Here is a 55062-nt window from a genome sequence, read left to right on the forward strand (position 1 = left end):
GAGCAGTTCCGCTTTGCCTACAGCACCCTGCGTTTTGTGCAGTGCGTTGTGTGTGAAGCAGAGAAACGAGATTATGAAGGAGTTTTTTAAGCTTGTCAAACCGGAGAAGGAAGTTTTTAACGTACCGTTGAAGCTTCTTTCTCCCGCCCGATTCGCCTGGCCTGCGCATCCGGATCAGTAGGAATTTTCGTCCCGCTTTACCCGCCCGCGCGGCCCGCCTTCGGCCTCGCCTTGCCGCTAGCTCATCAGGGTTAACCCGTGATGTCCCGCAGCGAAGGAGCCGAACTATAGCACACCTTTTTAGGAGCGGGCAAATCGACCCGCAGGCCCTCAAAACCCCGCCTCAAGACGGGCCCAGCCGGCCCCCAATCAGGCCTCTATCCGGGACCCCGTCCGACTACAAAACGAGCGGAGAGAACGGGGTGCCTCCCGCAGGTGCGTGGGGTATCGCACCGCAGGGAGGTACCCCGTTCTAGGCCGCGCCTAAAGAACCAAACCCCGCGACGAACCCAGGCCCAACGCCTGGCAACCAGCCAACCCCCACCAACCGGCCCCCACCCGCCTACAAAACGAGCGGAGAGCATGGGGCACCTCCTGGAGGTGAGTGGGTCATCGAACCGGAAGGAGGTACCCCGTGCTAGGCCGCGCCTAAAGAAACAAACCCCGCGACGAACCCAGGCCCAATGCCAAGCGCCGAACCAAGACACAAAGCCACGAACCAAACCCCCACCCTACACCTCGATCTCCGTAGTTTCCTTGATGCGCTGCAGCGTAAAACTGGAGCGCATGTCCACCACAGCCGGATGCTGCATCAGCTTATCCATCGCAAACCGCGAAAAGCGCGTCAGATCCTCCACCTGCACCCGCAGCAGATAATCCATGTCTCCCGTCATGGCATAACACTCCACCACCTCAGGCCAAGCCTGCACATCCCGCGCGAAATCCGACATCGGCGCATGGCTCGCGCGCGCCGTCTTGTTCAGCCGCACCGATATATACGCCAGCAAGCCCAGCCCCACCTTGTCCGCATCGACCAGCGCCACATACCGGCTGATATAGCCTTCGTCTTCGAGCCGCCGCACACGCCGCAGGCACGGACTGGGAGACAACGACACCTTGTCGGCCAGGTCCTGGTTGCTGAGCCTGCCGTTGCGCTGCAATTCCATCAGAATTTGCCTGTCTGTCCTGTCCAGCTCATTTTTAAGCATATCCATCCCCAATAAATACATATATTGGTATTTAATTGCTTATCCAGAGCGAATTCAAGCCATATTCGCAATCGCCTGCCCGGCCTTTCTCCTTAAAATTTCGCTACCGACCCGCTACCGCGCTCTCCAGAGAGCGGCGCATCGCGGGCCCTACCCGATCAGGGCCGCAGCCACGACCGAGGCTGGCGGCCGCCACCACCTGGAGATTCTTATGAGCAGCGGTTTTCAACCCTGGGACAACCCGATGGGCACGGCCGGATTCGAATTCATCGAATACGCGGCGCCCGATCCCGTCGCCATGGGCAAGGTGTTCGAAACGCTGGGCTTCAAGGCCATCGCCCGCCACCGCAACAAGAACGTCACCCTGTACCGCCAGGGAGACGCCAATTTCCTGATCAATGCCGAGCCGGATTCATTCGCGCAGCGCTTCGCGCGGCTGCACGGACCGTCCATCTGTGCCATCGCCTTTCGCGTGCAGGACGCAGCGCAGGCCTACAAGCGCGCCCTGGAGCTGGGCGCGTGGGGCTTCGATTCGCGCAGCGGCCCCATGGAACTGAACATCCCCGCCATCAAAGGCATAGGCGATTCGCTCATCTACCTGGTCGACCGCTGGCACGGCAAGCAGGGCCACGGCGGCATCGGCGACATCAGCATCTACGACGTGGACTTCGAGCCCATCGATTCCTCCACGGCCGCCGCCGACCGGAACCACCGCGGCGCCGGCCTGACCGGGGTCGACCACCTCACGCACAATGTACACAAGGGCCGCATGCAGGAATGGGCCGAGTTCTACGAGCGCATCTTCAATTTCCGCGAAGTGCGCTACTTCGACATCGAAGGCCAGGTCACCGGCGTCAAGTCCAAGGCCATGACTTCGCCCTGCGGCAATATCCGCATCCCCATCAACGAAGAAGGCACCGAGGAAAAAGGCCAGATCCAGGAATATCTCGACCTGTACCACGGCGAAGGCATACAGCACATCGCCCTGGGCACCGACGACATCTACGCCACGATCGAGCAACTGCGCGCCACCGGCCTGCGTTTCCTGGACACCCCCGACACCTACTACGAACTGCTCGACACCCGCCTCCCGCAGCATGGCGAAGACGTGGTGCGCCTGAAGAAGAACCGCATCCTGCTCGACGGCGCGCCCCAGGGCGGCCTGCTGCTGCAGATCTTCACCGAGAACCAGATCGGCCCGATCTTCTTCGAGATCATCCAGCGCAAGGGCAACGACGGCTTCGGCGAAGGCAACTTCAAGGCCTTGTTCGAATCCATAGAGCTCGACCAGATGCGCCGCGGCGTGGTCAAGGCGGCGAAGTAAGCCGCGGGCCCCGGCCCCGGGGCCGGGCTCGCCGGACCGAGGGCTTTGCGGGCTTGCGGGCTTGCGGGCTTGCGGGCTTGCGGGCTTGCGGGCTTTGCGGCTTTGCAGGCTTAGGGGCCTGGGGGCCGCCGCCCTGTGCGGCCACAGCCGGGCCGCAATGCCCTTACCGTTCGCTCAGGCCAGCAGTTCGGCGAAATGCTTGCGGAACTTGGCCAGCTTGGGCGAGATCACCATCCGGCAATAGCCCTGCTCGGGATGCTGGGCGTAATAATCGTGGTGATATTGTTCGGCGGGCCAGAAGCGCTGCGCCGGCAACAAATGCGTCACCACGGGCACGCCTAGCTCGGCCTGCACCTGGGCCATGACGCGCCGCGCCACTTCTTCCTGTTGCGGCGACTGATAAAAAATCGCCGAAGCGTATTGCGGCCCCTCATCCGCCCCCTGGCGATCGGGCGTAGTGGGGTCGTGGGTGGCGAAGAAAATGCGCAGCACGGTCTCCAGGCTGATCACGGCTGGGTCGAAACGCACTTCCACCACCTCGATGTGCCCGGTGTTCTGTCCACATACCTGCTCATAGCTGGGGTGCTCGACGTGGCCGCCGCTATAGCCCGGCGTGACTGAAATCACGCCGCGCACCGCGGAAAACACCGATTCGGTGCACCAGAAGCAACCTCCGCCCAGCACCACGGTTTCGGTCTTGTCTTGAGGGTTCATGCTCGACTCCTTGAATCAAATATGCACATCCGCCCATGCGCGCCGCGCGCTGGCCGGACCGCCGACCGCCGACCGCCGACCGCCGACCGCCGACCGCTGGCCCAGCCCAGCCGGGCCCGGCACGGACACTGGCACGACGCAGCCCGGATAGCGGGCGCCGTACACGGACCTAGCGGACCTGGGGCTGCTTGGCCAGGGACAATATCCATTCGGCCAGTTCGTGCGCCTGTTGTGCGCTGACCTGGGGCTGGGCCGGCATGGGAACTGCGCCCCAGCGGCCCTTGCCGCCGTTGCGTATGGACTGCGCCAGGTAGTCGGCGGCGCCCGGCTGGCCGGCAAAACGCTGGGCTACTGCAGCGAACGGTGGCCCAACCCGCCTGTCGCGCACCTGATGGCATGCCAGGCAATTGACGGACTTGGCCAGGTCCAGGCCCGTAGACTGTGCCGTGGCGGACGCGGCATGCGCCACGGCCATCCAGGCCAGCGCAGCCCCGACTGCCAGCGGCCGCCACGCGACACGCACCGCGCCGGCGCGGTGCGCACCAAAGACTCGGGCCACGGCGCTGGTACGCGCCGCAGCGGCTTGCATATTCAGATTCCTGGAAGGCATTTCCTGTTCCACTACCGTAATCGAGGCCGGCGCGCCCGATCTGGGCGCCGGGCGCCACCGGCCGGGCGCCGAGCACCGCAGCCGCAGTTGCAGCCGTGGCCGCAGAGTCGGAGAGCACCATCCGCCGAAGAGGCGCTTATCCCGAAAAAAGCGACGCCGCTTTCAGGATAGGCAGGCCCCGGCCAATAATCAAGCGGGCAGGCGCCGCTGGACGCTGCCGATATCGCGGTATTATCGACCAAATTTTCCATCGAGACCTGTTCTCATGCTTCATTACCCGCAGTTCAATCCCATCGCCTTCCGGATCGGCCCGCTGGCCGTGCATTGGTACGGTCTCATGTACCTGCTGGGCTTCGCGCTGACCTGGGTGCTGGGCAAGTGGCGCATCGACCACGGCAAGACCGACCTGAACCTGAAAGACCTGGAAGACATCATTTTCTACAGCGTGCTGGGGGTGGTGATAGGCGGGCGCCTGGGCTATGTGCTGTTCTACCAGCCATCCGAATACTTCGCCCATCCGCTGAACATCTTCTATTTGTGGGAAGGCGGCATGTCCTTTCACGGAGGCCTGCTGGGTGTGATCACGGTCATGTTCCTGTTCGCCCGCCACAAGCACCGCACGCTGCTGGAAATCGGCGACTTCGTCGCGCCCTTGATCCCGCTGGGGCTGGCGGCCGGGCGCCTGGGCAACTTCATCAATGGCGAATTGTGGGGACGCCCCACCACCCTGCCCTGGGGCATGATCTTCCCGCAGACCCACGACGGCATACCGCGCCACCCCTCGCAACTGTACGAGATGGGCCTGGAGGGCTTTGCGCTGTTCGCCCTGTTGTGGTGGTTTGCGCGCAAGCCGCGCCCGGTCGGCCAGATCAGCGCCGTATTCCTGATGGGCTACGGCACTTTCCGCTTCTTGGTGGAATTCACGCGCCAGCCCGACGCCTTCCTGGGCCTGCTGGTCGACGGATTGTCGATGGGGCAGCTGCTGTCGCTGCCCATGATCGTCATCGGCGTGATTATTTTTGTGTGGAGTGCAAAAAAATCGAACCGTGCACCGAAACCGTGACGGTTTCGGTGGTGCCCTCCAGCGGCACGGGTGCGGCCTTGCTCGCCGCAGCCATCGCCATCATGCGCGGCGCGGGCTGGTAAGGCATGGCCCCCGAACCGCCGAGTTCGATGTTGCGTATGCTGTAGGACGCGAAGCCGAAAGCGCTGGCCAGGGCCTGGGCGCGGGCGCGAAAGGCCTGCGAGGCTTCTGCCAGCAGAGCCTGCTCGGCCTTGGCGCGCGCGGCGCGCGATACTGAAAATTGCAGATTGGCGATCGCCATGCCGTCGCCGGCCTTGGCGGCCTGCGCCGCTGCGGCCTTGAAATCGGTGGACTTCAGTACGATCTCGGCGCGCCCGTGCCAGCCCGAGATCCGGCCGTGGTTGTCGTTGACCGGCCATACGCGCACATTGCCGGTGCTGGCCTTGACCCCGGGATCTCCGGAGACCTGCTTCATGGCGCGCCCCAGCGTGTCGGAAAGCTGTCCGGCCACCTTGGCCTGCGAGGCGCCGTCGAGTTCCGCGGCCAGGGTGATGGTGACGGTATCCTGCGCCACTTGTGTCGAGGCCTCGGCGCTCAGGCTGGCCTGCGGCCAGGGCGAGCGCGCATGATGCTGCGCAGGCGCTTCTCCAGCCGGATTGGCGAGCGCCGCAGGCAGGATGACGCAAGCCTGCGCCGCGGCCACCAGCGTGCCCAACACCCATTTACGTTTTGGTCCGTAACGATACATGCATGCCCTCCGGAAATGGGGCGCCCCGACAGAAGGAAGGGGCGCATAAAGGGAAAAGCCCGTCCACAAGGACGGGCTTTTCTATAATGCCCCGCCTGTGCCGTATAGGCCGGCATCCCGGAACCTGGGGTTCACGGTGGTCGCCATCAGTCAAGCTTCGGGTTCTCCAACAAAGGAAATCACACCCACTTGTCAATCCGACAACCTATATGCCTAAAGCATTGGTTCAAGGAATGTATGGCCAGTTCTCGAACACTGCAGGGACTAACTGCTGGGCGCCGCAAGCACTGTGGGCTGCGGCTGCCCGAATCTACGCTTTCTTTTTACCTCACTTGCCCGGTACGGGGCCCGGCAGGACCCCATCGAGCATGCTGTTCATGTCCTCGATTTTACGCTTGAAATCGCCCACTGCAAGATCGCCCAGCGGGCCGCCCGGCGCCTTGGTGGACAAAAGCTCGCCGGCGACCTGGATGGCGGCCATTACGGCGATGCGCTCGTTGCCGGTGACTTTGCCCGAGCCTTTCACGCGCAGCATCAACTGATCGACATAGCGCACCGCCGCGAGCAGCGGTTCTTTTTCTTCGGGCAGGCAGGCCAGCGAATAATCGCGGCCCAATATGGATACATCCACGCGTTCCATCAGTTTTGCTCCTGGGCTGCACCGGGCAGACGCATGAGTATGGCATCGATGCGTTCTTTCGCGGTGCCGGCCGCGGCGCGCAGCCGCGACGCGTCGGCCCGGCTGGCTTGCAGCTCGTGCCGCACCGATTCGTACTCGGCCTGGTAGCGCTCGGCGGCCACGCGCAATTCGGCCTGGGCCGCGTCGGACTGCGTGCGTATGGCGTCGACCTCGGCCTGGTGTTGCTCGAGGCGCTCGGTGGCCGAGCGCTGGTCGGCGTCGCGCCGCGCCAGTTCGTCGCGCAGTTCGTTGCGTTCCTGTTCCAGGTTCTTGAGACGCGCACGCAAGGTGTCGCGCTCGGCCTGCAGCAGGCGCATGCTCTGGACCACTTGCCCGATGCGGGCGGCGAGGGAATCTAGATCTTGCAGCATGGGCATTATCGTAAACCATCCGGCCCCAAGGGAATAGAGGCGAGGCCGGATACGGAAAGCGCAAGTATAGCGGCAAGCGAGGGCCGGGAAATCCTTTCACGGCTCTTTCCTTCGCCTTTCAGTTTTCTTTCAATTTCGAACACAAATCGCTCCACCCGGGGCCGGCGACCCTGGGATTTCCCCCAGTTCTAGGGAAAACCCTGTGCAATCAAGCGCAATTGCGGGTTTGCATCCGCGGCCTGGTCATTTACCATTTCGCACCTTTCAACTTGTTTAAAGCTATCTTTCATTTTCCAAACACGGAGCTGAACACTCCCTGCAAGGGGAAAGTTGGGCAACGATGCCGTCGCGGAGGTCGGATCAATATGCACATCAAACAGAAACAGGACTTTTGGTCCGGCGTGATGTTTATAGTCATTGGCTTAGGGTTCTCTTGGGGCGCCACCAGTTATTCGCTGGGTACGGCGGCCCGCATGGGTCCGGGCTATTTCCCTTTCTGGCTCGGCATAGTGATGGCCGTGCTGGGCGCTTTCATACTGCTCGGCGCGCTGGGGCGCAAGGCCGAAGACGTCGAGCTCGAGAAGTTCGACTACAAGATCGCCCTCATCATCGTCGGCTCGACGGCCCTGGCCGGCCTGGCCCTCGACTTCCTGGGCGTGTATATCTCGATATTCCTGTACGTCGTGATCAGCAGCCTCGCTGCCCATGACTTCAACTGGAAAGTGGCGGTGGCCAACGGCGTGTTCCTGGTGCTGTTCGTCTGGATAGCCTTCATCAAGGGCCTGGGTCTGATCTTCCCGCTGTGGCCCAGCTTCATCGGCAATTAACCGGAGCTCGCAAACATGGAATTGCTACAACACCTTGCATTGGGCTTCGACGTCGCCCTGTCCCTGGATAACGTGCTGTATTGCCTGCTCGGCTGCCTGCTGGGCACCGCGATCGGCGTGCTGCCCGGCATCGGCCCGGTGCCCACCATCGCCATGCTGTTGCCCATTACCTATGTGCTGCCGCCCGTGGCGGGCATCATCATGCTGGCCGGCATCTACTACGGCGCGGCCTACGGCGGTTCGACCACTGCCATTCTTATGGCCCTGCCGGGCGAAACCTCGGCCGTGGTCACGGTGCTGGACGGCCACCAGATGGCGCGCAACGGCCGGGCCGGCGCGGCCCTGGCCATCGCGGCCCTGGGCTCGTTCTTCGCCGGCTGCGTAGCCACCGTCGTCATCGCCGGCTTCGCGCCGCCGCTGGCCGAAGTCGCCTTCAAGTTCGGCCCTGCCGAATATTTCTCGCTGATGGTGCTGGGCCTGGTGGGCGCAGTGGTGCTGGCTTCGGGCTCGCTGGCCAAGGCCATCTGCATGATCTTGCTCGGCCTGCTGCTGGGCATGGTGGGCACCGACGTGAACTCGGGCGTGGCCCGCTACGACTTCGGCATCCCCGAACTGCAGGACGGCATCGACTTCGCCGTGGTGGCCATGGGCGTGTTCGGCTTCGCCGAGATCATGAGCAACCTGGAACTGCGCGACAAGCGCGTGCAACTGAGCAGCAAGGTCGGCTCTCTGTACCCCAACAAGCAGGAATTCAAGGAATCCTGGCCCGCGGTGGTGCGCGGCACGGCCCTGGGCTGCTGCCTGGGCATCCTGCCCGGCGGCGGCGCGGTGCTCTCGTCCTTCGCGTCCTATACGCTGGAAAAGAAGCTGTCCAAGACCCCCGAACGCTTCGGCCAGGGCGCCCCGGCCGGCGTGGCCGGCCCCGAATCGGCCAACAACGCGGGCTCGCAGGCATCCTTCATCCCGCTGTTGACCCTGGGCATCCCGGGCAACGCCGTGACGGCGCTGATGATCGGCGCGATGATGATCCACAACATCCAGCCCGGCCCCCAGGTCATGACCAGCCACCCGGACCTGTTCTGGGGCCTGATCGTGTCCATGTGGATCGGCAACCTGATGCTGGTGATCCTGAACCTGCCGCTGGTGGGCCTGTGGGTCAAGCTGCTGAACGTGCCCTACCGCATCCTGTTCCCGGCCATTCTGGTGTTCTGCACCGTCGGCGTGTATTCCCTGAACTACAACGTCTTCGACATCTATGTGACGGCAGCCTTCGGCCTGATCGGCTACATCTGGTCCAAGCTCAAGTGCGAAGGTGCACCGCTGCTGCTGGGCCTGGTGCTGGGCCCCATGATGGAAGAAAACTTCCGCCGCGCGCTGCTGCTGGCACGCGGGGACTTCTCGACCTTCGTCACCCGTCCGCTGTCCCTGTCGCTGCTGGCTGTGACGGCCGTGCTGATCGTGATCGTGGCGCTGCCTTCGGTGAAGAGAAAGCGCGAAGAGGCCTTCGTCGACGAAGACTAAGCCTGTGCAGTCAAACCCGGCGGGCCTGTATCGGCCCGCCGGGAACCTAGACAAAAACGCCCGGCCTCATTGGCTGGGCGTTTTTTATTGTCGGGTCGCCACGTTTATTGTCGAGTCGCCACGCGGCCGGTAGCAGGCTTCAGCCCGGCACGGACTCGCCGGCCGCGCGCAGGGTATTGAGCGAAGAGATCAAATCGCCGAAACGCTCGCCCTGCACCACCACGTGCTGGCGCAGCCGCTCGGCGGTGAGGTTGGAATCGCCCGCCTCCAGGGCCTCGAGCACGCCGCCGTGCTCGGCATAGGAATTGCCTATGCGGTCGCGCACGCGCAGTTGCAGGCGGCGATAGACCCGCAGCCTGCGATGCAATTGCAGGGCTTGCTCGGCCAGGTAAAGATTGTGGCTGGCGTGGTAGATGCCGGCATGGAACCGTGCATTGGCTTCGTAATAGGCGTCCAGGTCGTGGGCCTGCACGGCCGCGCCGCATTCCGCGTGCGCGGCGCGCAGCTCGGCAAGCTCCGGCTCGGTGATGCGTCGCGCGGCCAATCTGCCGCACATAGCCTCCAGTTCGGCCATGACTTCGAACATTTCGCACAGGCGGCGCGGATCGACTTCGGCCACCACCGCACCGCGCCGCGGCCGCACATCCAGCAGGCCCGCCGAGCCGAGCTGGATCAGCGCCTCGCGCAAAGGGGTACGCGATACGCCGAAACTGGCCGCCAATTCCGCCTCGTCCAAGCGCCTGCCCGGCGCATATACACCCATGGCGATCTTTTCCTCGATCGCCTGGCGTAGCTGTTCGGAGCGTTTGAGTTTCATGCGCAAGGTGCCTGTTGGTTCGGACATTTTACGTCGCCCTACCGGGCTTACAAATTATTGTGTTCCAACAAAACAATTTTGTATACATTTTTTAGGAAAAAATATACGATAAAAACTCGAGCACCAGAGGCACCGAGATTCGGTGCCGGGCTCGAACCGCGGCGGCCTCAGGACCAGGGCCGGCCCTCCGCTGTTACGGGCGCGCAGGCGTCCGGCATGGCCCAGAGGCTCACAAGAAAGCCGCGACAACCTTACAAGAGGAGCGATTGCAATGGAGACAACAAGACGCCGCGTGATGCTGGGGTCGGTGGCCACACTGTCCATGTGGGTGGCCGGGCGCATGCCCGGGCTGGCCCAGGCGCACGCAGAAGGCACCACCACCCTGAAGATCTCGCACCAGTTCCCCGGCGGCACTCTCACCGAAGGGGACTTCCGCGACCGGCTTTGCCGCCGCTTCGCCATGGAAGTCGAAAAACGCACCAATGGCGCGCTCAAATTCCAGGTCTATCCGGGCTCGTCGCTCATGAAGACCACCGCACAGTTCAGCGGCCTGCGCCGCGGCGCGCTCGACATGAGCCTGTACCCCCTGCCCTATGCCGGCGGCGAGGTGCGCGAACTGAATATCGGCCTGATGCCGGGCCTGGTCACCTCGTACGCGCAGGGCGCGGCCTGGAAGAATGCTGAAATCGGCAAAGCGCTCACCAGTCTGCTGGCGGCCAAGGGCGTGGTCCTGGTGAGCTGGATCTGGCAGGCCGGCGGCGTGGCCAGCCGCTCCCGGCAACTAGTCAACCCCGAAGACGCCAAGGGCATGAAAGTGCGCGGCGGTAGCCGCGAAATGGACATGATCCTGAAGCAGGCGGGGGCCGCCGTGATCTCCGTGCCGTCCAACGAGCTGTATGCCGCCATGCAGACCGGCGCCATGGACGCCGCCATGACCTCGTCGACCAGCCTCATGTCCTTCCGTCTCGAAGAAGTCTCCAAGTTCCTGACCACGGGCCGCGACAAGGCCTATTGGTTCATGCTCGAGCCCCTGCTGATGTCCAAGAGCGTGTTCGACCGCCTCAGCAAGCCGCAGCAGGACGCCATCATGCAGGTGGGCGCGGAAATGGAAGCCTTCGGCACCCAGGCCGCCAAGGCCGACGACCAGGCCGTGGCCGCCGCCTATACCAAGGCCGGCGCCAAGGTGGTGGACCTGGACCAGGCCGTGGTTGCCAAATGGCAGAGCATCGCCCGCGCCAGCGCCTGGAAGGACTATGCCAGCCGCTCGCAGGATTGCGCCCGCTTCCTGTCCCTGGCGGAAAAGGTCCAGGCGTGAGCGGCGGTGTCTCCCTGGATGCGGTGGCGGAAGCGGCACTGACTGTGCCGCCCGCGCTGACCGTGCTGGACCGCTGGCTGCAGCGGGTCAGCACGGTGCTGCGCGTGGTCTGCATGCTGGCCATGATCGCGGCCGCCGCGATACTCAGCTACAGCGTGTTCGCGCGCCACGTGCTGAAACTGGCCAGCGACTGGCAGGACGAGGCTTCGGTCTTCCTGCTGGTCGGCGCCACCTTCGTGTCTTCGGCATACGTGCAGCGCCAGCGCGGCCACATCGGCATCGAGGCGCTGACCACCCTGCTGCCGGCGCGCGTCAATCACGTACGCCGCGTCCTGGTCGACATCGCAAGCCTGCTGTTCTGCACTTTCTTCGCCTGGAAATCGTGGACGCTGTTCCACGAGGCCTGGGTCGACGGCCAGATCAGCGACTCCACCTGGGGTCCGCCGCTGTCGATACCCTACGGCCTCATGGCCGGCGGCATGACTTTGCTGTGCCTGCAGTTGCTGGTGCAGGTGATGTCCGGAATCACCGGGCGGGAGACGCCTCATGACTGACCTCTCGATGGGGCTGCTGTATGGCGGCGCGACGCTGGCCGTGATGTTCACGGGCATGCCCATCGCCTTCGCGCTGGGCGCGGTGGCCCTGGTGTTCATGTACGCATTCATGCCGGTGTCGTCGCTCGACATGGTGACGCAGAATGTCTACGAAGAAATGGCCAGCATCACGCTATTGAGTATTCCGCTGTTCATACTCAAGGGCGCGGCAATCGGGCGTTCACCGGCGGGACAAGACTTGTACCTTGCGCTGCACGCCTGGATGCGGCGCATCCCGGGCGGCCTGGGCATCGCCAACGTCGTGGCCTGCGGCCTGTTCGCGGCCATGGCCGGCTCCAGTCCCGCCACCTGTTCGGCCATAGGCAGCGCGGGCATCCCGGAAATGCGCAAGCGCGGCTATTCGCCAGGCTTCGCGGCGGGCATCATCGCCGCCGGCGGCACCCTGGGCATATTGCTGCCGCCGTCCATCACCATGATTCTGTATGCCGTGGCCGCGGAACAGTCGCTGGGCAGGCTGTTCCTCGCGGGCATCGTGCCCGCGCTGCTGCTGATCGCCCTGTTTTCCTGCTACACGGCATGGCGCTACCGGCACGAATACAGCGTCGCCGAGGCCGCCCTGCAACGCCACGGCACGACCTCGCCCTTCCCCAAGGAAGCGCCCATGTCGCGGCGGGACAAGATGGCCATGCTGCCGCGCGTGCTGCCCTTCGTGATCCTGCTGATCGGGGTGATGGTGGCGCTTTACGGGGGCTACGCCACGCCGTCGGAAACGGCCGGCCTGGGCGCCCTGCTGGCGCTGGGCCTGATCGCCGGCATATACCGCATATGGCGGCCCAGGCAGCTCGAGCCGATACTGTCGGCGACACTGAAAGAGTCGACCATGCTGATGATGATCATCGGCATGTCGCTGCTGTACTCTTATGTGATGAGCTATCTGCACATCAGCCAGTCCACGGCGCAATGGATCGTCGGCATGCACATGTCGCGCTGGCTGCTGCTGGCATCCATCCTGGTGCTGGTGATCATGCTGGGGTTCTTCCTGCCGCCGGTCAGCATTATTTTGATGACCGCGCCCATCATCCTGCCGCCGCTCAAGGCCGCGGGCTTCGACCTGGTGTGGTTCGGCGTGATCATGACCATCGTCATGGAACTGGGCCTGATCCATCCGCCGGTGGGGCTGAATATTTTCGTCATCAAGAACACCGCGCCCGATATCGCGCTGCGCGATATCGTCTGGGGCGTCATGCCTTTCGTGGCGCTGATGCTGCTGGCGGTGGTGCTGATCTGCGCGTTCCCGGCAATTTCCCTGTGGCTGCCGAAAATATTGATGGGTTGAACGCGACATCAATGCGAGCCATATGTAGCATGTAGCGAGGTCGAAATGAAGGATGTACCGTTGCCTGAAGGGCGCGCGGACGCCGCGCAGCGCAGGAAGCCCTGGCTGGCCGACAGGCTGAGTTCCTGGCTGGGCCACGGCAGGAAGCGCCCTGCCGCGATCGGGGCCGACGCTGCGGCGGCCGGCGCCCCGGCCGAGCCGCTGTCTGCGCGCGAAGAGCGGGAATTGCGCGGCGCGTTGCGCTTGTGCCTGCAGGCGCGCCAGACCGACAGCGTGGCGGCCGAGGCCACCGCGCAGTTCATGCGCCGCTACCAGGAAAGCGGCATGGCGCGGCGCACCGAGCTGCTGCGCGTGCTGGCGCTCGAATGCAGCGAGCAGGCGGGTACCCCCGGCACCTCGTCGGCCACGCTGGCCGGCGCGCTGGCGGGCACGCGGGTGCGCTTCTTCAAGCGCTTCAACACGCTGTCCGGCGGCCTGCCGTTCCTGGTCGGGCTGCGCGCCGACATGCTGCGGCACCGCAAGGAAATTCCGCAGCTCGTTCCTTTGGAAGAAGACCTGGGCGGCCTGTTCTCGACCTGGTTCGACGTAGGCTTCCTGGAACTGCGGCCCATCACCTGGGATTCGCCCGCTTCCCTGCTCGAAAAACTGATGCGCTACGAGGCGGTGCACGAAATATCGTCGTGGGCCGACTTGCGCAACCGGCTCGATTCGGACCGGCGCTGCTATGCGTTCTTCCATCCGCGCTGGCCCAGCGAGCCGCTGATCTTCGTGGAAGTTGCCTTCCTGCCCGAGATGGCCGGCAACGTCCAGGCGCTGCTGGACGAGAACGCGCCGGTGGAAGACCTGCGTAAAGTGCGCTGGGCCATTTTCTATTCCATCTCGAATACGCAGCCGGGGCTGCGCGGCGTCAGCTTCGGCAATTTCCTGCTCAAGCGCGTGATCGACGAATTGCGCAGCGAATTTCCGAAACTGTCCAGCTTCGCCACCCTGTCCCCCATCCCCGGATTCAACGACTGGCTGCGCAAGCTCGACGAGGCCCAGGCACAGGAATATATCGGCGCCCCGACCGCCAAGAAACTCAAGAAAATCGACGCCGGCTTCTCCCTGCCCACAGGCGCCGCGCTGCCCGCCTGGCTGCAGGAACGCGACGCGGCCGAGGCCGCGGCCAAGGACGCGGGCGAGACCGCCCGCCCGGCAGACAAAAGCGCGGCCGCCAACGCGCAGGCGCTGCGGCGCGACGCCGCATTGCGGCTGGCGGCGCATTATCTTGCCCGCGAAACCGACCGGGGCATGCCGCTGGATCCCGTGGCCCGTTTCCACCTCGGCAACGGCGCCCGCATCGAACGCCTGAACTGGCAGGCGGACATGTCGAAAAAAGGCTTGCGGCAATCCGGCGGCCTGATGGTCAACTACCTCTATGATCTCGACGAACTGGACGGCAATTTGCGAAAATTGGCCGAAGGCCAGCCGGCGGTCGGCCGCGCCGTGGGGAAACTGCTGTAGGGCCTGTCCGCGCCGCCGTCTCACGCGTAAGAAAGCGCGCCGGGAGCCAGAGCCGTGAATACCAAGCCCGCCTGCGCCCCGCCGCGATAAAACCAATACTTCTTCTTGCCCAAATCATCATGACTACAGAAAAAAACGCCAATCTCTACGCCCTGCTCGCCACCGGCTTTCCCAAGGACCGCAACGGCTGCTGCATCGAGACCCATGACGGCCTCTACTACAGCTGGGACGACCTCGAACAAGCCACCGCCAAGCTGGCCAATCTGCTGGCCGGCCTGAAGCTGCCGGCGGGCTCGCGGGTCGCGGTACAAGTCGAGAAATCGCCCGAGGCCCTGTTCCTGTACCTGGCCACGCTGCGCGCGGGCCTGGTGTACCTGCCGCTGAACACCGCGTATCGCGCGGCCGAAATGGACTACTTCATCGACAATGCCAGGCCGGCCGTCGTCGTGTGCACCACGGCCAATCTGCCGTGGGTCGAGCCGCTGGCGAAAAAGCACGGCGCCCGCAAGGTCTATACGCTCGAGACCGACCGCAGCGGCACCCTGCTGGAACAAGCCGCGAGCTTGCCGGGCCGCTTCAAGACCGCGGCGAGCAAGCCGGGGGATATCGCCGCGATCCTGTATACCTCGGGCACCACGGGGCGCAGCAAGGGCGCCATGCTGACGCACGGCAACCTGTCATCCAACGCCCTCGTGCTGCACAAGTACTGGGGCTGGTCGCGCCAGAAGCGCGGCAGCGACGTGCTGCTGCATACCCTGCCGATATTCCACGTGCACGGCCTGTTCGTCGCCAGCCATTGCGCCCTGCTGTCGGGCAGCAAAATGATCTGGCTGCCCAAATTCGACGCCGGCGAAGTCGTCCGCCGCCTGCCGCAGGCCACCGTGTTCATGGGCGTCCCGACGTATTACGTGCGCCTGCTGGCCGATCCCGGCTTCAACCGCGCCGCGTGCCGCCGCATGCGCCTGTTCATCTCGGGCTCCGCCCCGCTGCTGACGGAAACCTTCCAGACCTTCCAGGCGCGCAGCGGCCACACCATACTCGAACGCTACGGCATGTCCGAGACCATAATGCTGACCTCGAACCCCTACGACGGCGTCGCCGCAGAAGTGCGCCACGGCGGCACGGTCGGCCTGCCCCTGCCGGGAGTCCGGCTGCGCGTGGTCGACGATGCGGGCCAGCCTTGCGGCACCGACGGCATCGGCCACATCCAGGTGCAAGGGCCGAATGTCTTCGCGGGCTACTGGCAGATGCCCGAAAAGACCCGCGAGGAATTCACCGAGGACGGCTATTTCCGCACCGGGGACGTCGGCAAGATCGACGCCCAGGGCTATGTCACCATCATCGGCCGGTCCAAGGACCTGATCATTTCGGGCGGCTACAACGTCTATCCCAAAGAAATCGAAAGCTTTCTCGACGAAATACCCGGCGTGGCGGAATCCGCGGTGATCGGCGTGCCGCACCCCGATTTCGGGGAAGCCGTGGTGGCAGTGGTGGTGCCCCGGCCAGGCGCCAAGCCGGACGCGCAAGAACTGATACGGCAGCTCAAGGACAAGATCGCCAACTTCAAGGTGCCCAAGCAGATCCACTTGGCGGCCGAGCTGCCGCGCAACACCATGGGCAAGGTGCAGAAGAACGTACTGCGCAAACAGTACGGCGAGTAAGCAGTACGGCGAACAAGCGGGGGCGCGCCGGCAGCAATAAGCCATGGCGATGCGTAACGGCGATGGTGGCGATGAGGTAATCTAATACCCCTAGCACCTCGCCATCCCGATCCCCTTACGCGGATATTCGCATATCCAGGCAAGGGATCGCACTCATCACCGGAGATTCCGCAATGCCTTCCGTCAGCGAAAAAACCTATACTCCCGCACCCGCAAAGAAAGTGGCCTTCCTCGGGCTGGGCGTGATGGGTTTTCCCATGGCCGGCCACCTGAGCCGCGCCGGCCACCAGGTCGTCGTCTATAACCGCAGCCACGCCAAGGCCGAGGCCTGGGTCTCGGAATTCGGCGGCCGCGCGGCCAAGACGCCGAAACTGGCGGCGCAAGGCGCCGACATCGTGTTCTGCTGCGTGGGCAATGACGACGACTTGCGCAGCGTGGTGCTGGGCGATGACGGCGCGCTCGCGGGCATGGGCAAGGGCTCGATCTTCGTCGACCACACCACGGCTTCGGCCGAAGTGGCGCGCGAACTGCACAAGCTCGCCGCGGCCCAGGGCGTGGGATTCGTGGACGCCCCGGTTTCGGGCGGCCAGGCCGGCGCCGTCAACGGCGTGCTCACCGTGATGTGCGGCGGCGAGCCGCAGCAGTTCGCGGCGATAGAGCCGGTGGCCTATGCCTACGGCCGTGCCGTCACGCTGCTGGGCGCGCCGGGCTCCGGACAGCTATGCAAGATGGTCAACCAGATATGCATAGCCGGCCTGGTGCAAGGCCTGTCGGAAGCCGTAGCCTTCGGCCAGGCGGCGCAGCTCGACATGGACAAGGTGCTGCAAGTCATCAGCAAAGGCGCGGCCCAGAGCTGGCAGATGGAAAACCGCGGCACCACGATGGTGGCCGGCAAATTCGATTTCGGCTTTGCCGTGGACTGGATGCGCAAGGATCTCGGCCTGGTGCTCGACGAGGCCAAGCGCAACGGCGCCCGGGTGCCGGTCACGGCGCTGGTGGACCAGTTCTACGCCGACGTGCAGCACATGGGCGGCAATCGTTGGGACACCTCCAGCCTGATCAAGCGGCTGCGCCCCTGAAAGCCCGGGCGCAGGCATAAAAAAACGGCTCGCACGATATCGGCGAGCCGTTATTTTTTTCGCCTTGCGGCACGCGCCGGCGAAGCCGGCGCAACCATTGCTTATTCTGCGTAGGCCTTGGTTTTTTCTTCGACCTGCTGTTCGGCGGCGACTGCGGCCGACACTGGCTTGGGCGTTCGACACTTCTTCCAGACGAAGGATATGATCTGCACCACGACCAGCAGCAAGGACGCGTAGACGAAGCCGGCGCTGATGGGGCGAGTGATGAAGATGGACATATCGCCACGCGACAGCAGCAAGGCCCGGCGGAAGTTCTCTTCGACCATGGGGCCCAGCACGTAGCCCAGCAATATCGGCGCCACCGAGAAATCGAGGAACACCAGTATCGCACCCACTATGCCGAACACCAGCACTTCGCCGACTTCGAACAAGCTGTTCTGGGTACTGAAACAGCCCACCGCAATGAAGAAGAGCGCCGAAGGGAACAGGAACTTGTAGGGCACCTGCAGCATCTTGACCCACAAGCCGATCAGAGGCACGTTCAGCACCACCAGCAGCAGATTGCCGACCCAGAAGCTGGCGATCAGGCCCCAGAAGATGTCCGGGTGCGAGGTGATGAGCTGCGGCCCGGGCTGGATGCCCTGGATCAGCAGCGCGCCGAGAATCAGCGCCATCACCGCGTCGCCGGGGATGCCCAGGCTCATGGTGGGGATGAAGTCCACCTGCGTCTTGGAGTGCGATGCCGCTTCCGGGGATGCCACGCCTGCGATCTCGCCATAGCCGAAACGTTCAGGGTGCTTAGACACCTTGCGCTCGAGCGCGTAGGCCACGAAGGTGGTGATGGTCGGCCCCGTGCCCGGCAGCACGCCGAACAAGGTACCCACCAAGGTGCCGCGCAACATAGGGAAGAAAGACTTCTTCATTTCTTCCTTGGTGGGCCGCAAGTCCTTGAGGCTCATCTTCATGCCGCTGCCCACGACCGTCATGCGATTGACGCTGAGCAGGAACTCGGCCACGCCGAACAGGCCCATGGCCAAGGCCACCAGGTCGATGCCGTCTTCGAGATTGAGCATGCCGAAGGTGAAACGCATCGTGCCCGTGTTGACGTCGGTACCCACCACGCCGGTCAGCAGCCCGAACAAGGTCATGGCCACGCCTTTGATGGCCGAACCCTTCGACATGGTGGAACCCGCAAGCAGGCCCAGCAGCATGATGGAGAAGATTTCCGCCGGTCCGAACTTGAAGGCGACTTCGACCAATAGCGGCGAGAAGAACACCATCACGGCGATACCCACGGAAGCCGCGAAGAACGAGGCCGCCATGGCCACGCCCAGCGCCGCGCCGCCGCGCCCTTTCTTGGTGAGCGGGTAGCCGTCCAGGCACGCCACGGCATGTGGCGGGTGCACCGGCAGATTCAGCAAGATGGCGCCGATCGCGCCGCCGTACATGGAGCCGTAGAAAATGCCCGAGAGCATCAGGATGGCCGCCACCGGGTGCATGACGTACGTCAAAGGCAGCAGAATGGAAATTGCAGCCAGCGCGCCCAGGCCCGGCAGCACCCCGATCAGGTTGCCGGCGACCACGCCGAAAATGGACCACATCAGATTGTGCGGCTCGAACGCGATGCCGAACCCATACATGAGGTCAAGCAGTGACTTCTCTATCATGATCAACCCCAGTGCAAGAGAGGAAATTGCAGTTGCAGCAACCACCAGAAGATGATCACCGCCACGATACACATGGACACGGACAAGATCAGCGCGCCCTTGATCGTATTCATGCGGTCGCCCAGCGCCGAAATGAATACGATGGCGAACGTCGCCGGCAACAAGCCGGTAAATTCACCCAACACGATGAATGCGACGATACTGCCTATGATGCATAGCCAGCCTCGCCATTCCGGCTTGTCCTTGCCCGTAGCCATGTTCTTGTGGCCCAGGCCTTCGATCGCGATAATGACCCCCATCACTGCCAACAAAGCCCCGACGGCCGCCGGGAAGAACCCCGGCCCCATGTGGCTCAGTGAACCGATCTGATAGCTTGCCCCCTCGAGAATGGCTCCCAGCCCAAACAAAATCATCAGGGCCCCGCCATAATAGTCTTTATTTATTTTGCCCTTAAACACCAATACAACTCCTTGAAAACTACCTGCCTGAATTACAGCGGCCACAAACGTGGTTGCCGAGCAGAGGGCAGTCGAAAAAGTATGAAGGAGTGCACTTTACGGGAACCTGAAATTCAGGGTTAATACTATGCGTCTTCGCTCGCATTTCATCGCCCTGTTTCGAGTCTTGAAACGCGATGCCTGAACTCGCGGCAAGCGCCTCGAAAACCGCTAGTGGACGAGGACCGTCCGCCGCCCGATTCCAGCCCGCCCGCAAGCCCCGATTGCTGAACTGCAAATATCAGGTACCGAAGCACATGTCCTCTATATATATAGAGACATGTACAGGCGCAGGCCGGCACATACCATCCTGAGCATTCATTCAGAACGCCGGCACTTTCAATACGGCGCGCAAGCCGACGCCGCCGGAATCATTCGGATCGCCGTCCTCGAGCACGATGGTGCCGCCGTTGCGCTCGGCGTAAGCCAGGGCGATGGCCAGGCCCAGGCCCGAACCCGAACCGCGCATGCTTTGGCGCTGGGGCCCGCCGCGCTCGAAGCGCAGGAACACGCTGGCGCGCAGCATGGGATCCAGGCCCGGCCCGTTGTCCGATACCGACACCCACGACCAGCCGCCCTGCGTGCCGGCGGCCACCGTGATGGTGGCGCCGCGCCCGGCGTGATTGATGGCGTTGTGCACCAGGTTCGCCAGGGCTTCGTGCAGGCCGGCTTCGCTGGCCAGCGCGCGGGCGCCATGCGCGGCGCTCCCCTGCCCCGCGGCATCTTCGCCCGGCGCATCGGCGCTCGCGCAAGGTGCGGCCCAGCCGAGATCCTGGTTCTGTTCGCGCGCCAGGGGCAGATACTGCAGCACCACATCCCGGGCCAGGGCATCGAGGTCGACCTGCTCGCGCACGACGCCATGCTGCTGGTTGGCATTGGCCAGGGACAGCAACTGTTCGGTCAGTCGGGTCATGCGGCCCAACTGCGACACGATGGCGGACAAGGATTCGCGCAGCCTGGAGATGTCCTGCTCGCGCTGCGCGTACTGCGCCTGCGTGAGCATGATGGCCAGAGGCGTGCGCAACTGGTGCGAGGCGTCGGCCAGGAACTGCGCCTGCCGGTCCAGGATGCTGCGGTACAAATCTATGTGGTGATTCACCGCATTGACCAGTGGCACCACTTCATGGGGCACGTGCGCGGTGTCCAGCGGCATGAGGTTGTCGACCTTGCGCGCGCGCACTTCGCGGCGCAGGCGCCGCAGCGGCCGCAGCGCCCACTCGACGCTGAGCCAGACCAGCAGCACCACCAGCAGCAGCATGCGCCCGTCGCGGTACAAGGCCGCCAAGCCGGCCTCGCGCTCGGTGCGCTCGCGCACCCCCGTGCTCTCGCCCACCAGGACAAGCACCTGGCGGTGCATGCCCCGATAGTGCAGGTCGCGCCACAAGGCCACCATGCGCACGGGGTCGCCGCGATAGCTCGAGTCGTAGAAAACCGGAACGCCTTCGTGTTCGGCCAGAAGCTCGGGACGCGGCAGGCCCTGCATGCCGAGCAGGCCGCGTCCCGCGACACGCCGGGCATCCGCCCCGGCGAGCGAGGGTGCGCCCGCGCCGACCTCTTCGACCCGGAAATACTTGCGGCTGCCCGCGCGCGATTCGAGCATCACCTGGGCATAGAAGGGAGGGTCGATGCGCAAGGACCCGTCGGCATTGAACTCGACACTGGTTTCCAGCACCTTGGCCGGTTCCAGCAAGGCGCTGTCGTAGACCTGCTCGGTGATTTCGGTAAGCGAGCGGTAATCGCCCCAGCTGTCGACCAGCAGCAGCGCCACCACGCCGGGTATCAGCAACAGCAGCAGCCAGTAGCGGATGCCGCCCGGCATCTTGCGGTGCGCCCAGGCCATGGGTCAGAGACCGCCCTGTATGCTCTCGAGCATATATCCCAGGCCGCGCACCGTCACGATATGCACGTCGCTGCCGGCCAGCTTCTTGCGCAGGCGATGCAGCACCACCTCGATGGCATCGGGGCTGGCTTCGCTGTCGTGCTCGAATACCTTGCCGAACAGCTGCGTTTTCTCGACGGGCACGCCGCTGCGCAGCATCAAGGCCCCCAGCGCGGCATGTTCGCGCGGGGTCAGGTGCACGATCGCGCCGTTCAGCGAAAACGAGCGGCTTTCGCTGTCGTATTCCAGCGCCCCGCATTGCAGGCGCGGCACGGGTCGCCCGCGGCTGCGCCGCACCAGCGCGGTCAGGCGCGCCTCGAGTTCTTCGAGGGCGAAAGGCTTGCTCATGAAATCGTCGGCCCCGAGATTCAGGCCCCGCACCCGGTCCTGCAAGGCGCCCTGGGCCGTCAGGATCAGCACCGGCGTGACGTCGCCGCGCGCGCGCATCTCGCGCAGCAGCACCAGGCCGTGCTTGTCGGGCAGGCGCAAGTCCATGACCACCGCGTCGTATTCCCGTTCGGCCAGCTTGGATTCGGCAGTGCGCGCATCGGGCGCGTGGTCGGGCACGAAGCCGCTCTGCGCCAGCGCACGTTCGAGCCACGACGCCATCTCGCGTTCGTCTTCAACCAGCAGTATGCGCATGATCCCCGTCGCGCCCCGAATGCCGCTGGCCCTGCGCGCGCTGCCGTAAAAAGCGCGTGTCCTGGCCTCGGCGGAACAGGATCAGCGCCAGTTCGTTCAGCGCCAGGGAATAGACCTCGCGCTTGAACTCGATAACCGCCTCGAGCGGCACCCAATATTGGCTCCAGCGCCAGGCATCGAACTCGGGATGCCGGGTGGAGCGCAGGCACACGTCCGTGTCGCGCCCGACCATCCTGAGCAGGAACCAGATCTGCTTTTGCCCTTTATAGTGCCCGCGCGAATCGCGCCGAATAAAATTGCTCGGCACGTTGTAGCGCAACCAGTCACGCGTACGCCCTAATATCCGAACGTGTTCGGGATGCAGACCCACTTCTTCGTGGAGTTCCCGGTACATGGCCTGCACCGGGCTCTCGCCATACTGGATTCCGCCTTGCGGAAACTGCCACGCATGCTCACGAACACGTTTACCCCAGAAAACCTCGTTTTTTTGGTTCACGAGGATAATGCCGACATTAGGACGGTAGCCTTCACGATCCAACATGGGCCACCCCAAAAGCGAATTCAATACAATTACGCCTGATTATACGTATCTGCAGAGATCCCCACCATGCGCGCATCCAAGTATCACATCAATACGCTCAAAGAGGCCCCGGCCGAAACCGAAGTCGTCAGCCACAGCCTCATGACCCGCGCGGGCATGATCCGCAAAGTGGCAGGCGGGATATACACCTACATGCCGCTGGGCCTGCGGGTGCTGCGCAAGATCGAAAACGTGGTGCGCGAGGAAATGAACCGGGCCGGCGCCATCGAGCTGCTGATGCCCGTGGTGCAGCCGGCCGAGCTGTGGATGGAATCCGGCCGCTGGGAACAATACGGCGACGAGCTGCTGCGCATCAAGGACCGCCACCAGCGCGACTTCGTGCTGCAGCCCACCTCCGAGGAAGTGATCACCGACATCGCGCGCAACGAAATCCATAGCTGGCGCCAGTTGCCGCTGAATTTCTATCACATCCAGACCAAGTTCCGCGACGAACGCCGGCCCCGCTTCGGCCTGATGCGCGGCCGCGAATTCACCATGAAGGACGCCTATTCCTTCGACCGCGACGAAGCCGGCGCCCAGGCCAGCTACGACATCATGTTCCAGGCCTATATGCGCATTTTCGAGCGCCTGGGCCTGAAATTCCGCGCCGTGGCGGCCGATACCGGCTCCATAGGCGGCTCGCGCAGCCATGAATTCCAGGTGATCGCCGATACCGGCGAAGACCTGCTCGTCTATAACCCCGACACGCAGTATGCCGCCAATATCGAGCTGGCGGCCGCGCCCTGCCTGATCGAGCGCCGCGCCGAACCCGCCGAAGACCTGGTGCAAGCCGCCACGCCGCAGGCGCCCAAGTGCGAACTCGTCGCCCAGCAGCTCGGCCGGCCCCTGACCGATACCGTCAAATCCATCGTGCTGGCCACCGATCCGGCCGAAGGCGACGCCGACGGCCAGGTGCGCATCTGGCTGCTGCTGCTGCGCGGCGACCACGAGCTCAACGAGATCAAGGCGGGCAAACTGCCGGGCTTCGAAAACGGCTACCGCTTCGCCACCGAAGCCGAGATCCTGGACACCTTCGGCTGCGTGCCGGGCTACCTGGGCCCCATCAACACCGTCAAGCCGGTAAGCATTGTCGCCGACCTGACCGTGGCGCACATGAGCGATTTCATCTGCGGCGCCAACCGCGAGGGCTACCACTACACCGGCGCCAACTGGGGCCGCGACCTGCCCGAACCCACGACCGCCGACCTGCGCAATGTGGTGGCGGGCGACCCCGACCCCGCCGGCGGCCGGCTCGCCATACAGCGCGGCATCGAAGTGGGCCACGTATTTTTCCTGGGCGACAAATATTCCAAGGCGCTGCAGGCCACCTACCTGGATACCGATGGCAAACCTGCCTTGCTGCAGATGGGCTGCTACGGCATAGGCATCAGCCGCATCTCCGCCGCGGCGATCGAGCAGCGTCACGACGACAAGGGCATCGTCTGGCCGCGGGCCATCGCGCCCTTCGAAGTGGTGATCTGCCCCGTGGGCGGGAACAAAAACGAACTGGTTGGAAACATTTCGGAACAAATCTACCAGGGCCTGCAGGCGGAAGGGGTGGAAGTCATACTGGACGACCGCGACATACGGCCCGGCGTGATGTTCGCGGAATGGGAACTGATAGGCATACCGCTGCGCATCACGGTCGGCGACCGAGGCCTGAAGGAAGGCATCGTGGAGATCCAGGCACGCAGCGATGCCGGGGCGGTCAAAGTCCCGGTGGAACAGGCGCAGGCCGCCGCGCTCGAACGGTTAAAATCCCTGTAAGGCCGGCCCGGAAGCGCCGCCATAGCGGCGCGCCGGCACCGCCGCGGGATGGCGCAGGGCTCTGCAGCCCCCGCCTCGCCGGGCGGGGCTGGCATCCAGGCACGTGGTCACACTGATTAACCATTTCCATGCCATCTGAAACACCTGATAAATTTTCCACTTTCCAGATTCGCGTATATTACGAAGACACCGATGCCGGCGGCGTGGTGTTTTATGCGAATTATTTGAAATTCCTGGAAAGGGCCCGCACCGAATGGCTGCGCGAATTGGGGGTGGGCCAACACGAACTGGCGCAGCGGGAGCGCCGCGGCTTCGTGGTCAAGGGCCTTGAAATACAATACCGCAGGCCGGCGCGGCTCGACGACCTGCTCACCATCCGCAGCAGGGTCGTGCGCCTGGGCCCGGCATCGATCACCTTCGAACAATTTATCGATCGCGAAAGGGAACTGCTGTGTGCAAGCACTATCCAAGTCTGTTGCCTGGACCTGGATACATTTCGCCCCATCGCACTACCCATTGAACTCCGCACTCTTCTGGAAAAGGTTCAGGAATAAATCATGCACGCCTCCAACGACCTGTCGTTGATCTCTTTGATGCTCAATGCCAGCATTCCGGTGCAGCTGGTCATGCTGATCCTGCTGGGCATCTCGGTCTTGTCATGGACTTATATTTTCAGCAAGCGCGCGGCGCTCAAGCGCGCCAATGAACAGACCCGGCGCTTCGAGGACGATTTCTGGGCCGGCGGCGACCTCTCGGTGCTGCAGCAAGCCGTGGCCAGCCGCCGCGCCGAGCATGGCTCGCTCGCACGGATCTTCGACTCCGGCATGACCGAGTTCATCAAGGCCCGGCGCCATGGCAATGGCGAGTCGGCCCTGGACGGCCCGCGCCGCGCCATGCGCGCCACCTACCAGCGCGAAATGGACAGCCTCGAATCGCACCTCAATTTCCTGGCCTCGGCCGGTTCGGTCAGCCCCTATCTGGGCCTGCTCGGCACGGTCTGGGGCATCATGCACGCTTTCATCGGCCTGTCGGCTATGCAGCAGGCCACCCTGGCCTCGGTGGCTCCCGGCATCGCCGAGGCCCTGATCGCCACGGCCATCGGCCTGTTCGCGGCCATTCCGGCGGTCATCGCCTACAACCGCTACACCAATGAAATCGATCGCCTGTCGATACGCTTCGACAGCTTCATCGATGAATTCCTCAACATACTGCAACGCCAGGTGCGCTGATGCCCTCGAACCGCGGTAGCGGCGGCCGTTCCGGACGCCGCCTGAAGAATGAAATCAACGTCGTGCCGTATATCGACGTGATGCTGGTGCTGCTGGTCATCTTCATGGTGACCGCGCCCATGATCACCCCGGGCCTGATCAATCTTCCTTCTGTCGGCCAGGCAGCCGAAGTGCCCGCCGCGCCTATCGAAGTGCAAATCTCCGAAGACGGATCCCTGGCCGTGCGGCGCCGCGACGCCGGCGCCGAATTCGAGAAGACGACCAGCGACGACCTGATCAACAAGGTCCAGTCCATGCTCACCGCCGACACGCCGGTGGTGATTTCCGCCGACGGCAAGGTGCCGTATGAGTCGGTCATGAAGGTCATGGACCAGTTGCGTTCCAACGGCGTCACGCGCCTGGGACTGCTCGTGAACCAGCAGGCCAATGCCGGCCAGTTGAACAAATGATCGCGCTGCCGCCCGGTAAGCCTGGGCGGCGCGCCGAACCCATGAAGCCGACATCATCCAACCGCCCATCCCGGCCCAGGACGCCCGAGCAAAAGGACGAGCGTCGCGGCCTGGCCTTCGCGCTGACCATACACGGCCTGCTGATCGTGTTCATGCTGCTGGGATTCCTGATGTCCAGCCCGCGCACGCCCAACCCGGTGCAGATCGAGCTATGGGCCCAGGGCACGACCCCGACCTCGGCCGAGCCCGACACGCAGCCCGACACGCCCGACCAGCCGACTCCGACGCCGCCCACGCCGCCTCAGCCGGCCAAGCCCGTCCCGCCTCCGCCTCCCGCGCCGCAGCCCAAGCCGGCCCCGCCTCCTCCCCCGCCGCCGCCGAAAGCGCCGGCCGCGACCGCCCCCGAGCCCAAGCCGCAGGTCGACCCCGAGATCGCCCTGGACAAGGCGCGCAAAGAGCGCGAAAAGCAGGAGCAAGAAAAAGCGGCCCAGTTGGCGGCGCAAAAGGCAGCCGAACAGAAGGCTGCCGAACTGGCAGCGCAGAAGAAGGCTGCCGCTGAAAAGGCGGCTGCGGAAAAAGCCGCCGCCGAAAAAGCGGCTGCCGAAAAGGCTGCGGCTGAAAAAGCTGCGGCTGAACAGGCCGCCGCAGAAAAGGCGGCTGCGCAAAAGGCAGCAGCTGAAAAGGCCGCGGCACAAAAGGCTGCCGCTGAAAAAGCCGCTGCGCAAAAGGCAGCAGCCAAGGCTGCCGCCGAGAAACAGGCCAAGGAAGAAGCCGCCAAGAAGGCCGCGGCGGAAAAGGCCGCTGCCGACAAGAAAGCCAAGGAAGAAGCTGCCAAGAAGGCGGCGGCCGAAAAAGCGGCGGCGGACAAGGCTGCGGCTGAAAAGGCTGCTGCGGCCAAGGCTGCGGCCGAGAAGAAAGCCGCTGCCGAAAAAGCCGCTGCTGCCAAGCGCGAAGCGCTGCGCCAGGCCATGCGCAGCGCGGCGCTGGGCGCGGCCGGCATTCCCAACGGCACGTCGGACCGCAACCAGTCCGGCGGCGGCGGCAACGACAGCGGCTACGCCGCCAAAGTGCGCGCCTGCATACGCCCGCGCGTGGCCTACCCCGTCCCGCCTCGTGCAGGCTCGAACCCGACAGTACAATATAGAGCATCCCTCGACCCCCACGGCATGGTCACCAATGTGGAAGTGCAGCGCTCCTCCGGCATCCCCGGTTTCGATCGCGCCGTCGTTACGGGAATCCAGAACTGCTCGCCATTCCCGAAACCACCCTCCGGCAGATACCCGTCGTACGTCGACGGCAACTACCGCATGTATGAATGACAGGAGATTGCAGACATGACAGCAGCCACTCTCGCCAATACCACTCCGCCCCGCTCTTGGCGATTCTGGGCGGGCGGGCTATTCATGGCCGCTGCCTGCCTGGTCGCAGGCAAGCCGGCCCAGGCGCAATTGCACGTCGACATTTCGGGGGTGGGCGCAACCCAATACCCGATAGCCATAGCCGATTTCGCCGGCAGCGGCCAGGGCCAGGCGGTGGCCGACGTGATCCGCGCCGACCTCAGCCGTTCGGGGCAGTTCCAGCTCATCAACGCCGCCGGCGCCAACCTGAGCACCGAAAGCACGATCTCCTATGACCAATGGCGCAACCGCGGCGCCGACTATCTGGCCTACGGCTCGATATCGCAATCCGGCGACCAGTACAGCGTCAGCTATCGCCTGGTCGATTCGGTGCGCAAGAGTCAATTGGACGGTGTGGCCTTCACCGGCACCCAGAAAGAATTGCGCCGCATCTCGCACCAGATCGCCGACCGCATCTATCAAAAGATCACCGGCGTCAGGGGCGTGTTCTCCACTCGTATCGCCTACGTGTTGCAAACGGGCAACACCTATGAGTTACAAATTGCAGACGCCGACGGGCAGAATCCGCAGGTGATGCTGCGCTCGCGCCAATCTATTATTTCGCCGGCCTGGTCGCCCGACGGCAAGCGCCTGGCCTACGTGAGCTTCGAATCCGGCAAGCCCGTGGTCTATCTCCAGACCCTCGCAACCGGGCAGCGTTTCCCCATAGCAAACTTCAAGGGCAACAATAGCGCGCCTGCCTGGTCGCCCAACGGACAACAGCTTGCGATTGTCCTCTCGCGCGACAGCATCTCTCAGATCTATACTATCAACGCGGATGGTTCAGGCCTGCGTCGCGTCATGCGTTCCCCGCTGATCGACACCGAGCCCTCCTTCACTCCCGACGGCGGTTCGCTGATTTTCACCAGCGACCGCGGCGGCAGTCCGCAAGCATACAAAGTGCCGGTAAGCGGCGGAGAAGCCCAGCGCATCACCTTCAATGGCAGTTACAACGTCTCACCGCACCTTTCACCGGATGCCAGTAATCTGGTTTACGTCACCCGTCGGGGCGGCGCCTTCCGTATCGCGCTGCAGAACATGTCCAGCGGTTCCGAACAACTATTGACCAACGGGCCCGACGACCAGTCTCCAAGTTTCGCGCCTAACGGTATGCAAATCCTATACAGCTCTATTCAAGGCGGTCGCAGTGTTCTGGCCGTTGTTTCGACAGATGGCCGAGTGCGTCAAACGCTGTCGGCCCTCAATGGCAAAGTGCGCGAACCGACTTGGGGGCCATTCACCAACTAGTTTTCAGTGTGACTCTTTTTTCAAAGGAACTTAAATGAGCTCGCGCATCGCTAAAAGCCTCACTATCGCTGCATTGGCCGCTGCCCTGGCGGCTTGCAGCTCCGTGCCCCTGGATCAAAACGCCAACAACGGCGCTGCCGGTTCGGGCTCGGCCAACGCAGGCCAGGTCATGGATCCCTTCAATCCTCAGAGCCCTCTGGCGCAGCAGCGTTCGGTGTATTTCGACTTCGACAGCTACGTAGTGCCGGATCAATACCGCAGCGTGGTTGAAATGCACGCCCACTACCTGGCCGCGCACAACCAGCAGAAGGTTCGCATCGAAGGCAACGCCGACGAGCGCGGCAGTGCCGAGTACAATCTGGCCCTGGGCCAGCGCCGTTCCGATGCAGTGGCCAAGATGATGACCCTGCTCGGCGTGAACAGCAACCAGATCGAAGCCATCAGCTTCGGCAAGGAAAAGCCCAAGGCCCTGGGCCACACCGAAGCCGACTATGCTGAAAACCGTCGCGCCGATATCGTCTACCAGCGCTGATATCTGCGCCCGTCGCAGCACCACGCCGTGGCGGCCGACCGCCGCGGCGTTTTCATTTGAACGGAACCCGATATGAGCCTTCAATCCACGTCCCTGCGCGCAGCCCTAGCCGGCGCCGCCCTGTCGCTGGCCGGCCTGGCCACGCCCGCTCATGCCTTCTCCGACGACGAAGCGCGGCGCGCCATCCTGGACCTGCGCCAGCAGATCCAGCAGATCACGTCGCAGGACCAGCAGGCGCGGCTGCAACTGGCCGACCAGATCCAGGCGCTGCAGCATGAAGTCACCAGCATGCGCGGCGAGCTGGAAAAGCTGCGCTGGGAACAAGACCTGGAGAAGCGCTCCACCCAGGACCAGAGCGGCGGCAGCCACCCGCAGGTCGGCAATCCGCAGGAACAGGCGGCATACGATCAGCCCATGGGCCTGTTCCGCAGCGCCAAGTACAAGGAAGCAGCGGCCGGGTTCGGCGCCTTCCTGCAAAAGTATCCGAACAGCCAACTGGCGTCCGAGGCCCGTTTCTACCAGGGCAGCAGCCTTTACGCCAGCAAGAACTTCAAGGGCGCCATCCAGGAACTGCAGGGGCTGGTGCAGGCCAATCCCCAAGACCCGCGGGCGGCCGACGCGCTGCTGGTGGTGGCGGCCAGCCAGATCGAGCTCAACAGTCTGTCCGGTGCCAAGAGCACCTTGCAGAAGATCGTCAAGACCTATCCGCAGACCTCCGCGGCTGAAACCGCCAAGAGCCGCCTCAAGCTCCTGCAGTAATGCCGGCGCCGCCCGCCGGACGCACGCCCGGTCTTGCCGGGCATGATGACAGCGCCCCGCAAAGCCCGCTGCGCGCCCGCAAGCTGTGGCTGGGCGCGCTCGCCGCGCTTCTGTTCCTGCTGGTATGCGCCGACGTGCTGGTCGGCCCCGCTGCGGCCGACGCCGGCGCGCTGGCGCGGGCGCTCTGGCGCGCGCCGCAGGCCGACCCCACGCTCAGTGTCATCGTCTGGCATATCCGCCTGCCGCAGGCTTTCATGGCGGCGCTCGTCGGCGCCGCCCTCGGGCACGCCGGGGCCGAAATGCAGACGGTGCTCAACAACCCGCTGGCCAGCCCGTTCACGCTGGGCATCTCGTCGGCGGCGGCGCTGGGCGCGGCCTTGCCGCTGGTGCTGGGAATCAGCCTGCCCGGCGTGGCCGCGCCGTATGTGCTGGCGGCCAATGCCTTCATCTTCGCGCTGCTGTGCGCAGCGCTGCTGGACCTGGTGGCCCGTCGGGCGCGCATCGGCGCTTCGGGCCTGATCCTGTTCGGCATCGCCCTGGTGTTCACTTTCAATGCCCTGCTGTCGCTGATACAGATCGCCGCCAGCGCGGCGGCGCTGCAAGACCTGATCTTCTGGATGATGGGCAGCCTGGGGCGCAGCGACTGGCCGCGCCTGGCGGCCATGGCCGTGGTCCTGGCCCTGGCCATGGCGCACGCGCGGCGCCAGTCCTGGGCGCTGACCGCGCTGCGTTTCGGCGACGAGCGCGCCACCGCTTTCGGCGTCGATCCGCGCAGGCTGCGGCGCATGGCGCTGCTGCGCATCAGCGTGCTGGCGGCGCTGGCCGTGGCGCTTACCGGGGTCATAGGCTTCGTGGGGCTGGTCGCGCCGCACATCGCGCGCAGGCTGTGGGGCGAGGACCATCGCTGGTACTTGCCGGCCAGCGCGCTGGCCGGCGGCGTCATGCTGGCCGCGGCCAGCCTCATATCCAGGCTGATATCGGCCGATGTGGTGCTGCCCGTGGGGCTGGTCACCACCCTGGTCGGCATCCCCTTCTTCCTGGCCGCCTTGCTGCGCCGGCGCGTACTGCAATAGGCCGCCCATGGCGCAGACCACGCAACCCGCCACCCTGCTTGCCGACGGCATTTCGGTGCGCCTGGGCGGGCATCGAATACTGGACCGTCTCGATATTCCCGAACTGCCCGCCGGCGCGCTGGTCGCGCTGCTGGGCCCCAACGGCAGCGGCAAGTCGACGCTGCTCAAGGCCCTGGCGGGGCTGGCGCCCGCGCACATGACCCGGCTGGCGTGGGGCGCAATCGACCTGCGCCCCATGCCGGCGGCCCGGCGCGCCCGCTATCTGCGCTACCTGCCGCCGGGGCTGCCCGAAGACGTGCACCTCACCGCCGCCGAGGCGGTCATGGTGGCATTGCGCGCGCGGACCGGCGCAGCGCAAGCCGGCGAGCCCGCGCGGCGGGTTGCCGCCGTGCTCGAAGAGCTGGACATCGCCGGCCTGGCGGACCGCTACCTGGACGAGCTGTCCGGCGGCCAGAGGCAACTGGTGGCGCTCGCCCAGGCCCTGGCCCACGACCCCGCCGTGCTGCTGCTGGACGAACCCCTGAGCGCGCTGGACCTGAACCACCAGCACCATGTCATGCAGATGCTGCGCGGCCTGGCCCACGAACGCCACATCCTCGTGGTGCTGGTGCTGCACGACCTGGACATGGCATTGCGCTATGCCGACCGGGCCCTGCTGCTGGCGCGGGGCGCCCTGCTGGCGGCCGGCACGCCGGCCGAAGTCATCCGCCCGGATCACCTGGCCCAGGCCTTCTCCATATTGACCCGCATCGAACCATCCAGCCTCGGCCATCCTCATGTGCTAGTGTCCGGCCTGGCCGATGCGGGCGGCACACATGCCGCCCCTTCGGACAAGCCAAGCGCACATTGACCGCCGCCCTGCCCGCAAACCCGAACCCCGATACTGTTTTTCATGCCAGCCCCCGAACTGCCTCAATATCGCATCCAAGGCCTGGACTACCCCATGGCCTATACCGCCGCCGGACAGGGGCCCGCCGTGCTGCTGGTGCACGGCTCTTTATGCGACTACCGCTACTGGCGCTGGCAACTGGCCGCTCTGGCCGAGCGCTATCGCGTGCTGGCGCCGAGCCTGCGCGGCTACTGGCCCGCCGCCTATACCAAGGCGGACCCGCGCTTCAGCGTAGAACAACATGCCCGCGACTTGGCGGATTTCATACGCCTGCAGCCCGATGGGCGCCCGGTGCATCTGCTGGGCCACTCGCGCGGCGCCCGCGTGGCGCTGGAGCTGGCCTGCCGCAACCCCGAACTGGTGCACACCTTGATACTTGCGGATCCCGGCTTCCCTGTCGAAGGAGACCCGGAGCCGCCCGCATTCCACTACGAGGCGGTGCGCAAGCTCGAGCAGGGCGACATCGAAGGGGCCCTCGCCGATTTCGTCGATACTGTCAACGGCCCGGACACATGGCGCCATATGGTGGGCTGGTTCAAGACCATGGTGCGGAACAATGCCGGCACGCTGCTGTCGCAGGTGCGCGAAGCTGGCCTGCCTTTCCGGATGGAGCGGGCCGGCGCGCTGGACTGCCCGGTACTGCTGCTGGGCGGAGCCAACAGCCCGGCCCGTTATGGCCGGCGCCAAGACATGCTGCAGCAAGTGCTGCAGCATGTGGAACGGTCGGTCATCCCGCAGGCCGCCCACGGCATGAATCTCGCAAACCCTTTGGCTTTCAACCGTCGCGTGCTGGAGTTCCTCGACAGCCACGCCGACACGCGCCCGGACAAAGACGCGTCCTGAAAAGCACGGCGGACGCCGCAACAGGGCGTCCGCCACGAACCACACACATAGCCAGGCCTCAGGCCGGCACGTCCATGGGCACCGGGGACACCACCCCGCGCCCGCTGAAATAGCCGTCCGCGTTCGCCAGGAAACGATCCAGTTGCGCCTGTATGGATTCGGGAGAGCGTCCGGCGATATGCGGCGTCAGCACGACATTGGCCAAGTCGATAAGGGCTTCCGGATGCTTGGGCTCGCTTTCGTAGACATCGAGCCCGGCCGCGGCGATCGTGCCCGCGCGCAAGGCGTGGGCCAGGGCGTCGGTGTCCACCACGCTGCCGCGCGCGATATTCACCAGCACGCCCTTGGGCCCCAGCGCTTCCAGCACCTGGGCATTCACCATGTGATGCGTGGCCGCGCCGCCGGGCACCGCGGCGATCAGGTAGTCGCACCATTCGGCCAGGCCGGGCACACTGTCGAAATAACGGCATCCCGCAACATCGTGCCGGCTGCGGCTGTAGTAGCCGACTTCCATGTCGAAGCCGCCCGCCCTGCGGGCGAGCTGGCGGCCTATCATGCCGAAGCCGATGATGCCCAGGCGCTTGCCGAAGAGCGTCGGCATATAGCTCGGCAAAGTGTCGCGGTACTTGCCTTCGCGCACCGCCTTGTCGAGCGTGACGATGCCGCGCAGGGCGGCCAACAGCAGGCCGAAGGCATGATCGGCGACCACGGGCGCATTGGTGCCGGCGCCGTTGGCAAGAGTGATGCCGCGCGCCCTGGCGGCGCCCAGCGCGATCTTCTCGTAGCCTACCCCCTGCGCGCAGATCAGTTCCAGCTTGGGCATGGCGTCGATTTCATCCGCCGTCAGGCCTATGACGCCTATGGTCAACACGGCACGTATGCGCGCGCCGTGCTGCGCGACCGCGGCCGCGCGGGCGGCATCGGTAGGCGCATAAACGACGTCGTATGCGGCGCGGATCTGGTCCAGGTTGTGGTCTCGAAGCTGCGTCAATATCAGCAGCGGGATTTTTTCTGTCATGGCGGTTCGCCCCCCGGTTCGCACCCGGGGCGCGTCTTCGATTTGCGGTTGATGACAGCCTGCATCATAGATCAGTCGGGGCGCGAACGGCGGCGGCCACGCCCCGGGCATGCCGCCCGCCGGCGAGGGGTGTAATATCAATGGCCCTGGCCCCGCGCGTCGAATATCGCCCCTACGGGCACTGCCCGCCCCGGACGCAGCCGATGCGCCGCCTTGACCTCGCCACCGCACAAAGGCCGCCATGTCCCGCAGCAAGACACCACCCCCTAATCCCGCCTCCGGCCTGCGCAAGGGCCTGACCAGCTATGGCGACAATGAATTCTCGCTGTTCCTGCGCAAGGCTTTCATCAAGGGCGCGGGATACACCGACACCGCGCTCGATCGGCCGGTCATAGGCATCGCCGACACGGGCAGCGCCTACAACCCCTGCCACGGCAACATGCCCATGCTGCTCGAGGCGCTCAAGCGCGGCATCATGCTGGCGGGCGGCTTGCCCATGGAATTCCCCACCATATCCGTGCACGAGAGCTTCGCCTTCCCGACCAGCATGTATTTGCGCAACCTGATGTCCATGGACACGGAAGAAATGATCCGCGCCCAGCCCATGGACGCGGTAGTGCTGGTGGGCGGCTGCGACAAGACCGTGCCGGCGCAACTGATGGCGGCGGCATCCGCCGGCATCCCGGCCATAGAGCTGATCACCGGATCCATGCTGACCGGCTCGCATCGCGGCGACCGGGTCGGCGCCTGCACCGATTGCCGGCGCTACTGGGCGCGCTACCGCGCCGCGGAAATCGACGCGCAGGAAATCGTCGACGTCAACGACCAACTGGTGGCCAGCGTAGGCACCTGTTCGGTCATGGGCACCGCCAGCACCATGGCCTGCGTGGCCGAGGCGCTGGGCATGACGGTGCCCGGCGGCGCCACGCCCCCGGCCGTTACCGCGGACAGGATGCGCATCGCCGAACAGACCGGTGCACAGGCCGTATGGCTGGCCCGCCAGCAGTTGACGGTGGACCGGATCCTGACGCCCGACGCCTTTCACAATGCCTTGCGTGTGCTGCTGGCCATAGGCGGGTCGACCAACGGCATCGTGCACCTGGCGGCGATCGCCGGACGCCTCGGCCTGGACCTGGATCTCGACGCGCTCGACCGCATGGGCCGCGAGACCCCGGTGCTGCTGGATCTCAAGCCTTCCGGCCAGCATTACATGGAAGACTTCCACAAGGCGGGCGGCATGGCCTGCCTGCTGCGCGAGTTGGCGCCGCTGCTCAGGCTGGACGCGCTGACCGTTACCGGGCGCACGCTGGGCGAAGAAATCGCCGCGGCGGCGCCGGCGCATCGCCAGGACGTGGTGAAGCCGCGCACCGACCCCATCTATCCGCAGGGGGCCATAGCCGTGCTGCGCGGCAACCTGGCCCCGGGCGGCGCCATCATCAAGCAGAGCGCCGCCGACGCGGGCCTCATGGAGCACGAGGGCCGCGCCGTGGTCTTCGAGGACGCCGCGGACCTGGCTGCGCGCATAGACCGCGACGACCTCGACGTCGAGCCCGACGACATGCTGGTGCTGAAGAACATCGGCCCGAAAGGCGCGCCGGGCATGCCTGAGGCGGGCTACATACCGATACCCCGCAAGCTGGCGCAACGCGGCGTCAAGGACATGGTGCGCATTTCCGACGGGCGCATGAGCGGCACCGCCTTCGGCACGATCGTGCTGCATGTCACGCCCGAATCCGCGATAGGCGGCCCGCTGGCGCTGGTCGAGAACGGCGACCGCATACGCCTGAGCGTGGCCCGGCGCGAACTGGACCTGCTGGTGCCGCAAGCCGAGCTGGAACGCCGCCGCCAGCAGCACCCGTGCGTGGCGCCCACCGCCGAACGCGGCTATAAAAAACTGTTCCTGGATTCAGTCACCCAAGCCGATCGCGGCGTGGATTTCGATTTCCTGCGCGCGGCGCATACACGGGGCAGCATTCCGGACTGACGAAGGCCGGCATGCGCCGGCGCGCAGCCCGCGGCGCCCCGACCGGGCCGCCCGCAATGCCACGGTTCAGCCCAGCAATGCCTGCGCGCCTTCCCATAGCGTGCGCAGGATCTCGCCCGCCGGGCGGGCCTGCGCCAGCGCAGCCGACTGTCCGGCCCAGGCCTGCATGCACTGCAACTTGCCCTGCTGGGCGGCTGCCTTGCGCATCGTGGCGGTCAGGCCGCGCTGCACGGGATACGGGGCGAGCGCGGGCGCCGTGTCCGCGGATGCGGCGCGCACATAGTCATTGACGATGCAACGCCCTGCCCGGCCGCTGAATACGCGGCTCACCACAGTGTCTTCCGGCGCGCTGTGCGCCAGGGCGTCGGCCCAGGCGCGATTGATGCTTGATTCGTCGCTGCGCAGAAATCCCGTGCCCACCAGGGCCGCGCTGGCCCCCAGCACCAGGGCCGCGGCCACGCCGCGCGCATCCGCGATGCCGCCCGCGGCGACCACCGGAACCCGCACCGCGTCCACGACGGCCGGCAGCAAGGCGAACAGCCCTACTTGCTGCTGCATGGCCGAATCGGCGTCGAAGCTGCCGCGATGGCCGCCGGCCTCCATGCCCTGCGCAATGATGGCATCGGCGCCGGCGGCCTCGGCCTCGCGCGCTTCCGCGACCGTGGTCGCGACCGCAAACCAGGCAATGCCGCGCGCCTTGAGCTCGCGCACGAAGTCCGGCGGATAGACGCCCATGATGGAAGAAATCGCATTGGGGCGCGCCTCGAGCATCGCCGCGCACTGGGCGGCGAAATCCGGCGGCCTGCCATTGGCGGCATCGGCCGGGACTGGCGGACCCCATTGCCCGAGGAAGGCGCGCAGCGCCTCTTCGTGCGCGGCATCGCGCCGCGGCGCCGGGTCGGGTATCCACAGGTTCAATTGGAAAGCGCCCTGGCTGCGCGCGCGAAATTGCGCAACCCAGTCGGCGATGTCGTCCGGCTGCATCAGCAGCACGCCGCAAGCGCCCAGGCCTCCCGCCTCGGCCACTGCCGCCGACAACTGCGGCGGACACGCCCCCGCCATGGGCGCCAGCAAGATCGGGGCGCGCAGCCCGAAACGGCGGCAGAACTGTTCAGCGCGAGCGCAGGCTGTATTCATGGGATTCCTTATCGGCCGAAGGGCGGTCGCGCCGCAGCAGCGCGACCGCGGTTGCCAGCATCAGGCAGGCGGCGCCCACGCTGGGATAGAAAACAGCCGTGCTCAGCGGCCCGGCCGGAATGGCCAAGGGCCCCAGCAGTTGGCCTATGGCGAAAACCGTGGTCATGGCCGCGATCAGGCGGGCCGAATTTGCGCCCGCCACTTGGTGTGCCTCGCGCGTGGCGACCATGACGACGATCATGAAGGTGCCGCCCACGCACACCGTGCTGAAGACCACCGCAGCCAGGCCCGGCGCCACGGCCGGCGCCAACACCCCGGCCGCGATCACCACATGGCCGCAGGCCCACACCACGCGGGGCCGCAAATGGCCGAAGAGGCGCGCGCAAACCACGGCGAACAGCGCGGACACCAGGCCGAACAGCGGCCAGACCCAGCCGAAGACGGCCGGATCGTCGATCAACTGGCGGGCGAACGCCGGCAGGAAAGTCGCGGGAATGATGTAGCCGAAACCGAAGACGCCATAGCAGGCGACCAGTATCCAGCCGTGCAGCCCCAGGGCGCCGCCCCTGTCGGCGCGCGCCGGCGCACGCGCCTGTACCGATGTGCCCAGATGCCCCCAGGCGTAGACGCAGACCGCCAGGGCGCAAGCCCCGAGCGCCAGCCAGGCGCGATCGGGCGACTGCCGCCAGACGCCCGCGGCCAGACCGACCAGGCCCGCCAGCAGCATGCCCGCGCCGACGCCGGCGAAGACCCAGCCGTACAGCGCACGCGATGCGCTTCTGGCCAATACCGCCAGCACCCAGGACGAAATGCCCACCAATGCGTAGGCGCTGGCTACGCCCGTCAGCAGGCGCAGCAGCGCCCAGGCCGGGAAGGAATGGGTCAGGCCGGTGGCGATGGTGAGCACGGCAATGGCCAGCAGGCTGTAGCGCGCGCTGCGGCCGGGCTCGGGATCGAACACGTAGCTGCCCAGAGCCCCGAGAAAATAGCCGATGTAGTTCGCGCTCGCCAGCCAGGCCCCTTGGCGCAGCGACAGATCGAAGCTGTGCTGCATCAGGGGCAGCAGCGGCGTGAAGGCGAATCGCCCTATGCCCATGGCCGAAGCCAGGCCTAGGCTTGCCACCAGCGCGGCAACGGCGGGAGAAATGGCGGCCGGCGCATAGTGTGCGCCGGCCGGGTCTGTGCGGGAGTCTGCGTCCGTATCCATGTGCACATGCTAGCCCTTTTATTTATTCTCGTATAATGAAATATAAAGAATATCTTGTTCTCAATTACAGAACATATGGCGGGCTTGAAGCATAGAGGCGACGAGCACGGCACGCCCCGGCGGCTTTCTTATTGGTAGAGGATCTACATGGAACTGGAACTTGCCGACCTGCGTATTTTCAAGGCCGTGGTCGATGAAGGCGGGGTGCTCAAGGCCGCACGCAAGCTGCATCGCGTCCAGTCCAGCGTCAGCGCCCGCATCCGCCAGCTCGAAGCCTCGGTCGGCACGCAATTGTTCTATCGCGACAAGCAAAGGCTGCTCATCACGCCCAGCGGCGAAATGCTGCTGGCCTATGCCGACAAACTGCTGCAGCTATCGGAAGAAGCGCGCAGCGCCGTATCGGGCGCACTGCCCAGCGGCACCCTGAAACTCGGGGCGCTGGAAAGCACCGCGGCCAGCCGCCTGGCGCCCATCCTGGCCGCCTATCACCGCGCCTACCCCGAAGTAGGCGTCGAACTCGTCACCGGCACCAACGATACGCTCACGGCCGCGGTCGCGCAGCGCCAGCTCGATGCCGCCTTCGTCGCCGAAACGCCCGAAGGCGGAAACCTGTGTTCCATGGCGCTGTTCGACGAAAAGCTGGTGATCATTTCCGCGGCCGGCCATCCACGCATCACGCGTCCCGAAGATGTAAAGGACGAATCGCTGGTCGCCTTTCCCAACGGCTGCGCCTACCGGCGCGCCCTGGAACGCTGGATCGGACACGGCAGGAAGCCCGTGGTGCGGGTGCTCGAGCTCGCCTCGTATCACGCGATCGTTGCCTGCGTGGCCGCGGGTGCGGGCGTGGCCTTGGTCCCCGAGTCGGTGCTGGGCACCATGCAACACCAGGGCCTGGCCCGGCATCGGCTTCCCGACGCGCATGCGCGCATCGTTACGCCGCTGATCTGGCGCCGCGACGAATCCAGCGCCGCGCTGTCCGCGCTGCGGGAACAGCTACGCGGCCCGCGCGCCGCGGCGGCTTGATCACAAAACCCGCCAAACTGCCTTCAGCCCAGCAATGCCGGCAACTGGGCCATGTCGGTGAAGACATAACTGGCACCCGCGCGATAGAGCGGGTCGGCATCGCCCTGCGGGGCATAGGCGTATACGGTGGCGCCGGCCGCGGCGCCCGCGGTAATGCCGGTGACGCTGTCTTCCACCACCGCGCAGCGCCGGGCATCGACGCCCAGTGCGGCCATGGCCGCCTGGTAGACGTCCGGGAAAGGCTTGTTCCGGGCCATTTCGTAGCCGCTGAAAGTGCGATCGGCGAAATAGTCGATCAGCCTTACCTTTTCGAGCTGCAAGAGGATCTTGCCGCGGTCGGCCCCAGAGGCGCAGGCAATGTTCGAACGCCAGCGGGCAGAGATCTGCGCCAGCGCGTCGTGCACGCCGGGTATGGGCTGCAAGTCGATCGCGAGCGCCGAATTGCGGCGCTGCCGGAATTGCTCGATCCACTCGTCGCCCGGCAGGATGCCGGTGCGGCTGTGGATCATCGTCAACTCGTCCTGGAGCGCCTTGCCGAGGAATACATCGTGGCATTCCCGGGGGCTCATGCGCCAGCCGAGTTCGTCGAGCATGTCGCGCAACACGCCCGAAGTAATGGCCTCGCTGTCGACCAGCACGCCGTCGCAATCAAAAATCACTGCATCGAATTTCATTGAACTTCCCGATATCCTTTCCATCGACGGCCGGGCTCCGGGGGCCACTTGCCCGGCATGGAATACCGCAACTCACACTGGGCATGCAGGCCTGCGCGCCCGATACGCGCCATACGCTATTATCATTGAAATCATGAGCCGACCCTTGCCCCGTCCCCGATCCGACTTCCGCTACTTCCTGCCCATCGACACCCGCTGGATGGACAACGATGTATACGGCCACGTCAATAACGTCACGTACTACTCGTATTTCGACACGGCGGTCAATCGCTACCTGGTCGATGCGGGGGCATTGGACATCGCCGCAAGCCCGGTGATAGGCCTGGTGGTGGAGACAGGTTGCCAGTATTTCTCGTCCATCGCTTTTCCCGAGCGCATCGAGGCGGCGGTGCGCGTAGCCAGGCTGGGCAATTCCAGCGTGCGCTACGAGCTCGGCATATTCCGCGAGGGCGATCCGCTGTCTGCGGCTCACGGGCATTTCGTGCACGTCTACGTCGACCGGCAGTCGCGCCGGCCGGTGCCCTTGCCCGATGTGCTGCGCCGCGCCCTCGAACCTCTCGCGGCCGAGGGCGACAACCGCTAATACCGGTTTTCCATCAAGAAAAAGCAAGGCCCGAATGTGCTAAGCCACGCCCCCGAACCTCTCGCGGCCGAGGGCGGCAACCGCTAATACCGGCTTTCGATCAGGAAAAACAAGGCACGAAACAGCGGGCGACACAAGCACTGGGCAAGGCCGATGCCGCGGATACGGCGCGACGTCAGTCTTCCATTACCTCGTGACCGGGGCCGCCGTCGCGGCGCCAGTAGCTGGCCGCGCGTATCCGCGACTTGTCGATGCCGCGCTCGCGCACCAGGTATTCGCGCACGGCGCGGATGACCGAGGACTCGCCCGCGGCCCAGACATAGCCGTCGCCCTCGGGCAGCACCAGCCGGCGCACCACCCGTTCCAGCGGCCCGATGCCGTCGGCCGCCGCGGCGCCGCCGTGCACCCAGTGCATATGCAGATCGGCGCGCGTGTCGAGCGTCATGCGGGCCGCGGGGCTGCCGGTCTCGACCACGGCCAGCACCCGCTTGCCGGCGGGCAGTTCCGCGAGGCGGCGCGCAATGGCGGGCAAGGCGGTTTCGTCGCCGATCAGCAAATGCCAGTCGAACCCCTCGGGAATGACGAAAGAGCCGCGCGGCCCCGCCACGCCCAGGTAATCGCCGGCCTGCGCCTGGGCAGCCCAGGACGAGGCGGTCCCGTCGCCGTGCAGCACGAAGTCGATGTCGAGCTCGAGCGCATCGGCATCGTAGCGGCGCGGCGTGTAGTCGCGCGTCTGCGGCCGCGGCTGGTCGTCGGGAAACACCGGCCCGCGCTCGCCGATGACCGGCATCGCCGGCACGCCGCCCGCCTCGGGCGGGAAAAACAGCTTCACGTGGTCGTCGAAAGAAGCCGACACGAAGCCGGCCAGGTCATCGCCGCCCAGCGTCACCCGCAGCATGTGGGGCGTGACGCGGGCGACCCGGCGGACCTGAAGCACGCGCGCCTTGAGCGGGTGGCGCAGCTTCGTCACCTGCAAAGGCTGCGAAGTGCGGCCCGAAGCTGCAGGCACATCCGGCACCACGCCGGACACCGGCGCAAGCGCACCCGGGCCGGCCGGGCGCAGGCCGGCAAGATTTGTATCCATGGTCATTCGATATCTCTTTGTATGTGGTTTTGCCCCCTTGCGCCCGGCACGGCCAACAATCCGTGCCGGGACACACGGGGATCAGGAACAGGCGCAGCGGCTCACTGCTCGGCGCCGTCGAGGATTTCCGCCGTGGCCCGCTGGAGTATGGCGGCGATGCGCCGCTGTTCCTCGGCCGGGGCGGCGCTGCGGCGCAGGAGCGCCATCTTCAATGCGCGCCGCGCGGCCACGAATTCCGGCAGCCAGCCGTCCTGCTCTTCGGGCTCGGCCGCGTCGGCGCCCTCGCCCGCCTCGCTGTTCCAGGCGCGCTTCATCCACGCCATCTTGCGCGCCATGTGGCTCAGGACCGCGAACAGCAGTTCTATGCGGTCGCGATTGGCAAGCAGATGCTCCTTGCCCGCGGGCGCCAGATGAAAGCGCTTGCGATTGCCTTCAGTCTCGGCGGTGGTGTAGTCCAGTTCCGCCAAATAAGTGAGCGCCGGGTAGACCACGCCGGGGCTGGGGTTGTAGAAGCCGTTGGACCGCGACTCCAGCTCTTTGATCAGCTCGTAGCCATGGCTGGGCCGCTCTTCGATCAGAGCCAGCAGCATGAGCTGCAGGTCGTCGGCGCCGAATTTGCGCCCGCGCGTAAAGCGCCCGCCATCGTCGCCCATGCCGTCCCAGTCGCCGGGCCGGCCTCGGCCGCCCCTTCCGTGATGGCCATGGCCATGACGCCCGCCGCCGCCTTCGGGGAAGACTGCGCAGCCGGGATGCCATAGACGGCTCAGGGAAAATTTGTTCCATGCGTGCATATTATCGCCTCGTATATATCTAAAGATATATCTTACGATAATTGTGTTTGCAGGGACTGTCAAGCCATTTTCAATGGCTTGATCAAGCTCTCGCCTGGATTGTGTGCGGTCGGACGCGCCCCGCCCGTGGTTGAATCATCCGGGCCTGGCGCGCGCTCGGGCTGCGGCGCGGTTCGCCGTCGCCGCAGCCGGCGTCAATCGCGCTTGGGGATGTTCAGCCCGCGAATCACCGCCGGCCGGGCGACGAAGGCGTCCAGCACGCGCCGCACCTGGGTGAAATCCTGGATGCCCACAAGGTCGCCGGCTTCGTAGAAGCCGATAAGGTTGCGCACCCACGGAAAAGTGGCGATGTCGGCAATGGTGTATTCGTCGCCCATGATCCATTTGCGGCCGACAAGGCGGCCATCCAGCACCCCCAGCAGGCGGCGCGATTCGGCCACGTAGCGGTCGCGCGGGCGCTTGTCTTCGTAGTCTTTGCCGGCGAATTTGTTGAAGAAGCCCAGTTGGCCGAACATGGGCCCTATGCCGCCCATCTGGAACATCAACCACTGCAAGGTCTCGTAGCGGCCCGCGACATCGCGCGGCAGCAGCTTGCCGGTCTTGCCGGCCAGGTAGACCAGGATGGCGCCCGACTCGAACAACGCCAGCGGGCGCCCGTCGGGTCCGTTGGGATCCAGGATGGCGGGTATCTTGTTGTTCGGATTGAGCGACAGGAATTCGGGCGACATCTGGTCCTTCTGGTCGAAGCGCACCAGATGGACCTCGTAGGGCAGCCCTGTTTCCTCCAGCATGATGGATACCTTCACGCCATTGGGCGTGGGCAGGGAATAGAGCTGCAGGCGGTCGGGATGCGAGGCCGGCCATTTCTTGGTGATGGGAAAGGCGGACAGATCGGTCATTGAATATCTCCAGCGGGACGGGAATACCGACTCGAAAGAATACTCGAAAAGCCCGGCACACCCGAGCGGCCCCGAAACTTCGGCCTGGCAGCCTTTGCGATACACTGGCCTTGCCCCATGGGCTTCGCGCCGCGGGACCGCGGCGCCCTTGCTAGGAGACGACCGCCATGCACTTGAAAGGTTCCTGCCACTGCGGCGCCGTGCGCTTCCGCCTGGAAAGCTCCACGCCCTACCCTTACCAGCGCTGCTATTGTTCCATCTGCCGCAAGACGCAAGGCGGTGGAGGCTACGCGATCAATCTGGGCGGAGACGCCCGCAGCATGAAGATCACAGGCAAGAATCATATCTCGATCTACCACGCCAAGATCAGAAACCCCGGGCAGGCCCGTGCGCACACCAGCACCGCCGAGCGGCATTTCTGCAAGCTCTGCGGCAGCGCGTTGTGGCTCTTTAGCCCCGAATGGCCCGAACTGATACATCCTTTTGCCAGCGCCATCGACACTCCGCTGCCCGTGCCCCCGGAACACACCCACTTGATGCTGGAATTCAAGGCGCCATGGGTAGAGGTCGAGAAAAAACCGAAAGACTTGTTTTTCCAGGTATACCCGGAAGAATCCATAGCCGAGTGGCATGAACGCCTGGGACTGACCGCGGATTGAACACGGGCCGGCTTGCCGCCGGCCCGGGATCGAACTTATTTGCCTCCGCCTCAAGGCGGACGATGAATAGCGGCGCCGGCGCAATGCCGCGGCTCGGCGCCGCCCGGGCCTTTACTTGGCCGCCGGCGCCGCGGGAGCGGGCGCGGCTTCGTGCCGAGGCTTGTGATGCGAATGATGCTTGGCCGGCTTCTTGCCATGCTGGTCGCGGAACAGCTCATCGGCTGTCTTTTTCTGCGTGTCGGACAGCACCGCATACAGGCCGCTGAAGGAGTCGGATAATTTCTGCATGTCATCGGCATGCACTTGCGCAAGTTTCGCGTACGACTTCATGGAATCGTCAGCATTCATCGAAGCAAGGCCCTTGGCGCGATCCTGGATCGCCTGGTCTATGCGCTGCGCGTTGTCACGCATGGTTTGCGCGAAGGTCTCCCATTGCTTGGCCTGTTCGCTGGTGATCTTCAATTGGGTGTGCAGCCGGGTGATGCGCTCTTCGACGCGATCTTCGTGTTTCTTGGCGTGGCGCGCGGCCTTGGACTGGGCATGGGCAGGCGCAGCCTTGTTGGGCGTGGCGCCTTGCTCGGCAGGCGCCGCAGCAGGAGCAGGCGCAGAACTTTGCGCCATGGCGGCGGCGGAAAACAAGCCGAGAGTCAGCAGTACCGGCGCGAAGGCCTGGTTCAATTTAAGGTTCATGTCTGTATGCTCGATCGGGTGACTGGAATGGGAAGGCGACAGGCCCGCGCGGAATCGGTATCCCGTGCGGGCCGGGCGTATCAATAGCCCGAATACACGGGCGGAGGCGGCGGGGGAGGCGGCGTCGTGTAGACCACCGGAGGCGGCGCCTGCACGGCGGAGCCCGCGATCACGGCGCCGGCGATAGCGCCCAGAGCAGCGCCGAACAGCAAACCATCGCCACCGCCGCCGCCACCGTGATAGTGGCCATGGTAGCCGCCGTGATAAGCGGGTGGCGGACGATGGTAATGACGAGGTGCGGGCCTGACATGCGCATGCGGCGGGGGATGCCCACGCGCGCCGTGGTGCTGGGCCTGGGCCGGGGCCGACATGGCGAATACTGCCGCCACTGCAGCCAGGCCGCTCAGGCTTTTGGTGAAAATCCGGAAGTTGCGAGCCATGGAGATTACCTCCTTGCGTTTCTTGATTTGATGGACCGACGCCCGGGCCGCTGCCTGCAAAAGCCACGGCGCAGGGCACTCGAACCCAGTATACCCATCCGCTTCCATGGCAAATGGGGGGCCACATCATTGCTTACAACTATGTCCCGAAACACCCAAAACTGAAACCTGTACAGGAATATGTATACATGCTCCTGTCGCGCTCGCCGGGACGAATCGCGCGGCCGGCCGGATACACAGCGCCGCCATGGGCTTATTTGGCGGCCTCGCCTCCCTTGTTGAAGTCTTCTTCCCAGAACTCGTTGTCGCGCCGGCCCTCGCCGTCGCGCCCCTGCTCGGCCTTGCGCAGTTCCACGCGCCGGATCTTGCCCGAAATAGTCTTGGGCAACTCATAGAACTCGATACGCCGGATGCGCTTGTAGGGCGCCAGCCGCTGCGCGGCGAAACGCAGGATCTCGCCGGCAAGCTCGCGGCTGGGTTCGTGGCCCGCCCGCAAGGCGACGAAAGCCTTGGGCACCGCCAGCCGCAAGGGATCGGGGCTGGGCACCACCGCCGCCTCGCCCACCGCCGGATGCTCTATCAAGACGCTTTCCAGCTCGAAGGGGCTGATGCGGTAGTCCGAGGCCTTGAACACATCGTCGGCCCGGCCGACATAGGTGTAATAGCCGTCGGCGTCGACCTCGGCTACGTCGCCGGTGCGATAGTAGGCATCGCCCACCGGCTTGATGGAATTGCTGCGGTCGTCGACATAGCCGTCCATCAGACCCGTGGGGCGCGGGTCCAGCGATATGGCGAGTTCGCCTTCGGTGGCCAGTTCCCCGTCCGGGTCGAGCAAGGCCAGCTTGTAGCCCGGCATAGGGCGGCCCATGGAGCCCGCTTTGAGTCGCTGGCCGGGCGAATTGCCGACTTGCGCGGTGGTCTCGGTCTGCCCATAGCCGTCGCGCAAAGTAAGGCCCCAGGCCTTCTTCACGCGCTCGATGATCTCGGGATTGAGCGGTTCGCCCGCGCCTATCACTTCGCGCATCTTCACGGGGTACGAGGCCAGGTCTTCCTGGATCAGCATACGCCACACCGTAGGCGGCGCGCATAGCGTCGTCACTCCGTAATCGGCCAGCGTCTGCAGCGTGACGCGGGCATTGAAGCGCGCGCTGTTGTAGACAAAGATGGCCGCCCCCGCGTTCCAGGGAGCGAACACCGAGCTCCAGGCGTGCTTGGCCCAGCCCGGCGAGCTGATGTTCCAGTGTATGTCGCCCGGCTGCAGCCCGATCCAGTACATGGTCGACAAATGCCCCACCGGATAGCTCTGGTGGTTGTGCTGCACCAGCTTGGGCCGGCTGGTGGTGCCCGACGTGAAATACAGCAGCATGGGGTCGGTAGCCCGGGTGGGGCCGTCGGGCTCGAACACCGGGCTGGCCGCGGTCGCGTCTTCGTAGCGGAACCAGCCTTGCGGCACGGGGCCGCCGCCGCTTACCGCGATGCGCTTGATGTCCGCCGTATCGGGAAACTTGGCGGCCTGGTCGGCATTGGTGACCACATAGCGCACGCCGCCGCGCTGCATGCGATCGGTAATATCGTCGGCCGTCAGCAGCAAGGTGGCAGGTATGGTCACCGCCCCCAGCTTCATGGCGGCGAGCAAGGTTTCCCACAAGGCCACCTGGTTGGCCAGCATCAGCAAGATGCGATCGCCACGCTGCACCCCGAGGCTGCGCAAATAATTGGCCACCTCGTTCGAGCGCCGCGACATCTCGGCAAACGAGCGCTTCAGTTCCTGGCCGTTTTCGTCGACGATCCACAGGGCCGTATCGTCATTGTTGAGCGCATAGTCGTCGAACCAGTCCAGCGCCCAATTGAACTCGTCCAGCTTCGGCCACTTGAAGCCGCGGTATGCGGCATCGTAGTCGCTGCGATGCTTCAACAGAAAATCCCGCGCCTGTGCAAATGCTTGCGATGTCATGCATGTCTCCGTTTTATTTCCCGCCGGCAACCGCCGCGATCGCGGCAGCATGGCGCTCGTTGAATTCGATGTGCAGTCTCGCCGATCCATTATAGAGACGGAAAGCGTCGTCGTCGCACCCCGCGGCAAGGCGTCCCGAAAGCCGGCGCGGCTGCATGGCGCAGCACCGCGTTCAGCCGCCTGAAAGCTAATGGATACGCGGGCTTGCAACATCACGGCAATCTCGGGGTAATCATGAATAGCCACCTTGCAAGGCCTGAGTAAAATCGTTTTCATCAGAATTTCAAGAGTGCCGACTGGCGATACGCAGCACCCGCCTCGACCGCTACGCACAGTGGATTTCGGCGCCCTCTTCCCCAGCCTCCGGGCTGCAGATCCGGGCAGAGCCGGCTTCGCGCCGGCCCGTTTCCCGCCTGTGCAGGCGACAGGGACGGCCCATGCGCGGCAGCGGCCGGTAAAACCAAGAGGAGGGAAACAAATGCGTAAATTCATTCTGGCCCTGTTCGCCATCCTGCTGGGCCTTGCGGCCTTGCCCTCGATGGCGGCCAATTGCCCGCACGGCGAGCTCGACTCGCAGTACTGTGTGGACGGCGACAAAATGGTGGCGGCTCCGCCCACCGATCCCAAAGAATTGAAAGACCCGTCCACGCTGGTCTTCGCCTATACGCCAGTCGAAGATCCTGCGGTCTACGCCAATGCCTTCAAGCCTTTCGTAGCCTATCTGTCCAAATGCACCGGCAAGCACGTGGTGTATTACCCGGTGCTTTCCAACTCGGCCGAAGTCGAAGCCATGCGCTCCGGGCGCCTGCACGTGGCGGGGTTTTCAACCGGCCCCACCGCGTTTGCGGTGAACCTGGCCGGCGCCATTCCCTTTGCCATCAAGGGTGACCCCAAGTCCTACGAAAGCTACCGCATGATCCTGATCGTGCGGGCCGACTCCAAATACAAGAAGCCTTCCGACCTGGTGGGCGCCAAGATCGCCCATACCGCGGCCTCGTCCAATTCCGGCAACCTGGCTCCGCGCGCCCTGCTGCCCGAAGTCGGCCTCACCGCGGATAAAAACTATAAGGTGGTGTATTCGGGCGGCCACGACCGTTCCGTGCTGGGGGTCAAGGCCGGCGACTACGACGCCGCAACGGTGGCCTCGGACGTCTTCGAACGCATGGCGGCACGCGGCGACATCAAGCTGTCCGACTTCCGCATCCTGTACAAGAGCGACCCGTTCCCGACCTCGGGCTTCGCCTATGCGCACGACCTGAAGCCCGAACTGGCGCACAAGATCGTGGAATGCTTCCTGTCGTTCCGCTTCCCGCCCGAGATGCAGAAAGAATTCTCCGGCGGCGTGGATCGCTTCTGGCCGGCCACTTATAAAAAGGACTGGGCGGTGATCCGCAAGATCGCCGACGCCACCGGCGCGCCCTACGACCGCGCTACCTTTGACGCCGAAGCCAAGAAGGAAGCGGCCGCCGCAGCCAAGAAGAAAAAGCCCTGACCCGACGGACGACGGACGCAACCCATGCCCATTACTGAAGCATCCCACGGCGCCGCGCAGCATGGCGGCGCCGCGCTGGTCCTGCAGAAACTCACCAAGGAATACACCCGCTCCAATCCCGTGCTGCGCGGCATAGACCTGAGCGTGGCCTCGAGCGGCGTGACCGCGGTCATCGGCCCCTCGGGCACGGGCAAGAGCACGCTGATCCGCTGCATCAACCGCCTGGTCGAGCCCACCAGCGGCCGGGTGCTGTTCCACGGCGAGGACATCACCGGCCTGGGCGGCAAGGCCCTGCGCCGCACGCGCCGGCGCATCGGCATGATCTTCCAGGAATACAACCTGGTCGAAAGGCTGTCGGTGATGGAAAACGTGCTCAGCGGCCGGCTGGGCTACGTGCCGGTGTGGCGGGCGTGGCTGCGCAAGTTCGCGCGCGAAGACGTCGAGCGCGCCTTCGGGCTGATCGAGCGTGTCGGGCTCGCCGACCACTTCAGCAAGCGCGCCGACGCACTTTCGGGGGGACAACGACAGCGCGTCGGCATCGCACGCGCGCTGGCCCAGCGTCCCGAACTTCTGCTGGCCGACGAGCCCACTTCATCGCTCGACCCGCGCACCTCGGTGGAAATCATGGAACTCATCGCCGAGCTCGGCGCCGAGATGAACCTGCCCGTTATCGTCAACATCCACAATGTCGAGCTGGCGCGCCGCTATGCGCAGCGCATCATAGGCATGAAAGACGGCACCATTGTCTTCGACGGCAAGCCCGACGAACTCGCGGAAAGCCACCTCAAGTTCATTTACGGCGGGGAAGACTGGCTATGAGCGTGCCCGCGCGCGCCCTGAAGCCGTCGGCCGGCCCGGGCCGTAATCCATTTCCCGCCAACTGGACAGTGCGCGTCATCGCGCTCTTGCTGCTGGCCTATATCATCTACGCCTGCGCGCAGATGGGCATCACCTGGCACCGCTTCGTCATCGGCTTGCACGAAGGCGGCCGCCTCCTGGCCGAGATGGTGCCTCCCGACTTCCACCGCCGCGCGCTGCTGTTGCAAGGCATCGCGGAAAGCCTGCAGATCGCCATTATTTCCACGGTATTCGGCGTGATCCTGTCGCTGCCCTTCGGCTTCCTGGCCGCGCGCAACCTGATGCCGGCATGGGTCAGCGGCCTGACTCGCGCCTTCATCGCGCTCTGCCGCTCTTTTCACCCGGTGATCGTCGCCATTTTGTTCGTCAAGGCCATAGGCTTCGGCGCCGCCCCCGGCATCCTGGCGCTGATCGTCGCTTCCATCGGCTTCATCTCCAAGCTGTTCGCCGAGGCCATAGAAGAAATCTCGCTCAAGCAGGTCGAAGCCATACGCGCCACCGGCGCGGGCTTCCTGAATACCATGCTTTATGGCGTGCTGCCGCAGGTCAATGCGCGCTTCATCGGCTTCGCGCTCTACCAGCTCGACTCCAATGTGCGCAACTCGACCATGGTCGGCATCGTCGGCGCCGGCGGCATCGGCGGCACGCTGTTCACCGCCTTCCAGCGCTTCGACTATCCCTTCGTGCTGGCGCTGCTGCTGTCCATCATCGCGCTGGTGATGCTGGCCGAGATCTTCTCGCAAATCCTGCGGAGAGCCTTTCTGTGAGGCCGGGCCAAACACCACAGGCGATGCTGGCCGAACCTGCCGTGGCCGGCAGCGCCGTGCGCCGCGAATGGACACGCTTCACGCCGGCGCAGCGCCTCGCGCGCTTCGCCGTCTTCCTGTTCATCGTGCTGGCCACCCTCACGGCGCTGCGCACGGTCGACATCATTCCCGAATTCCTGACCGACGCGCCGCAACAGATGGCCGACATGCTCACCCGCATGTGGCCCATAGACTTCGCGGAATTCCAGCGCGGAGCGGGCCGCGCCATGCTCGAGACCATCAACATCGCGTCACTGGGCACCCTGATAACCCTGGTGATGGCGCTGCCCGTGGGCCTGCTGGGCGCGCGCAACGTCACGCCCGTGCCGGCGCTGAACTGGCTGGCACACGTCATACTAGTGACCTCGCGCTCGGTCAATTCGCTGGTATGGGCGCTGCTGTTCGTCGCCTTCTTCGGCCCCGGGCCGCTGGCCGGCACCTTCGCCATCGCCTTTCGCTCGATAGGCTTCGTGGGCAAGCTGCTGGCGCAATCGCTCGAAGAATGCCAGCCCGGCCCCATCGAGGCGCTGCAAGCGGTAGGCGCGCCGCGTGCCAGCGTGCTGCTCAAGGGCTTCTGGCCTCAGGTCAAGCCGGCCTTCTGGTCCATCGCCCTGCTGCGCTGGGACATCAACGTGCGCGAATCCGCGGTGCTGGGCCTGGTCGGCGCCGGCGGCATCGGCGTGGCGCTGCAGAATTCCATGGATTTCTTCCAATGGGACCGCGTCGCCCTGATACTGCTGATGATCTTCGCCGTGGTGGTGGTCGCCGAAATCGCCGTCAACATCATCCGCAAGAAACTGATTTAAGGGGCGGGGCCTGGCCCCTTCCATGGGCCGAGCCGCTATTCGCGGCCACGGTCTCGTGCATCGCCCCGGCGCCAGTCCCTTTCCACGCGGCTACAGCCCTTGCCGCGGCATCAAGGCCGACACTACCACCGCCTACACGCGCTTCGCTTCAGGGCTTGTGCGGACAAGTAGCGGGCACCGGGGTGCCAAACAACACCGCCAGTCCGCAGGCCGAGGTGAACATGCCGCGGTCGTTGTGTCCGACACCGGGCACTTCCACCAAAGACTGGTTCAGGCCGGACGGGTGACGCTGCTGCATATAACTGAAATATGCCAGCCCCCGGGCCAGCCGATACGGCCCCTGGGCCATGCCGCCGCAGGACCGGTCGATGAAATGCGTATAAGGATTGGTATCGGCCATGCCCAGCATGTACACCACGTCGCGCTTGGCATAGCGGGCTTCCAGGCCGGCAGTGCCCTCCTGCTGCACATAGGGCGGCGCATCCTTCAAGCCGTATTTCCACTTCACTGCTGCGGGGCAGGCAGCAACATCGGCAGGGTGGAACGAGCCATCCGCCGCGGGCCTTTCGTCGTCGAAATACAGATAACTGGACGGATTGGCCACCACATAGCGCATGCGTATGCCGGCGCGGCGCAGCGCCGCATCACCTTGCCCGGCGACCGCGTAGCGCTGCACCACCTGGGCGCCGGCCGAATGCCCCGCCAACACCACCTCGGTCAGCGCCGGGTAAAGCTTGCGGTCGGCAAAATGCGCGAGCAAGGCATCGAGTGCGGAAAACGAGCTTATGGGGGCCGGCGCGACGGCAGGCGCCCCGTCCTTCCAGCCGCCCGTCGTCCATTCAAGCGTGTCGGCAGCCAGCCCGAAGGCCTGGGCATCGACGCGCGTCAGGAACTGGGGCGCCGCCACCAAGGTGTCGGCGCCCGCCGCGCCGGCCGCTTGCCGCGCCTGCTTGGCCGCAGCGAAATAAGAATCGGCATTGCGCAACAGCCCGTGCACGACCAGCAACACGCGCTTTACATCAGGCGCCGGCTTGTCCAGCGCACGGTCCGCATAAACCGCCATCATGCCCTTGCCCTGCGGCGTCGCAACCTGCAACCACTGGCCGGCGACGTGCTGGACCGCGTTCTTCTGGCTCTTGCCGGCAGCCCAGGCGTTCCCCGCGACACCACACGCCGCCATCGCGGCGGCCCCCAGCATACAAGCCAGCAGACGCATAGACATGAAAGTTCTCCCCGGACAGGAAAAAGACGGACTACCCGCGCCCTTCAGGCGCCGGCCAGCGGCAACGCCATCAGCAATTCGTCATAGTAGCGCCCATCGATCTTCAATGCCCGGCGCTCGAGGCCGTATTCCTTGAAACCGGCGTTCCGGTACAGACGCAGGGCGGCGTCATTGGAAGCCTGCACGGTCAAGAGCACTTCTTCCACCCTGCCCCGGGCCAGTTCGAGCACGCGGCCAAGCAGTTCGCCGGCCAGCCCCGTTCCACGCGCCTGCGGCCGGAGATAGACACCCCACAAGGTGCCTTTGTGACTGAGCTTGGGCGATTCCGGCACATGCAGCCCCGCGATGCCCATGAGACCCTCGCCCTGGGCCGGCCAGGCGCCCAGCACCAGGCCGTCACGCAAGCGCTGCTCGAACCACTCCAGCGGCCTGGCTTGCTCCTGATCCCAGGCCGCGGCGAAGGATTGCGGATGCGCCAGCAGCCCTTCCAGGCGCAATTCCCGGTAGGCAGCGGCGTCGGCAACTTGCAGGCGCCGGAACGTGCAGGAAGACGCGGAAGCGGAATTTGGGAGCATATGAAAATGTCCTTGCCGGGTCTGGGCAAAGTCGCCAGTTTAGTATCTTGCGCGCGGCCGGAAACGCCGGCCCCGGCACGGCTCTATAAGGGCCGTCTTGTGGCCTGGACTAAAATCATCGGTGTCACAAACCATTTCAGGCAGATTTCATGTTCCCGCAAAGACTACTCGACGGCTATAAATCCTTTTTGAACGGCAGGCTGGCGCAAGAGCGGGAACGATACGAAGAACTGGCCGAAAAAGGGCAGCATCCGGAGGTCATGCTGATCGGCTGCGGCGATTCGCGCGTCGCCCCCGAAACCATATTCGACGCGGGCCCGGGCGAAATGTTCGTGGTGCGCAACATCGCCAACCTGGTTCCGCCCTGCGAATCGGATGTCGAAGGCTCGTACCACGGCACCAGCGCAGCCATCGAATTCGGCGTCAATGCGCTGCAGGTCAAGCACATCGTGGTCATGGGCCACGCCAGTTGCGGCGGCGTGGCCGCCTTCGCCAACAAGGCAGCGCCGCTTACCAAGCGCGACTTCATCGGCAAGTGGATGTCGCAGATCGCCCCCGTGGCCGAACGCCTGGGCCCGCCCAAGGGCGATCGCGCCAGTTGGATCCGCCAGCTCGAATGGGCCGTGGTGGAACACAGCCTGAAGAACCTGATGACATTCCCGGCGGTACGCCAGCGGGTCGAAAGCGGCGAGATGCAACTGCACGGCGCCTACTTCGGCATCGCCACCGGCGTGCTGTTCCTGCGCCCCGACAGCGGCGGGGACTTCAAGCCCTACACCGAGGCCTGATAGCCACCACGCGCCGCCGCGGCCGAGCCACGGTGGGCGCTGATCAGAGTATGCCCTTTTCCGGATAGGGCTCGTTGCGCTCGACGCGCTCGTAGCCCAGCCGCGCCAGGTCGATGGTCTGGTAGCGGCCATGCACGACAAGCTCGGCAATGCCCCGCCCCGCAGCGGGCGCATGCATCATGCCATGGCCGGAAAAGCCCGCAACGGTATAAAGATTGGGCAGCCGGGAATTCCAGGCGCCGATGACCGGATTGCCGTCGAGCTCGTTCACTTCGTACAGCCCCGACCAGGTACGGTGGCATTTCGCCGCCTCGAAGGCCGGAAAACGATGGGCCACCGCCGGCCAGACGACGTTCTCGAAATAATCGTGGTCGACCTCGAAGTTGTAGCCGCGCACCGCGCTGCCGTCTACCAGGCCGCCCGAATAACCCTTGCCCTCGGACCTGAAAGCCAGGCGCGACATGTCTTTCACATAAGGCAGGTGCCCGACGTGGCTGCCTGGGGTGAAATAATGCTCGAACCGGCGCACGGGTGAAATCGGCAGGTGCATGCCGAACAGTTTGGCGACATCCCCCGACCAGGCCCCGGTCGCATTGACGAAAGCTTCCGCGGCCAGGCTTGCGCCGTTATCCAGCTCGACCGCAACCGCCTTGGCGGCATCGCAGCGCGCGCCCGTCACCCGCGCCGCGACATAGACGGCGCCGAGTTCCACCGCCTTGCGCCGGAACCCCCACAGCAAGCCGTTGGGATCGCACCAGCCGTCATGCGGCGTATGGGCGCCGGCCCCGAGATCATCGACATACATGGCGGGGAAACGGCTCTTGAGCTCCCCCGGCGAAAGCAGATCTACGGTACAGCCTTGCGCCCGCTGCACAGCCACGTTCTTTTCCAACTGCGCGGCGTGTTCCGGCGGCACGATAAACAGGTAGCCGCCTTCCACCCAATCCACATGGACCGGCTGCTTGGCAGTCGCCATCCGTTCCTCGAAATGCCGGATGAAATCCAGGCTGAACAAGGACATCGCGATGTTTTCCTCGCCCGTGAACTGCACGCGGCAGCCTCCCGAAGAACGCAGGGCGGAGGCGAACTCGTAGGTCGAATCCGGCTCCACTACGCACACCGACAAATGCGGGGCTGCCTGCAGCAGGAAATAGGCGACGGAAGACCCTACGATACCGCCGCCGATAACCACTACGTCGTATTTCTTGACCTGAGTCGAAGTATCCATGATTCGTTCCTGCAACGACATCGAAATTACGGCCCGTCATCCCGGCTCGCGAATATGCCCGGCCTCACCACACCCCGTAGAAAATCCCCTCTTTCTTGTCCGTGCCCGTGCGAGCCTGCACCTGCTGGTAATCCAGCGTGGTGCGGCGCTTTTGCCGCGCGAACCACTCGCACAGCCTGTCATGCAGCACGGCGCGAGTCGACGCAAATTGCGGGACACTGCCCAGGTCGAAGAACTCGTGCGCATCGTTGCGCAGGTCGAAGAGCTGCGGCGGATAATCCAGCCAGTACACGTATTTCCATTCGGCCGTGCGCACCATCCATGCCTTGCATTCATTGGGGCCGCGGCCCAAGATGAGCCGGGCCGGCCGGAAGGTGTAATCGAGCTCGGAAAACACCGCAT

General features: G+C 64.9%; 56 protein-coding genes and 1 other RNA gene (1 of these 57 only partly in view). 30 read left to right on the top strand and 27 right to left on the bottom strand.

Annotation, left to right across the window (positions count from 1 at the left end):
• Positions 1-731: 731 nt before the first annotated feature.
• The gene (locus tag KVP10_RS14165) at positions 732-1208 is read right to left on the bottom strand and encodes an Lrp/AsnC family transcriptional regulator (protein WP_217965269.1); all 477 of its coding nucleotides are present in this window, start codon (positions 1206-1208) and stop codon (positions 732-734) included.
• A 211-nt stretch (positions 1209-1419) separates the two neighbouring features.
• On the opposite strand from KVP10_RS14165, the gene hppD reads away from it, so the two are divergent.
• A complete protein-coding gene (gene hppD, locus KVP10_RS14170; RefSeq protein ID WP_217965270.1) occupies positions 1420-2532 on the top strand; it encodes a 4-hydroxyphenylpyruvate dioxygenase in 1113 nt (370 codons plus the stop codon).
• A gap of 174 nt (positions 2533-2706) precedes the next feature.
• Here the strand turns inward: hppD and msrA are convergent, their stop codons facing one another.
• Entirely contained in the window at positions 2707-3246 is a 540-nt protein-coding gene (gene msrA / locus KVP10_RS14175; protein ID WP_217965271.1) for a peptide-methionine (S)-S-oxide reductase MsrA, read from the bottom strand.
• 169 nt (positions 3247-3415) lie between these two features.
• A complete protein-coding gene (locus tag KVP10_RS14180; protein WP_217965463.1) occupies positions 3416-3721 on the bottom strand; it encodes a c-type cytochrome in 306 nt (101 codons plus the stop codon).
• Between the two features lie 400 nt (positions 3722-4121).
• On the opposite strand from KVP10_RS14180, the gene lgt reads away from it, so the two are divergent.
• Positions 4122-4919: a prolipoprotein diacylglyceryl transferase gene (gene lgt, locus KVP10_RS14185; RefSeq protein WP_217965272.1), complete on the top strand. Its 798-nt coding sequence runs from the start codon at positions 4122-4124 to the stop codon at positions 4917-4919.
• On the opposite strand, the gene KVP10_RS14190 is transcribed toward lgt, so the two are convergent.
• From KVP10_RS14190 to KVP10_RS14205, 4 genes are all read right to left on the bottom strand, one after another.
• Positions 4870-5628 carry an SIMPL domain-containing protein gene (locus tag KVP10_RS14190; RefSeq protein WP_217965273.1) on the bottom strand — a complete coding sequence of 253 codons (759 nt, stop codon included), beginning with the start codon at positions 5626-5628 and terminating at the stop codon, positions 4870-4872. The genes lgt and KVP10_RS14190 overlap by 50 nt on opposite strands.
• Positions 5629-5712: 84 nt before the next feature.
• Positions 5713-5895: non-coding RNA, 6S RNA (gene ssrS, locus KVP10_RS14195), on the bottom strand.
• A 61-nt stretch (positions 5896-5956) separates the two neighbouring features.
• A complete protein-coding gene (locus KVP10_RS14200) occupies positions 5957-6268 on the bottom strand; it encodes a cell division protein ZapA (protein WP_217965274.1) in 312 nt (103 codons plus the stop codon).
• Positions 6268-6678: a hypothetical protein gene (locus KVP10_RS14205; RefSeq protein ID WP_246600692.1), complete on the bottom strand. Its 411-nt coding sequence runs from the start codon at positions 6676-6678 to the stop codon at positions 6268-6270. The genes KVP10_RS14200 and KVP10_RS14205 overlap by 1 nt, the downstream gene beginning before the upstream one ends.
• A gap of 365 nt (positions 6679-7043) precedes the next feature.
• Here KVP10_RS14205 and KVP10_RS14210 point away from each other — a divergent pair, with 365 nt between their 5' ends.
• The gene (locus KVP10_RS14210) at positions 7044-7505 is read left to right on the top strand and encodes a tripartite tricarboxylate transporter TctB family protein (RefSeq protein WP_217965276.1); all 462 of its coding nucleotides are present in this window, start codon (positions 7044-7046) and stop codon (positions 7503-7505) included.
• A gap of 15 nt (positions 7506-7520) precedes the next feature.
• Positions 7521-9026, top strand: coding sequence for a tripartite tricarboxylate transporter permease (locus KVP10_RS14215; RefSeq protein ID WP_217965277.1), 1506 nt, complete (start codon positions 7521-7523; stop codon positions 9024-9026).
• 139 nt (positions 9027-9165) lie between these two features.
• Here the strand turns inward: KVP10_RS14215 and KVP10_RS14220 are convergent, their stop codons facing one another.
• The gene (locus KVP10_RS14220) at positions 9166-9843 is read right to left on the bottom strand and encodes a GntR family transcriptional regulator (RefSeq protein WP_217965278.1); all 678 of its coding nucleotides are present in this window, start codon (positions 9841-9843) and stop codon (positions 9166-9168) included.
• A gap of 271 nt (positions 9844-10114) precedes the next feature.
• Here KVP10_RS14220 and dctP point away from each other — a divergent pair, with 271 nt between their 5' ends.
• The 6 genes from dctP (at position 10115) to KVP10_RS14250 (ending at position 17291) form a co-directional block, all read left to right on the top strand.
• Complete coding sequence (gene dctP, locus KVP10_RS14225; RefSeq protein WP_217965279.1) at positions 10115-11158, top strand: TRAP transporter substrate-binding protein DctP; 1044 nt, start codon at positions 10115-10117, stop codon at positions 11156-11158.
• Entirely contained in the window at positions 11155-11712 is a 558-nt protein-coding gene (locus KVP10_RS14230) for a TRAP transporter small permease (protein ID WP_343218745.1), read from the top strand. The genes dctP and KVP10_RS14230 overlap by 4 nt, the downstream gene beginning before the upstream one ends.
• Positions 11705-13048, top strand: a complete 1344-nt coding sequence (locus KVP10_RS14235; RefSeq protein ID WP_217965281.1) for a TRAP transporter large permease — start codon at positions 11705-11707, stop codon at positions 13046-13048. Before KVP10_RS14230 ends, KVP10_RS14235 begins: the two co-directional genes overlap by 8 nt.
• 45 nt (positions 13049-13093) lie before the next feature.
• The gene (locus KVP10_RS14240; protein ID WP_217965282.1) at positions 13094-14551 is read left to right on the top strand and encodes a malonyl-CoA decarboxylase domain-containing protein; all 1458 of its coding nucleotides are present in this window, start codon (positions 13094-13096) and stop codon (positions 14549-14551) included.
• Between the two features lie 119 nt (positions 14552-14670).
• Positions 14671-16212 (top strand): malonate--CoA ligase, encoded by a 1542-nt coding sequence (locus KVP10_RS14245; protein WP_217965283.1) that lies wholly within the window; start codon positions 14671-14673, stop codon positions 16210-16212.
• A gap of 173 nt (positions 16213-16385) precedes the next feature.
• Positions 16386-17291, top strand: a complete 906-nt coding sequence (locus KVP10_RS14250; protein WP_217965284.1) for an NAD(P)-dependent oxidoreductase — start codon at positions 16386-16388, stop codon at positions 17289-17291.
• A 101-nt stretch (positions 17292-17392) separates the two neighbouring features.
• Here the strand turns inward: KVP10_RS14250 and KVP10_RS14255 are convergent, their stop codons facing one another.
• The 5 genes from KVP10_RS14255 to KVP10_RS14275 form a co-directional block, all read right to left on the bottom strand.
• A complete protein-coding gene (locus KVP10_RS14255; RefSeq protein ID WP_217965285.1) occupies positions 17393-18958 on the bottom strand; it encodes a tripartite tricarboxylate transporter permease in 1566 nt (521 codons plus the stop codon).
• Positions 18959-18960: 2 nt separating this feature from the next.
• Positions 18961-19371 carry a tripartite tricarboxylate transporter TctB family protein gene (locus KVP10_RS14260; RefSeq protein ID WP_217965464.1) on the bottom strand — a complete coding sequence of 137 codons (411 nt, stop codon included), beginning with the start codon at positions 19369-19371 and terminating at the stop codon, positions 18961-18963.
• Positions 19372-19777: 406 nt separating this feature from the next.
• Positions 19778-21295: a sensor histidine kinase gene (locus KVP10_RS14265; protein WP_246600693.1), complete on the bottom strand. Its 1518-nt coding sequence runs from the start codon at positions 21293-21295 to the stop codon at positions 19778-19780.
• A 3-nt stretch (positions 21296-21298) separates the two neighbouring features.
• Positions 21299-21976, bottom strand: a complete 678-nt coding sequence (locus KVP10_RS14270; RefSeq protein ID WP_217965286.1) for a response regulator — start codon at positions 21974-21976, stop codon at positions 21299-21301.
• Positions 21957-22517: an RNA pyrophosphohydrolase gene (locus KVP10_RS14275; protein WP_217965287.1), complete on the bottom strand. Its 561-nt coding sequence runs from the start codon at positions 22515-22517 to the stop codon at positions 21957-21959. The genes KVP10_RS14270 and KVP10_RS14275 overlap by 20 nt, the downstream gene beginning before the upstream one ends.
• Positions 22518-22583: 66 nt before the next feature.
• Between KVP10_RS14275 and KVP10_RS14280 the strand changes: the two genes are divergently transcribed.
• From KVP10_RS14280 to KVP10_RS14330, 11 genes are all read left to right on the top strand, one after another.
• Positions 22584-24323 carry a proline--tRNA ligase gene (locus KVP10_RS14280; RefSeq protein WP_217965288.1) on the top strand — a complete coding sequence of 580 codons (1740 nt, stop codon included), beginning with the start codon at positions 22584-22586 and terminating at the stop codon, positions 24321-24323.
• A gap of 128 nt (positions 24324-24451) precedes the next feature.
• On the top strand, positions 24452-24877 hold the full coding sequence (gene ybgC / locus KVP10_RS14285) for a tol-pal system-associated acyl-CoA thioesterase (protein WP_217965289.1): 426 nt from the start codon (positions 24452-24454) through the stop codon (positions 24875-24877).
• A gap of 3 nt (positions 24878-24880) precedes the next feature.
• Positions 24881-25552: a protein TolQ gene (tolQ, locus tag KVP10_RS14290; protein ID WP_217965290.1), complete on the top strand. Its 672-nt coding sequence runs from the start codon at positions 24881-24883 to the stop codon at positions 25550-25552.
• Positions 25552-26001 (top strand): protein TolR, encoded by a 450-nt coding sequence (gene tolR, locus KVP10_RS14295; protein ID WP_217965291.1) that lies wholly within the window; start codon positions 25552-25554, stop codon positions 25999-26001. Before tolQ ends, tolR begins: the two co-directional genes overlap by 1 nt.
• A gap of 41 nt (positions 26002-26042) precedes the next feature.
• Positions 26043-27320, top strand: a complete 1278-nt coding sequence (tolA, locus tag KVP10_RS14300; protein WP_217965292.1) for a cell envelope integrity protein TolA — start codon at positions 26043-26045, stop codon at positions 27318-27320.
• An 84-nt stretch (positions 27321-27404) separates the two neighbouring features.
• Positions 27405-28646: a Tol-Pal system beta propeller repeat protein TolB gene (gene tolB / locus KVP10_RS14305; protein WP_246600709.1), complete on the top strand. Its 1242-nt coding sequence runs from the start codon at positions 27405-27407 to the stop codon at positions 28644-28646.
• A 34-nt stretch (positions 28647-28680) separates the two neighbouring features.
• On the top strand, positions 28681-29178 hold the full coding sequence (pal, locus tag KVP10_RS14310) for a peptidoglycan-associated lipoprotein Pal (protein ID WP_217965294.1): 498 nt from the start codon (positions 28681-28683) through the stop codon (positions 29176-29178).
• Between the two features lie 72 nt (positions 29179-29250).
• The gene (gene ybgF / locus KVP10_RS14315; RefSeq protein WP_217965295.1) at positions 29251-29937 is read left to right on the top strand and encodes a tol-pal system protein YbgF; all 687 of its coding nucleotides are present in this window, start codon (positions 29251-29253) and stop codon (positions 29935-29937) included.
• Complete coding sequence (locus KVP10_RS14320) at positions 29937-31010, top strand: FecCD family ABC transporter permease (RefSeq protein ID WP_217965296.1); 1074 nt, start codon at positions 29937-29939, stop codon at positions 31008-31010. Before ybgF ends, KVP10_RS14320 begins: the two co-directional genes overlap by 1 nt.
• A 7-nt stretch (positions 31011-31017) precedes the next feature.
• On the top strand, positions 31018-31860 hold the full coding sequence (locus KVP10_RS14325; protein WP_217965297.1) for an ABC transporter ATP-binding protein: 843 nt from the start codon (positions 31018-31020) through the stop codon (positions 31858-31860).
• Between the two features lie 42 nt (positions 31861-31902).
• The gene (locus tag KVP10_RS14330; protein WP_217965298.1) at positions 31903-32742 is read left to right on the top strand and encodes an alpha/beta fold hydrolase; all 840 of its coding nucleotides are present in this window, start codon (positions 31903-31905) and stop codon (positions 32740-32742) included.
• 58 nt (positions 32743-32800) lie between these two features.
• On the opposite strand, the gene KVP10_RS14335 is transcribed toward KVP10_RS14330, so the two are convergent.
• The gene (locus tag KVP10_RS14335) at positions 32801-33760 is read right to left on the bottom strand and encodes a 2-hydroxyacid dehydrogenase (protein WP_217965299.1); all 960 of its coding nucleotides are present in this window, start codon (positions 33758-33760) and stop codon (positions 32801-32803) included.
• A 241-nt stretch (positions 33761-34001) separates the two neighbouring features.
• On the opposite strand from KVP10_RS14335, the gene KVP10_RS14340 reads away from it, so the two are divergent.
• Entirely contained in the window at positions 34002-35744 is a 1743-nt protein-coding gene (locus KVP10_RS14340; protein WP_217965300.1) for an IlvD/Edd family dehydratase, read from the top strand.
• 66 nt (positions 35745-35810) lie between these two features.
• Here KVP10_RS14340 and KVP10_RS14345 read toward each other — a convergent pair whose 3' ends face one another.
• On the bottom strand, positions 35811-36881 hold the full coding sequence (locus tag KVP10_RS14345) for an NAD(P)H-dependent flavin oxidoreductase (RefSeq protein WP_217965301.1): 1071 nt from the start codon (positions 36879-36881) through the stop codon (positions 35811-35813).
• Positions 36856-38088, bottom strand: coding sequence for a YbfB/YjiJ family MFS transporter (locus KVP10_RS14350; RefSeq protein WP_217965302.1), 1233 nt, complete (start codon positions 38086-38088; stop codon positions 36856-36858). The genes KVP10_RS14345 and KVP10_RS14350 overlap by 26 nt, the downstream gene beginning before the upstream one ends.
• Positions 38089-38235: 147 nt before the next feature.
• Between KVP10_RS14350 and KVP10_RS14355 the strand changes: the two genes are divergently transcribed.
• Positions 38236-39111: a LysR substrate-binding domain-containing protein gene (locus tag KVP10_RS14355; RefSeq protein ID WP_217965303.1), complete on the top strand. Its 876-nt coding sequence runs from the start codon at positions 38236-38238 to the stop codon at positions 39109-39111.
• 23 nt (positions 39112-39134) lie between these two features.
• Here the strand turns inward: KVP10_RS14355 and KVP10_RS14360 are convergent, their stop codons facing one another.
• Complete coding sequence (locus KVP10_RS14360; RefSeq protein ID WP_217965304.1) at positions 39135-39785, bottom strand: HAD family hydrolase; 651 nt, start codon at positions 39783-39785, stop codon at positions 39135-39137.
• 130 nt (positions 39786-39915) lie between these two features.
• Between KVP10_RS14360 and KVP10_RS14365 the strand changes: the two genes are divergently transcribed.
• Positions 39916-40368, top strand: coding sequence for an acyl-CoA thioesterase (locus KVP10_RS14365; RefSeq protein WP_376810992.1), 453 nt, complete (start codon positions 39916-39918; stop codon positions 40366-40368).
• 175 nt (positions 40369-40543) lie between these two features.
• Here KVP10_RS14365 and KVP10_RS14370 read toward each other — a convergent pair whose 3' ends face one another.
• From KVP10_RS14370 to KVP10_RS14380, 3 genes are all read right to left on the bottom strand, one after another.
• Complete coding sequence (locus KVP10_RS14370) at positions 40544-41458, bottom strand: siderophore-interacting protein (RefSeq protein ID WP_246600694.1); 915 nt, start codon at positions 41456-41458, stop codon at positions 40544-40546.
• 95 nt (positions 41459-41553) lie between these two features.
• On the bottom strand, positions 41554-42243 hold the full coding sequence (locus tag KVP10_RS14375; protein ID WP_217965306.1) for a PadR family transcriptional regulator: 690 nt from the start codon (positions 42241-42243) through the stop codon (positions 41554-41556).
• A 194-nt stretch (positions 42244-42437) separates the two neighbouring features.
• Entirely contained in the window at positions 42438-43142 is a 705-nt protein-coding gene (locus KVP10_RS14380) for a glutathione S-transferase N-terminal domain-containing protein (protein WP_217965307.1), read from the bottom strand.
• 167 nt (positions 43143-43309) lie between these two features.
• On the opposite strand from KVP10_RS14380, the gene KVP10_RS14385 reads away from it, so the two are divergent.
• On the top strand, positions 43310-43801 hold the full coding sequence (locus KVP10_RS14385; protein WP_217965308.1) for a GFA family protein: 492 nt from the start codon (positions 43310-43312) through the stop codon (positions 43799-43801).
• Positions 43802-43912: 111 nt separating this feature from the next.
• Here the strand turns inward: KVP10_RS14385 and KVP10_RS14390 are convergent, their stop codons facing one another.
• The 3 genes from KVP10_RS14390 to KVP10_RS14400 form a co-directional block, all read right to left on the bottom strand.
• Positions 43913-44491 carry a Spy/CpxP family protein refolding chaperone gene (locus KVP10_RS14390; protein WP_217965309.1) on the bottom strand — a complete coding sequence of 193 codons (579 nt, stop codon included), beginning with the start codon at positions 44489-44491 and terminating at the stop codon, positions 43913-43915.
• A gap of 80 nt (positions 44492-44571) precedes the next feature.
• Positions 44572-44931 carry a hypothetical protein gene (locus tag KVP10_RS14395; RefSeq protein ID WP_217965310.1) on the bottom strand — a complete coding sequence of 120 codons (360 nt, stop codon included), beginning with the start codon at positions 44929-44931 and terminating at the stop codon, positions 44572-44574.
• Positions 44932-45184: 253 nt separating this feature from the next.
• Positions 45185-46885, bottom strand: coding sequence for an AMP-binding protein (locus KVP10_RS14400; RefSeq protein ID WP_217965311.1), 1701 nt, complete (start codon positions 46883-46885; stop codon positions 45185-45187).
• Positions 46886-47363: 478 nt separating this feature from the next.
• Here KVP10_RS14400 and phnD point away from each other — a divergent pair, with 478 nt between their 5' ends.
• The 4 genes from phnD to phnE (KVP10_RS14420) are packed head-to-tail and all read left to right on the top strand — an operon-like array spanning position 47364 to position 50847.
• Entirely contained in the window at positions 47364-48377 is a 1014-nt protein-coding gene (gene phnD, locus KVP10_RS14405) for a phosphate/phosphite/phosphonate ABC transporter substrate-binding protein (protein ID WP_217965312.1), read from the top strand.
• A 24-nt stretch (positions 48378-48401) separates the two neighbouring features.
• Positions 48402-49196 carry a phosphonate ABC transporter ATP-binding protein gene (gene phnC / locus KVP10_RS14410; RefSeq protein ID WP_217965313.1) on the top strand — a complete coding sequence of 265 codons (795 nt, stop codon included), beginning with the start codon at positions 48402-48404 and terminating at the stop codon, positions 49194-49196.
• Positions 49193-50002, top strand: a complete 810-nt coding sequence (phnE, locus tag KVP10_RS14415; RefSeq protein WP_217965314.1) for a phosphonate ABC transporter, permease protein PhnE — start codon at positions 49193-49195, stop codon at positions 50000-50002. Before phnC ends, phnE (KVP10_RS14415) begins: the two co-directional genes overlap by 4 nt.
• A gap of 23 nt (positions 50003-50025) precedes the next feature.
• Positions 50026-50847, top strand: coding sequence for a phosphonate ABC transporter, permease protein PhnE (gene phnE / locus KVP10_RS14420; RefSeq protein WP_217965467.1), 822 nt, complete (start codon positions 50026-50028; stop codon positions 50845-50847).
• Between the two features lie 148 nt (positions 50848-50995).
• Here phnE (KVP10_RS14420) and KVP10_RS14425 read toward each other — a convergent pair whose 3' ends face one another.
• Positions 50996-52069 carry an alpha/beta hydrolase gene (locus KVP10_RS14425; protein WP_217965315.1) on the bottom strand — a complete coding sequence of 358 codons (1074 nt, stop codon included), beginning with the start codon at positions 52067-52069 and terminating at the stop codon, positions 50996-50998.
• 44 nt (positions 52070-52113) lie between these two features.
• Positions 52114-52644 (bottom strand): GNAT family N-acetyltransferase, encoded by a 531-nt coding sequence (locus tag KVP10_RS14430; RefSeq protein ID WP_217965316.1) that lies wholly within the window; start codon positions 52642-52644, stop codon positions 52114-52116.
• Positions 52645-52793: 149 nt separating this feature from the next.
• On the opposite strand from KVP10_RS14430, the gene KVP10_RS14435 reads away from it, so the two are divergent.
• Entirely contained in the window at positions 52794-53432 is a 639-nt protein-coding gene (locus KVP10_RS14435) for a carbonic anhydrase (protein ID WP_217965317.1), read from the top strand.
• A 43-nt stretch (positions 53433-53475) separates the two neighbouring features.
• Here KVP10_RS14435 and KVP10_RS14440 read toward each other — a convergent pair whose 3' ends face one another.
• Positions 53476-54660, bottom strand: coding sequence for an NAD(P)/FAD-dependent oxidoreductase (locus KVP10_RS14440; protein ID WP_217965318.1), 1185 nt, complete (start codon positions 54658-54660; stop codon positions 53476-53478).
• 64 nt (positions 54661-54724) lie between these two features.
• Positions 54725-55062, bottom strand: the final stretch of a protein-coding gene (locus KVP10_RS14445; protein WP_217965319.1) for a sulfatase-like hydrolase/transferase. 1234 nt of this gene lie beyond the right edge of the window; 338 of the gene's 1572 nt are visible here — the last part of the coding sequence; the start codon falls outside the window, past its right edge — the gene reads right to left on this strand; the stop codon is at positions 54725-54727.

This window comes from Candidimonas humi, assembly GCF_019166065.1.
GTDB classification, from domain to species: Bacteria; Pseudomonadota; Gammaproteobacteria; order Burkholderiales; family Burkholderiaceae_B; genus Candidimonas; species Candidimonas humi.

Excerpts from the sequence above, each read along its gene's own strand:
- KVP10_RS14245 (WP_217965283.1), top strand. The coding sequence starts at position 14,671 with ATGACTACAGAAAAAAACGCCAATCTCTACGCCCTGCTCGCCACCGGC.
- KVP10_RS14435 (WP_217965317.1), top strand. The coding sequence starts at position 52,794 with ATGTTCCCGCAAAGACTACTCGACGGCTATAAATCCTTTTTGAACGGC.
- KVP10_RS14350 (WP_217965302.1), bottom strand. The coding sequence starts at position 38,088 with ATGGATACGGACGCAGACTCCCGCACAGACCCGGCCGGCGCACACTAT.
- hppD (WP_217965270.1), top strand. The coding sequence starts at position 1,420 with ATGAGCAGCGGTTTTCAACCCTGGGACAACCCGATGGGCACGGCCGGA.
- KVP10_RS14375 (WP_217965306.1), bottom strand. The coding sequence starts at position 42,243 with ATGCACGCATGGAACAAATTTTCCCTGAGCCGTCTATGGCATCCCGGC.
- phnE (WP_217965314.1), top strand. The coding sequence starts at position 49,193 with ATGAGCGTGCCCGCGCGCGCCCTGAAGCCGTCGGCCGGCCCGGGCCGT.
- ybgF (WP_217965295.1), top strand. The coding sequence starts at position 29,251 with ATGAGCCTTCAATCCACGTCCCTGCGCGCAGCCCTAGCCGGCGCCGCC.
- ybgC (WP_217965289.1), top strand. The coding sequence starts at position 24,452 with ATGCCATCTGAAACACCTGATAAATTTTCCACTTTCCAGATTCGCGTA.
- dctP (WP_217965279.1), top strand. The coding sequence starts at position 10,115 with ATGGAGACAACAAGACGCCGCGTGATGCTGGGGTCGGTGGCCACACTG.
- phnC (WP_217965313.1), top strand. The coding sequence starts at position 48,402 with ATGCCCATTACTGAAGCATCCCACGGCGCCGCGCAGCATGGCGGCGCC.
- lgt (WP_217965272.1), top strand. The coding sequence starts at position 4,122 with ATGCTTCATTACCCGCAGTTCAATCCCATCGCCTTCCGGATCGGCCCG.
- KVP10_RS14200 (WP_217965274.1), bottom strand. The coding sequence starts at position 6,268 with ATGGAACGCGTGGATGTATCCATATTGGGCCGCGATTATTCGCTGGCC.
- KVP10_RS14370 (WP_246600694.1), bottom strand. The coding sequence starts at position 41,458 with ATGACCATGGATACAAATCTTGCCGGCCTGCGCCCGGCCGGCCCGGGT.
- phnD (WP_217965312.1), top strand. The coding sequence starts at position 47,364 with ATGCGTAAATTCATTCTGGCCCTGTTCGCCATCCTGCTGGGCCTTGCG.
- pal (WP_217965294.1), top strand. The coding sequence starts at position 28,681 with ATGAGCTCGCGCATCGCTAAAAGCCTCACTATCGCTGCATTGGCCGCT.
- KVP10_RS14265 (WP_246600693.1), bottom strand. The coding sequence starts at position 21,295 with ATGGCCTGGGCGCACCGCAAGATGCCGGGCGGCATCCGCTACTGGCTG.
- KVP10_RS14260 (WP_217965464.1), bottom strand. The coding sequence starts at position 19,371 with ATGATTTTGTTTGGGCTGGGAGCCATTCTCGAGGGGGCAAGCTATCAG.
- KVP10_RS14210 (WP_217965276.1), top strand. The coding sequence starts at position 7,044 with ATGCACATCAAACAGAAACAGGACTTTTGGTCCGGCGTGATGTTTATA.
- KVP10_RS14215 (WP_217965277.1), top strand. The coding sequence starts at position 7,521 with ATGGAATTGCTACAACACCTTGCATTGGGCTTCGACGTCGCCCTGTCC.
- KVP10_RS14255 (WP_217965285.1), bottom strand. The coding sequence starts at position 18,958 with ATGATAGAGAAGTCACTGCTTGACCTCATGTATGGGTTCGGCATCGCG.
- KVP10_RS14355 (WP_217965303.1), top strand. The coding sequence starts at position 38,236 with ATGGAACTGGAACTTGCCGACCTGCGTATTTTCAAGGCCGTGGTCGAT.
- tolR (WP_217965291.1), top strand. The coding sequence starts at position 25,552 with ATGCCCTCGAACCGCGGTAGCGGCGGCCGTTCCGGACGCCGCCTGAAG.
- KVP10_RS14325 (WP_217965297.1), top strand. The coding sequence starts at position 31,018 with ATGGCGCAGACCACGCAACCCGCCACCCTGCTTGCCGACGGCATTTCG.
- KVP10_RS14320 (WP_217965296.1), top strand. The coding sequence starts at position 29,937 with ATGCCGGCGCCGCCCGCCGGACGCACGCCCGGTCTTGCCGGGCATGAT.
- KVP10_RS14165 (WP_217965269.1), bottom strand. The coding sequence starts at position 1,208 with ATGCTTAAAAATGAGCTGGACAGGACAGACAGGCAAATTCTGATGGAA.
- KVP10_RS14440 (WP_217965318.1), bottom strand. The coding sequence starts at position 54,660 with ATGGATACTTCGACTCAGGTCAAGAAATACGACGTAGTGGTTATCGGC.
- KVP10_RS14335 (WP_217965299.1), bottom strand. The coding sequence starts at position 33,760 with ATGACAGAAAAAATCCCGCTGCTGATATTGACGCAGCTTCGAGACCAC.
- KVP10_RS14330 (WP_217965298.1), top strand. The coding sequence starts at position 31,903 with ATGCCAGCCCCCGAACTGCCTCAATATCGCATCCAAGGCCTGGACTAC.
- KVP10_RS14380 (WP_217965307.1), bottom strand. The coding sequence starts at position 43,142 with ATGACCGATCTGTCCGCCTTTCCCATCACCAAGAAATGGCCGGCCTCG.
- msrA (WP_217965271.1), bottom strand. The coding sequence starts at position 3,246 with ATGAACCCTCAAGACAAGACCGAAACCGTGGTGCTGGGCGGAGGTTGC.
- KVP10_RS14190 (WP_217965273.1), bottom strand. The coding sequence starts at position 5,628 with ATGTATCGTTACGGACCAAAACGTAAATGGGTGTTGGGCACGCTGGTG.
- KVP10_RS14400 (WP_217965311.1), bottom strand. The coding sequence starts at position 46,885 with ATGACATCGCAAGCATTTGCACAGGCGCGGGATTTTCTGTTGAAGCAT.
- KVP10_RS14345 (WP_217965301.1), bottom strand. The coding sequence starts at position 36,881 with ATGAATACAGCCTGCGCTCGCGCTGAACAGTTCTGCCGCCGTTTCGGG.
- KVP10_RS14425 (WP_217965315.1), bottom strand. The coding sequence starts at position 52,069 with ATGTCTATGCGTCTGCTGGCTTGTATGCTGGGGGCCGCCGCGATGGCG.
- tolA (WP_217965292.1), top strand. The coding sequence starts at position 26,043 with ATGAAGCCGACATCATCCAACCGCCCATCCCGGCCCAGGACGCCCGAG.
- KVP10_RS14340 (WP_217965300.1), top strand. The coding sequence starts at position 34,002 with ATGTCCCGCAGCAAGACACCACCCCCTAATCCCGCCTCCGGCCTGCGC.
- KVP10_RS14360 (WP_217965304.1), bottom strand. The coding sequence starts at position 39,785 with ATGAAATTCGATGCAGTGATTTTTGATTGCGACGGCGTGCTGGTCGAC.
- tolQ (WP_217965290.1), top strand. The coding sequence starts at position 24,881 with ATGCACGCCTCCAACGACCTGTCGTTGATCTCTTTGATGCTCAATGCC.
- tolB (WP_246600709.1), top strand. The coding sequence starts at position 27,405 with ATGGCCGCTGCCTGCCTGGTCGCAGGCAAGCCGGCCCAGGCGCAATTG.
- KVP10_RS14430 (WP_217965316.1), bottom strand. The coding sequence starts at position 52,644 with ATGCTCCCAAATTCCGCTTCCGCGTCTTCCTGCACGTTCCGGCGCCTG.
- KVP10_RS14205 (WP_246600692.1), bottom strand. The coding sequence starts at position 6,678 with ATGCTGCAAGATCTAGATTCCCTCGCCGCCCGCATCGGGCAAGTGGTC.
- KVP10_RS14385 (WP_217965308.1), top strand. The coding sequence starts at position 43,310 with ATGCACTTGAAAGGTTCCTGCCACTGCGGCGCCGTGCGCTTCCGCCTG.
- KVP10_RS14220 (WP_217965278.1), bottom strand. The coding sequence starts at position 9,843 with ATGAAACTCAAACGCTCCGAACAGCTACGCCAGGCGATCGAGGAAAAG.
- KVP10_RS14395 (WP_217965310.1), bottom strand. The coding sequence starts at position 44,931 with ATGGCTCGCAACTTCCGGATTTTCACCAAAAGCCTGAGCGGCCTGGCT.
- KVP10_RS14235 (WP_217965281.1), top strand. The coding sequence starts at position 11,705 with ATGACTGACCTCTCGATGGGGCTGCTGTATGGCGGCGCGACGCTGGCC.
- KVP10_RS14250 (WP_217965284.1), top strand. The coding sequence starts at position 16,386 with ATGCCTTCCGTCAGCGAAAAAACCTATACTCCCGCACCCGCAAAGAAA.
- KVP10_RS14390 (WP_217965309.1), bottom strand. The coding sequence starts at position 44,491 with ATGAACCTTAAATTGAACCAGGCCTTCGCGCCGGTACTGCTGACTCTC.
- phnE (WP_217965467.1), top strand. The coding sequence starts at position 50,026 with ATGCTGGCCGAACCTGCCGTGGCCGGCAGCGCCGTGCGCCGCGAATGG.
- KVP10_RS14280 (WP_217965288.1), top strand. The coding sequence starts at position 22,584 with ATGCGCGCATCCAAGTATCACATCAATACGCTCAAAGAGGCCCCGGCC.
- KVP10_RS14275 (WP_217965287.1), bottom strand. The coding sequence starts at position 22,517 with ATGTTGGATCGTGAAGGCTACCGTCCTAATGTCGGCATTATCCTCGTG.
- KVP10_RS14270 (WP_217965286.1), bottom strand. The coding sequence starts at position 21,976 with ATGCGCATACTGCTGGTTGAAGACGAACGCGAGATGGCGTCGTGGCTC.
- KVP10_RS14180 (WP_217965463.1), bottom strand. The coding sequence starts at position 3,721 with ATGGCCGTGGCGCATGCCGCGTCCGCCACGGCACAGTCTACGGGCCTG.
- KVP10_RS14240 (WP_217965282.1), top strand. The coding sequence starts at position 13,094 with ATGAAGGATGTACCGTTGCCTGAAGGGCGCGCGGACGCCGCGCAGCGC.